This is a genomic window from Sulfitobacter delicatus (genome assembly GCF_900102535.1).
In the GTDB taxonomy this organism is placed as follows: domain Bacteria; phylum Pseudomonadota; class Alphaproteobacteria; order Rhodobacterales; family Rhodobacteraceae; genus Sulfitobacter; species Sulfitobacter delicatus.
This window is the reverse complement of the sequence record NZ_FNBP01000002.1, coordinates 517765-573637: the sequence shown is the minus strand read 5'-3', so window position 1 is coordinate 573637 and position 55873 is coordinate 517765. Positions and strand designations below refer to the sequence as shown.

55 protein-coding genes (2 of these 55 running past the window's edge) are annotated in these 55873 nt (G+C 62.6%); 30 read left to right on the top strand and 25 right to left on the bottom strand.

What is annotated here, in order from left to right; translation table 11 throughout:
* Both BLS57_RS06020 and BLS57_RS06015 read left to right on the top strand, forming a co-directional pair.
* A protein-coding gene (locus BLS57_RS06020; RefSeq protein ID WP_093740147.1) for a bifunctional metallophosphatase/5'-nucleotidase crosses the window boundary here: on the top strand, window positions 1–333 show its 3' end. It extends 1224 nt beyond the left edge of the window; only the last 333 of its 1557 coding nucleotides appear in the window; the start codon falls outside the window, past its left edge; it ends in the stop codon at window positions 331–333.
* A gap of 192 nt (window positions 334–525) precedes the next feature.
* Window positions 526–939 (top strand): VOC family protein, encoded by a 414-nt coding sequence (locus BLS57_RS06015; protein WP_093740145.1) that lies wholly within the window; start codon window positions 526–528, stop codon window positions 937–939.
* Between the two features lie 64 nt (window positions 940–1003).
* On the opposite strand, the gene BLS57_RS06010 is transcribed toward BLS57_RS06015, so the two are convergent.
* Together BLS57_RS06010 and BLS57_RS06005 are read right to left on the bottom strand one after the other, a co-directional pair.
* The gene (locus tag BLS57_RS06010) at window positions 1004–1327 is read right to left on the bottom strand and encodes a cupredoxin domain-containing protein (protein ID WP_139186612.1); all 324 of its coding nucleotides are present in this window, start codon (window positions 1325–1327) and stop codon (window positions 1004–1006) included.
* Between the two features lie 129 nt (window positions 1328–1456).
* Entirely contained in the window at window positions 1457–2347 is an 891-nt protein-coding gene (locus tag BLS57_RS06005; protein WP_093740141.1) for a LysR substrate-binding domain-containing protein, read from the bottom strand.
* Between the two features lie 98 nt (window positions 2348–2445).
* On the opposite strand from BLS57_RS06005, the gene BLS57_RS06000 reads away from it, so the two are divergent.
* Both BLS57_RS06000 and BLS57_RS05995 read left to right on the top strand, forming a co-directional pair.
* Window positions 2446–3669, top strand: coding sequence for an acyl-CoA dehydrogenase (locus BLS57_RS06000; protein WP_093740139.1), 1224 nt, complete (start codon window positions 2446–2448; stop codon window positions 3667–3669).
* Window positions 3670–3808: 139 nt separating this feature from the next.
* Window positions 3809–5983, top strand: a complete 2175-nt coding sequence (locus tag BLS57_RS05995) for a thiamine pyrophosphate-dependent enzyme (RefSeq protein WP_093740137.1) — start codon at window positions 3809–3811, stop codon at window positions 5981–5983.
* Window positions 5984–6160: 177 nt separating this feature from the next.
* Here BLS57_RS05995 and BLS57_RS05990 read toward each other — a convergent pair whose 3' ends face one another.
* From BLS57_RS05990 to BLS57_RS05975, 4 genes are read right to left on the bottom strand one after another with little or no spacing between them, the layout of a single operon-like run.
* The gene (locus BLS57_RS05990; protein WP_093740135.1) at window positions 6161–7393 is read right to left on the bottom strand and encodes a mandelate racemase/muconate lactonizing enzyme family protein; all 1233 of its coding nucleotides are present in this window, start codon (window positions 7391–7393) and stop codon (window positions 6161–6163) included.
* Between the two features lie 25 nt (window positions 7394–7418).
* Window positions 7419–8261 (bottom strand): NAD-dependent epimerase/dehydratase family protein, encoded by an 843-nt coding sequence (locus tag BLS57_RS05985; RefSeq protein ID WP_093740133.1) that lies wholly within the window; start codon window positions 8259–8261, stop codon window positions 7419–7421.
* A gap of 12 nt (window positions 8262–8273) precedes the next feature.
* Window positions 8274–9053, bottom strand: a complete 780-nt coding sequence (locus tag BLS57_RS05980) for an HpcH/HpaI aldolase family protein (protein WP_093740131.1) — start codon at window positions 9051–9053, stop codon at window positions 8274–8276.
* The gene (locus BLS57_RS05975) at window positions 9050–10252 is read right to left on the bottom strand and encodes an NAD(P)/FAD-dependent oxidoreductase (RefSeq protein WP_093740129.1); all 1203 of its coding nucleotides are present in this window, start codon (window positions 10250–10252) and stop codon (window positions 9050–9052) included. The genes BLS57_RS05980 and BLS57_RS05975 overlap by 4 nt, the downstream gene beginning before the upstream one ends.
* A gap of 299 nt (window positions 10253–10551) precedes the next feature.
* Here BLS57_RS05975 and BLS57_RS05970 point away from each other — a divergent pair, with 299 nt between their 5' ends.
* The 4 genes from BLS57_RS05970 (at window position 10552) to msrB (ending at window position 13012) form a co-directional block, all read left to right on the top strand.
* Window positions 10552–11052, top strand: coding sequence for a sigma-70 family RNA polymerase sigma factor (locus BLS57_RS05970; RefSeq protein ID WP_244153613.1), 501 nt, complete (start codon window positions 10552–10554; stop codon window positions 11050–11052).
* Window positions 11049–11741: an anti-sigma factor gene (locus tag BLS57_RS05965; RefSeq protein WP_093740125.1), complete on the top strand. Its 693-nt coding sequence runs from the start codon at window positions 11049–11051 to the stop codon at window positions 11739–11741. Before BLS57_RS05970 ends, BLS57_RS05965 begins: the two co-directional genes overlap by 4 nt.
* Before the next feature lie 162 nt (window positions 11742–11903).
* Complete coding sequence (locus BLS57_RS05960; RefSeq protein ID WP_093740123.1) at window positions 11904–12458, top strand: fasciclin domain-containing protein; 555 nt, start codon at window positions 11904–11906, stop codon at window positions 12456–12458.
* A 71-nt stretch (window positions 12459–12529) separates the two neighbouring features.
* Window positions 12530–13012: a peptide-methionine (R)-S-oxide reductase MsrB gene (gene msrB / locus BLS57_RS05955; protein WP_093740121.1), complete on the top strand. Its 483-nt coding sequence runs from the start codon at window positions 12530–12532 to the stop codon at window positions 13010–13012.
* Window positions 13013–13065: 53 nt separating this feature from the next.
* Here the strand turns inward: msrB and hrpB are convergent, their stop codons facing one another.
* Complete coding sequence (gene hrpB / locus BLS57_RS05950; RefSeq protein WP_093740372.1) at window positions 13066–15489, bottom strand: ATP-dependent helicase HrpB; 2424 nt, start codon at window positions 15487–15489, stop codon at window positions 13066–13068.
* Between the two features lie 80 nt (window positions 15490–15569).
* Between hrpB and meaB the strand changes: the two genes are divergently transcribed.
* Window positions 15570–16550, top strand: coding sequence for a methylmalonyl Co-A mutase-associated GTPase MeaB (gene meaB / locus BLS57_RS05945; protein WP_093740119.1), 981 nt, complete (start codon window positions 15570–15572; stop codon window positions 16548–16550).
* Here the strand turns inward: meaB and BLS57_RS05940 are convergent.
* From BLS57_RS05940 to BLS57_RS05930, 3 genes are all read right to left on the bottom strand, one after another.
* On the bottom strand, window positions 16541–16969 hold the full coding sequence (locus BLS57_RS05940; RefSeq protein WP_093740117.1) for a PACE efflux transporter: 429 nt from the start codon (window positions 16967–16969) through the stop codon (window positions 16541–16543). The two genes, meaB and BLS57_RS05940, sit on opposite strands and share 10 nt — an antisense overlap.
* A 106-nt stretch (window positions 16970–17075) precedes the next feature.
* Entirely contained in the window at window positions 17076–18020 is a 945-nt protein-coding gene (locus tag BLS57_RS05935) for a tyrosine recombinase XerC (RefSeq protein ID WP_208597523.1), read from the bottom strand.
* Window positions 18017–18724 (bottom strand): DUF484 family protein, encoded by a 708-nt coding sequence (locus BLS57_RS05930; RefSeq protein ID WP_093740115.1) that lies wholly within the window; start codon window positions 18722–18724, stop codon window positions 18017–18019. The genes BLS57_RS05935 and BLS57_RS05930 overlap by 4 nt, the downstream gene beginning before the upstream one ends.
* A 266-nt stretch (window positions 18725–18990) precedes the next feature.
* Here BLS57_RS05930 and BLS57_RS05925 point away from each other — a divergent pair, with 266 nt between their 5' ends.
* Entirely contained in the window at window positions 18991–19911 is a 921-nt protein-coding gene (locus tag BLS57_RS05925; RefSeq protein ID WP_093740113.1) for a nitrilase-related carbon-nitrogen hydrolase, read from the top strand.
* 58 nt (window positions 19912–19969) lie between these two features.
* On the opposite strand, the gene fsa is transcribed toward BLS57_RS05925, so the two are convergent.
* A complete protein-coding gene (gene fsa, locus BLS57_RS05920) occupies window positions 19970–20623 on the bottom strand; it encodes a fructose-6-phosphate aldolase (RefSeq protein ID WP_093740111.1) in 654 nt (217 codons plus the stop codon).
* Between the two features lie 122 nt (window positions 20624–20745).
* On the opposite strand from fsa, the gene BLS57_RS05915 reads away from it, so the two are divergent.
* The 4 genes from BLS57_RS05915 (at window position 20746) to BLS57_RS05900 (ending at window position 26060) form a co-directional block, all read left to right on the top strand.
* Window positions 20746–22935: a primosomal protein N' gene (locus BLS57_RS05915; RefSeq protein ID WP_093740109.1), complete on the top strand. Its 2190-nt coding sequence runs from the start codon at window positions 20746–20748 to the stop codon at window positions 22933–22935.
* A 481-nt stretch (window positions 22936–23416) separates the two neighbouring features.
* The gene (locus BLS57_RS05910) at window positions 23417–24649 is read left to right on the top strand and encodes an MFS transporter (RefSeq protein ID WP_093740107.1); all 1233 of its coding nucleotides are present in this window, start codon (window positions 23417–23419) and stop codon (window positions 24647–24649) included.
* An 82-nt stretch (window positions 24650–24731) separates the two neighbouring features.
* Window positions 24732–25604, top strand: a complete 873-nt coding sequence (locus BLS57_RS05905) for a 50S ribosomal protein L11 methyltransferase (protein ID WP_093740105.1) — start codon at window positions 24732–24734, stop codon at window positions 25602–25604.
* A 111-nt stretch (window positions 25605–25715) separates the two neighbouring features.
* Window positions 25716–26060 (top strand): hypothetical protein, encoded by a 345-nt coding sequence (locus tag BLS57_RS05900; protein ID WP_093740103.1) that lies wholly within the window; start codon window positions 25716–25718, stop codon window positions 26058–26060.
* Between the two features lie 89 nt (window positions 26061–26149).
* Here the strand turns inward: BLS57_RS05900 and BLS57_RS05895 are convergent, their stop codons facing one another.
* Complete coding sequence (locus BLS57_RS05895) at window positions 26150–26368, bottom strand: DUF1127 domain-containing protein (protein WP_093740101.1); 219 nt, start codon at window positions 26366–26368, stop codon at window positions 26150–26152.
* 328 nt (window positions 26369–26696) lie between these two features.
* Between BLS57_RS05895 and ruvC the strand changes: the two genes are divergently transcribed.
* The 16 genes from ruvC (at window position 26697) to folD (ending at window position 42083) form a co-directional block, all read left to right on the top strand.
* The gene (gene ruvC / locus BLS57_RS05890) at window positions 26697–27203 is read left to right on the top strand and encodes a crossover junction endodeoxyribonuclease RuvC (RefSeq protein WP_093740368.1); all 507 of its coding nucleotides are present in this window, start codon (window positions 26697–26699) and stop codon (window positions 27201–27203) included.
* Window positions 27200–27877 (top strand): Holliday junction branch migration protein RuvA, encoded by a 678-nt coding sequence (gene ruvA, locus BLS57_RS05885; protein ID WP_093740099.1) that lies wholly within the window; start codon window positions 27200–27202, stop codon window positions 27875–27877. The genes ruvC and ruvA overlap by 4 nt, the downstream gene beginning before the upstream one ends.
* Window positions 27878–27922: 45 nt before the next feature.
* Entirely contained in the window at window positions 27923–28942 is a 1020-nt protein-coding gene (gene ruvB, locus BLS57_RS05880; RefSeq protein WP_093740097.1) for a Holliday junction branch migration DNA helicase RuvB, read from the top strand.
* A gap of 28 nt (window positions 28943–28970) precedes the next feature.
* Entirely contained in the window at window positions 28971–29588 is a 618-nt protein-coding gene (locus BLS57_RS05875) for a hypothetical protein (protein WP_167356381.1), read from the top strand.
* The gene (locus tag BLS57_RS05870) at window positions 29585–29983 is read left to right on the top strand and encodes a YbgC/FadM family acyl-CoA thioesterase (protein WP_093740095.1); all 399 of its coding nucleotides are present in this window, start codon (window positions 29585–29587) and stop codon (window positions 29981–29983) included. The genes BLS57_RS05875 and BLS57_RS05870 overlap by 4 nt, the downstream gene beginning before the upstream one ends.
* Window positions 29984–30102: 119 nt before the next feature.
* Window positions 30103–30798 carry a protein TolQ gene (gene tolQ, locus BLS57_RS05865; RefSeq protein WP_093740093.1) on the top strand — a complete coding sequence of 232 codons (696 nt, stop codon included), beginning with the start codon at window positions 30103–30105 and terminating at the stop codon, window positions 30796–30798.
* Between the two features lie 3 nt (window positions 30799–30801).
* Complete coding sequence (tolR, locus tag BLS57_RS05860) at window positions 30802–31275, top strand: protein TolR (RefSeq protein ID WP_093740091.1); 474 nt, start codon at window positions 30802–30804, stop codon at window positions 31273–31275.
* Window positions 31276–31278: 3 nt separating this feature from the next.
* Window positions 31279–32448, top strand: a complete 1170-nt coding sequence (locus BLS57_RS05855; RefSeq protein ID WP_093740089.1) for an energy transducer TonB — start codon at window positions 31279–31281, stop codon at window positions 32446–32448.
* 1 nt (window position 32449) lies between these two features.
* Complete coding sequence (gene tolB / locus BLS57_RS05850) at window positions 32450–33793, top strand: Tol-Pal system beta propeller repeat protein TolB (protein WP_093740087.1); 1344 nt, start codon at window positions 32450–32452, stop codon at window positions 33791–33793.
* A gap of 98 nt (window positions 33794–33891) precedes the next feature.
* A complete protein-coding gene (gene pal, locus BLS57_RS05845) occupies window positions 33892–34422 on the top strand; it encodes a peptidoglycan-associated lipoprotein Pal (protein ID WP_093740085.1) in 531 nt (176 codons plus the stop codon).
* Between the two features lie 67 nt (window positions 34423–34489).
* Window positions 34490–35347 (top strand): tol-pal system protein YbgF, encoded by an 858-nt coding sequence (gene ybgF, locus BLS57_RS05840; RefSeq protein WP_093740364.1) that lies wholly within the window; start codon window positions 34490–34492, stop codon window positions 35345–35347.
* A 6-nt stretch (window positions 35348–35353) separates the two neighbouring features.
* Window positions 35354–36625 carry a tRNA lysidine(34) synthetase TilS gene (tilS, locus tag BLS57_RS05835; protein WP_093740083.1) on the top strand — a complete coding sequence of 424 codons (1272 nt, stop codon included), beginning with the start codon at window positions 35354–35356 and terminating at the stop codon, window positions 36623–36625.
* Window positions 36626–36726: 101 nt separating this feature from the next.
* Window positions 36727–38643, top strand: a complete 1917-nt coding sequence (gene ftsH, locus BLS57_RS05830) for an ATP-dependent zinc metalloprotease FtsH (RefSeq protein WP_093740081.1) — start codon at window positions 36727–36729, stop codon at window positions 38641–38643.
* A 100-nt stretch (window positions 38644–38743) separates the two neighbouring features.
* Complete coding sequence (locus BLS57_RS05825; RefSeq protein WP_093740079.1) at window positions 38744–39328, top strand: MOSC domain-containing protein; 585 nt, start codon at window positions 38744–38746, stop codon at window positions 39326–39328.
* A 111-nt stretch (window positions 39329–39439) separates the two neighbouring features.
* Window positions 39440–41116 (top strand): formate--tetrahydrofolate ligase, encoded by a 1677-nt coding sequence (locus BLS57_RS05820; RefSeq protein WP_093740077.1) that lies wholly within the window; start codon window positions 39440–39442, stop codon window positions 41114–41116.
* A gap of 76 nt (window positions 41117–41192) precedes the next feature.
* Window positions 41193–42083: a bifunctional methylenetetrahydrofolate dehydrogenase/methenyltetrahydrofolate cyclohydrolase FolD gene (gene folD, locus BLS57_RS05815; protein WP_093740075.1), complete on the top strand. Its 891-nt coding sequence runs from the start codon at window positions 41193–41195 to the stop codon at window positions 42081–42083.
* Here folD and BLS57_RS05810 read toward each other — a convergent pair.
* The 13 genes from BLS57_RS05810 to BLS57_RS05750 all read right to left on the bottom strand — a co-directional run.
* Window positions 42080–42499, bottom strand: coding sequence for a PaaI family thioesterase (locus tag BLS57_RS05810; protein WP_093740073.1), 420 nt, complete (start codon window positions 42497–42499; stop codon window positions 42080–42082). The genes folD and BLS57_RS05810 overlap by 4 nt on opposite strands.
* Window positions 42499–43170, bottom strand: coding sequence for a ligase-associated DNA damage response endonuclease PdeM (gene pdeM / locus BLS57_RS05805; RefSeq protein WP_093740071.1), 672 nt, complete (start codon window positions 43168–43170; stop codon window positions 42499–42501). The genes BLS57_RS05810 and pdeM overlap by 1 nt, the downstream gene beginning before the upstream one ends.
* A 287-nt stretch (window positions 43171–43457) precedes the next feature.
* The gene (locus BLS57_RS05800; protein WP_093740069.1) at window positions 43458–45911 is read right to left on the bottom strand and encodes a ligase-associated DNA damage response DEXH box helicase; all 2454 of its coding nucleotides are present in this window, start codon (window positions 45909–45911) and stop codon (window positions 43458–43460) included.
* A gap of 56 nt (window positions 45912–45967) precedes the next feature.
* Window positions 45968–47275: an ATPase gene (locus BLS57_RS05795; protein ID WP_093740067.1), complete on the bottom strand. Its 1308-nt coding sequence runs from the start codon at window positions 47273–47275 to the stop codon at window positions 45968–45970.
* Between the two features lie 116 nt (window positions 47276–47391).
* Window positions 47392–47886, bottom strand: a complete 495-nt coding sequence (locus BLS57_RS05790) for a prepilin peptidase (RefSeq protein ID WP_093740065.1) — start codon at window positions 47884–47886, stop codon at window positions 47392–47394.
* Between the two features lie 3 nt (window positions 47887–47889).
* Entirely contained in the window at window positions 47890–48741 is an 852-nt protein-coding gene (locus tag BLS57_RS05785; protein WP_093740063.1) for a tetratricopeptide repeat protein, read from the bottom strand.
* 29 nt (window positions 48742–48770) lie between these two features.
* Window positions 48771–49370 (bottom strand): tetratricopeptide repeat protein, encoded by a 600-nt coding sequence (locus tag BLS57_RS05780; protein ID WP_093740061.1) that lies wholly within the window; start codon window positions 49368–49370, stop codon window positions 48771–48773.
* 5 nt (window positions 49371–49375) lie between these two features.
* Window positions 49376–50347: a type II secretion system F family protein gene (locus tag BLS57_RS05775; protein ID WP_167356377.1), complete on the bottom strand. Its 972-nt coding sequence runs from the start codon at window positions 50345–50347 to the stop codon at window positions 49376–49378.
* Between the two features lie 10 nt (window positions 50348–50357).
* Window positions 50358–51320 carry a type II secretion system F family protein gene (locus BLS57_RS05770; RefSeq protein ID WP_093740059.1) on the bottom strand — a complete coding sequence of 321 codons (963 nt, stop codon included), beginning with the start codon at window positions 51318–51320 and terminating at the stop codon, window positions 50358–50360.
* A gap of 11 nt (window positions 51321–51331) precedes the next feature.
* Entirely contained in the window at window positions 51332–52786 is a 1455-nt protein-coding gene (locus tag BLS57_RS05765; RefSeq protein WP_093740057.1) for a TadA family conjugal transfer-associated ATPase, read from the bottom strand.
* Window positions 52787–52809: 23 nt separating this feature from the next.
* Window positions 52810–54057: a CpaE/TadZ family protein gene (locus tag BLS57_RS05760; protein WP_093740055.1), complete on the bottom strand. Its 1248-nt coding sequence runs from the start codon at window positions 54055–54057 to the stop codon at window positions 52810–52812.
* A 279-nt stretch (window positions 54058–54336) separates the two neighbouring features.
* Window positions 54337–55008 carry an OmpA family protein gene (locus BLS57_RS05755; protein WP_425274332.1) on the bottom strand — a complete coding sequence of 224 codons (672 nt, stop codon included), beginning with the start codon at window positions 55006–55008 and terminating at the stop codon, window positions 54337–54339.
* Window positions 55009–55021: 13 nt separating this feature from the next.
* Window positions 55022–55873, bottom strand: the 3' portion of a protein-coding gene (locus BLS57_RS05750) for a type II and III secretion system protein family protein (protein WP_093740051.1). 585 nt of this gene lie beyond the right edge of the window; the window shows 852 of its 1437 coding nt (coding positions 586–1437); its start codon lies beyond the right edge, outside the window — the gene reads right to left on this strand; its stop codon occupies window positions 55022–55024.

The following is a 55873-nucleotide window of genomic DNA, read 5'->3' as shown; positions in this document are numbered from 1 at the left end:
GTCGAGGCGCTGGAGAACGGTGTGAGCCAGCATGAAGAGCAAGCCGGGCGTTTCCCCCAAGTCGCGGGCATGTCTTTTGCCTTTGACCCTAAGGCCGAGCCGGGCAGCCGGATTAGCGACGTGATGATCGGCGATGCGCCGATTGATCCGGAAAAGACCTATGGCGTTGTGTCGAACAACTATGTCCGCAATGGCGGGGATGGCTATGCGATGTTTAAAGACGCGGAAAACGCCTATGACTACGGCCCCGACCTGGCCGATGTGACGGCGGAGTATCTGGCCAAGGACGGGACCTACACTCCCTACACCGATGGCCGCATCACGATGAAGTAAGGCGGGTGCAAACCTGACCGGAGAGGGCGCGTCCAACCGGGCGCGCCTTTTTCGTGGGGGCTATTGCGACTGCGGCATCCTGGGCGACGTTAGTACAGGCTAGAAGCGCTTCGCGTCCGGCACCCAACCGCTTGACCCCTTGCACCTTCGCACCCGCAAGCTACACAGGCGTCAACCAGACAGGAGACCACCATGCTCACCCCCTTCCACCTTGCCTATAACGTCCGCGACCTCGACCAGACCCGCGCCTTCTACGGCGAGGTGCTGGGCTGCCAAGAGGGGCGGTCGACGGAGACTTGGGTTGATTACTCTTTTTTCGGCCATCAGATTTCGCTGCATTTGGGCGAGCCTTTTGCCACCGCGGCGACGGGCAAGGTCGGCGATCACATGGTGCCGATGCCGCACCTCGGTGTGGTGTTGCAGATGGACGACTGGAAAGCGCTCGCCGACCGGCTGAAAGGCGCGGAGGTCGACTTTATTATCGAACCCTCGCTGCGGTTCGAGGGGGAGCCGGGCGAGCAGGCGACAATGTTCTTCCGCGACCCATCAGGCAACCCGATTGAGATCAAAGGGTTCGCCGATATGGAGCGCGTCTTCGCACAGTAAATCGGTTAAACACGCGAAAACCCCGCCGAGGGCGGGGCTTTCGTTAGATCAAGCGTCGGACCGGTTACTCGGTGGCCACTGCATCAAATGAGATCGCACCTTCCATCACCGCCGCATCGGCTTCGGAGCCAGCACCGGTGAATGTTTCGGGCGTGTCAGCATCCACATCCAGCGTATAGCTGCCAAGGACCGGGATCGGGCCGCTGGTCCAAGCGTCATTCGCGCCGGTGATTGTGTGGTTGGTGGTCGAGTTGTTGATAAAGACCAGTTGGTCGCCCGGCTGCACATGGGTCAGCGCGGGGAAATAAGCGCCGTCGACGATCAGCACGTTGCGAGCCTCGGCCAGCGCGCCGGTAGCGCCGAAGACAGTTGTGACGACGGCAAGCATGCCGGCGCCTTTGCGGAATGAACTCAGCATCATCATGCTCCTTTTGGTCGCCCGGATCGGGCAGATATGCCTGTGCATAACGCGCGAATACGGCATAACTTGGGCGTCAGCGTTGAAAGCTTGGGGCGCTCAGTCCGCCTGCGCCTGCTGGGCCAGCCAGTTGCGGAAGGACACCAGCGCGCCGGTCTCATCCCGGTCCTCGGGCCAGACGAGGTAGTAATTCCCGATGCTCTGGGTGGTCTGGGCGGCGGCGAGCACCAACTGCCCATCATTAAGATAGGGCCGGGCAAAGAACGTCGGCAGCAGCGCCACGCCCAAGCCATGGATCGCCGCCTGCGCCATCGTCGAGAACTGGTCGAACATCATGCCCACCGGCGGGTCTTCGGTCTCGCCCAGAGTGCCCAGCCAACGCGCCCAGCCGCGGGGGCGGGTCTCAAGGTGCAGCAGGGGTAGGCGGCGAATCTCGCGCGCGTCCTCCAGCGGCTCTGACAACAGGTCAGGCGCACAGACCGCCACGACGGTTTCCGGCAGCAGCGGAAGATAGCGCACGCCGGGCCAGTCCTCATGACCAAAATGAATGGCCGCATCAAAGCGGCTGCCGTCAAAAGCAAAAGGCCGCAGCCGGGTCGAGAGGTTCACCGTGACCTCTGGGTGATCACGGGCAAAGTCGCGCAGGCGCGGGGCCAGCCAATGCATCCCAAAGGCCGGAAGAATCGCCAGATTGAGCGTGCCGCCCGTGGGGTTGGTGCGCGCCGAGACCGAGGCCTGCGCCAAGCGGTTTAGGATGTCGCGCACCTGTCCCACATACTCCAACCCCGCCTGCGTGGGCGTCAATCGCCGCCCTTGCCGGATCATCAGTGCCACGCCCAGCTGTTCCTCCAACGTCTTGATCTGGCGGCTCACTGCGCTTTGCGTCAGGTTTAATTCCTGCGCCGCCGCCGTGGCGGTGCCAAGCCGGGTGACCGCCTCGAACGACAGCAGGGCAGAGATCGAAGGCAGGAAACGGCGCGGCGCAATCATATGAGTTTTTCTCATAAACACAGGACAAAGCAGCGATAGAGTTCCCCCGCGCAATTTGCAATACTGCCGCAAATCACATCACCCGAAAGGATGCCCTCATGACTGCCGACGCCCCCGCGCTGCGCGCCAAAGACAAGCCCGACCTCGGAACCTTCGACTGGACGGACCCCTTCCGCCTCGACAGCCAGTTGACCGAAGACGAACGCATGATCCGCGATTCTGCCCATGCCTATGCGCAAGAAAAGCTACAGCCCCGCGTGATCGATGCCTTCGCCAATGAAGAAACCGACGCGGGCATCTTCCGCGAAATGGGCGACATGGGCCTTCTGGGCGTCACCATCCCCGAGGAATACGGCGGCTTGGGCGGCAACTATGTCTCTTACGGTCTGGTTGCCCGCGAAGTGGAGCGCGTGGACAGCGGCTACCGCTCGATGATGTCAGTGCAGGCGAGCCTCGTCATGTATCCGATCTATGCCTACGGCTCCGAAGAACAGCGCAAGAAATACCTGCCCAAACTCTGCTCGGGCGAATGGATCGGCTGCTTCGGTCTGACCGAACCTGACGCCGGCTCCGACCCTGCGGGCATGAAAACCCGCGCCGTGAAGACTGCGAATGGCTACAAGCTGACCGGCTCCAAGATGTGGATCTCGAACTCCCCCATCGCCGATGTCTTTGTCGTCTGGGCCAAGTCCGAAGAGCACGACAACAAGATTCGCGGCTTTGTGCTGGAAAAAGGCATGAAGGGCCTAAGCGCGCCGAAGATCGGCAACAAGCTTTCTTTGCGCGCCTCGATCACCGGCGAGATCGTCATGGACGGTGTCGAAGTTGGTGAAGACGCGCTGTTGCCGCATGTGCAGGGTCTCAAAGGCCCCTTCGGCTGCCTGAACCGCGCCCGCTACGGCATCTCCTGGGGCGCCATGGGCGCCGCCGAGTTCTGCTGGCACGCCTCGCGTCAATACGGTCTGGACCGCAAACAGTTCAACAAACCGCTGGCGCAGACTCAGCTGTTCCAGAAAAAGCTGGCCGACATGATGACCGAAATCTCCTTGGGTCTGCAGGGTTCGCTGCAGGTCGGCCGCCTGATGGACGCCGCCAATGCCGCGCCCGAGATGATCTCGATCGTCAAGCGCAACAACTGCGGCAAGGCGCTGGACGTGGCACGCATGTCCCGCGATATGCACGGCGGCAACGGCATCTCCGGTGAATTCCAAGTGATCCGCCACATGATGAACCTTGAGACGGTGAACACCTATGAGGGCACCCATGACGTGCACGCGCTGATCCTGGGTCGTGCCCAAACCGGCTTGCAGGCGTTCTTTTAAACGACGGTATATTGGGGGGATTTCCTCCCCCCCAAGCCCCCCCTCCAAGTATTTGAGGCCAAAAAGAATGGGGCTCCCCCGCTCTTTTTGGCCAAAAATACTTTCACCGAAGGCAAGAAGTTTTATTTCAAGAGGCCCCATGGACCGCGTTGCTATCGTTCATGAGAACTTCCTCCGTCGCGTTGCGGCGGGGGATTTTCCTGTTTCCACTTCCGATAAAAAAACGCTCGACCGGGGCGCACTGGAGCAGCTTTATCGCGCGCAGGTATTAAGCAGGGCCCTCGATCTGCAAAGCCGGGTCATGCAGAAGGCGGGGCAGGGGTTTTATACCATTGGCTCCTCGGGCCATGAGGGCATGGCCGCGGTGGCGGCAGCGCTGCGGGTGGATGACATTGCCTTCCTGCATTACCGCGATGCGGCGTTTCAGATTGCCCGGGCCGATCAGGCCGAAGGGCAGGACATGTTGCGCGACATGCTCTTGAGCTTCGCCTGTTCTGCAGAGGATCCGACGAGTGGTGGGCGGCACAAGGTGCTGGGTTCGCGGCCTTTGATGATCCCACCGCAGACCTCGACCATCGCCAGCCATCTGCCCAAGGCAGTGGGCGCCGCGCATTCCATCGGCATGGCGCGGCGGCAGCGGCCGGAGCATGCGATCTTGCCGCGCGATGCGATTGCCATGTGCAGTTTTGGTGACGCTTCGGCGAACCATTCCACGGCGCAGGGGGCGATCAACGCGGCCTGTTGGACCGCCGTGCAGGGCGTGCCTTTGCCGCTTTTGTTTGTCTGCGAGGACAACGGCATCGGGATTTCGACCAAGACGCCAACTGGCTGGATCAAAGCGTCGATGTCTGCCCGGCCGGGGTTGAAGTTTTTCGAGGGCGATGGGCTCGACCTGCATGCTGCCTTTGCGGCGGCCAAAGAGGCGGCGGATTATGTGCGGGTGCATCGCAAGCCGGCCTTTTTGCATCTGCGCACCGTGCGGCTTTATGGCCATGCCGGGGCGGATGTGGCGACTTCATATTTGCCGCGGGCCGAGGTTGAGGCGGATGAGGCGAATGATCCTTTGCTGCATTCCGCGCGGTTGTTGGTCGAGGCAGGGATGGGGGCCGAAGAGGCGCTGGCGATTTACCGCGAGACGCAGGATGCGGTGGCTAAGGCTGCTCACGAGGTGGTCAAACGTCCCCGCTTGAAGACGGCCTCGGATGTCATGGCGAGCCTTGTGCCGCCCAAGCGCGCCTGCGCGCCCAGCAACGGGCCGAGCGCCGAAGCGCGGGCCGAGGCCTTCGGCAGCGACATGGGCCAGATGGACAACCCGCAGCCGATGTCGCGGTTGATTAACTGGGCTTTGCACGATCTGATGTTGGCGCATCCCGAAACCATGCTGATGGGCGAGGATGTGGGCCGCAAGGGTGGGGTCTATGGCGTTACACAGAAGTTGCAGAGCCGCTTTGGGCCGGGGCGGGTGATCGACACGCTGTTGGATGAGCAGAGCATTTTGGGCTTGGCGATTGGCATGGCGCATAACGGTTTTGTGCCGATGCCCGAGATCCAGTTTCTGGCCTATCTGCACAATGCCGAGGACCAGCTGCGCGGGGAGGCGGCGACGCTGCCATTTTTCTCGGACGGGCAGTGGAGCAACCCGATGGTGCTGCGCATCGCGGGGCTGGGCTATCAGAAGGGCTTTGGCGGGCATTTTCATAATGACAACTCGCTGGCCGTGTTGCGCGACATTCCGGGGATTATTATTGCTTGTCCCTCTGCCGGGGATGACGCCGCGATGATGTTGCGTGAGGCGCATCGTTTGGCGCGCGAGGAGCAGCGGGTGGTGGTCTTTGTTGAGCCGATTGCGCTTTATCCGATGCGCGATTTGGAGGAGGCCGGGGATGGCGGCTGGATGCGTCATTATCCGGCGCCGGATCGGCGGATCGGGTTGGGCGAAGTTGGTGTTTCTGGTGATGGCGCTGATTTGGCGATCGTGAGCTATGGCAACGGGCATTATCTGAGCCAGCAGGCGGCGCTGGATTTGGCGGCGCAGGGCGTGGAGGCGCGGGTGATTGATTTACGCTGGTTGGCGCCTTTGCCGGAGGCGGCGTTGATGGAGGCGATTGGGGATCGGCCTGTGTTGATCGTCGATGAATGTCGCCGCACGGGGGGGCAGGCCGAGGGGCTGATGGCGCTGATGGCGGAGCGCGGTGTTGAGCGCTTTGCGCGGCTAACGGCGGAGGATAGTTTTATTGCCACTGGGCCAGCTTATGCGGCGACGCTGCCCTCGCGGGAGGGGATCGTGGCGGCGGCGCGTGAGTTGCTCGGATAGGGCCGGCGCCTGCCTGCGGGTTGGTGATGCGAAGGGTGGTTCATGCCACTTTATGGTGCAGCCTTGGCGATTTTTCTCAGAGTTGCGCCCAGCCTTACCAAATCGCCTACCCGGGGGGGCGGGCAGGCGATGGCCCGGCGCCTGCGGCTTGATTCCGGGCTGGGACTGTCGATTGCGCTAATCGTTTTTGGCTGGCGCACCGCCTTGGAAGTCGTTGCCATTGGCGTAGTCGCAGGGGGCTTCTTGCATTTCTAGATGCAGGCCGTTGCCTCGATAAGGATGCGCGCGGGCCAGTGCTTCGTCCACCTCAATCCCCAGACCGGGCGCCTCGGGCGCGCTGATGAAACCGCCTTCCGTTCGGATCGCCCCCTTGATCAGTTTCTCATGAAACGGCGTCTCAATGGTCTCGCACATCAGGATGTTTGGGATCGCCGTCGCAAGTTGCACATTCGCCGCCCACTCCACCGGCCCGGCATAAAGATGCGGCGCGATCTGCGCGTTATATACCTCGGCCATGGCGGCGATCTTGCGGGCCTCATTGATGCCACCCACCCGACCAAGCGCCGGTTGCAGGATTTCCGCAGCCCCAGAGCGCAGGAGCGGCGCGAACTCGGCCTTGGTGGTCAACCGCTCGCCCGTAGCCACTGGGATGCGCTGGCCGCGGGCGACCTTGGCCATCTGCTCTGGCGCATCGGGCGGGATCGGCTCTTCGAACCACAGCGGGTCGTAAGGCTCTAAGGCTTTGCCCAGACGGATCGCGCCCGCAGTCGTAAACTGACCATGGGTGCCGAACAGCAGGTCGGCCTTATCCCCCACCGCCTCACGGATCGCTTTGCAAAAGGCGACCGAGCGCGTGATGTCCGACATCGCGGGCATATGGCCACCGCGCAGCGTGTAGGGGCCTGCGGGGTCGAACTTTACCGCCGTATAGCCGCGGGCGACGCAATCGGCGGCGGATTCGGCGGCCATCTCGGGCGAGGTCCAGAAGGCGGCAATGTCGTGATGAGGCAGCGGGTAGAGATAGGTATAGGCGCGCACTCGCGCGTTGGTGCGCCCGCCGAGCAGCGCATGCACCGGGCGGTCGCGGTCTTTGCCCAAGATGTCCCAGCAGGCGATCTCTAACCCCGAAAACGCCCCCATGACCGTCAGATCGGGCCGCTGGGTGAAGCCAGACGAATAGGCGCGGCGGAACATCGGCTCGATGTTTTCGGGGTTCTCGCCAACCATGTGACGGGTAAAGACGTCCTCGATCACCGCTGTCATCGCCTTGGGGCCGACGCTCGTGGCATAGCATTCGCCCCAGCCGGTGATGCCGCTGTCGGTCGTCAGCTTGACCAAGATCCAATAGCGCCCGCCCCAGCCGGGGGCGGGTGGGGCCGTCACGATCACATCGAGGTCTTGCAGCTTCATGACGGGCCCTCCTGTTGACCTGCGGTCAGGTCTCTTTCTTGTCGTTCACGATCTTCATCTGCGCCACGCCGCTTTCGCCCAGATCGACCTTGGCGAAGGGGCCGCCGTGGCACATCTGGCCGGGATCGGTGATGTCGACGGGGCCTTCCTCGGCCAGCACTTTTTCGGCAAATTGCTCGGCGTTGTCTTTGGGACGGTAGCCTAAGAAGGACGCTTTGGCATTGTCCACCGGGGCGCGGTCGTTGTTCGACACACCGTAGATTACCGAGAAACCGACCGAAGGCGTGTCGACGGCGCGGGTCACCAGTTGGATCAGGTCGTCATAGCTGAGCCACGAGCCAAGCGCGCGGGAGTTGTTGACCTGCGCGGCGCTGAGAATGCGCAGATGTACGGATTCCAACTGGCGTTTGTCCCAATACATGGAGCCGAGGTCTTCGGTGAAGCATTTGGCGAGACCGTAGAAGGTGTCGGGCTTGTGGGCGGCGTCGATGCCGATGAAGTCGGATTTCTTGTGCATGCCAACCGCGTGGATCGAGGAGGCATAGACCACGCGGCGTGCGCCGGCTTGATAGGCGGATTCCCAGACGTTGTAGGAGCCGACGAAGTTCGGACCCAAGAGTTCCATGAAGGGTTTCTCGTCCACGATGGCGCCGAAATGCACCACCATGTCGGCGCCCTCCATCAGGGCCGCGACCTCGTCGTAATTGGCCAGATCGGCCTTCTGGTAGCGCTCGCCGTCATAAAGCGTGCCGACGTCCTCGGCGATGTCGGAGCTGACCAGTTCCTCGCACATCGCGGCCAGCGGCTCGCGCAGGTAAGAGCCGAGGCGCCCGGCGGCACCGGTCAGGACCAGTTTCTTGAATTTCATCTCGTTATCCTTTCACGTCTTTGAAATCTTGTCGCGCACTTGCGCGCGCAGCGCATCAGCCCCACGGGCCAGCAGACCCGCATCGGTGCCGCAGGCGACGAAGGTGAAACCTTCGTTCAGCAACTCGGCGGCAAAATTGGGATCGGTGACCAAGGTGCCCACGGGAATGCCTTTGTCGATCAGCAGCTTTGCCGCCGGGCGGATCAGATCCCAGATCTCGGGGTGCATGGTCTGACCCAGATGGCCCATATCAGCGCCAATGTCCGCAGGGCCAAAGAAGATGCCGTCGATCCCCTCGACTTCGGCAAAACCGGCGGCGTTTTCCACGGCGGCGCGGGTTTCAAGCTGGATCAGGATCGCGGTCTGGTTCTCGACTTGGTCGTAGTAGTCCTCGATCCGGCCAAAGCGGTTGGCGCGGTTCAGTCCGGCCACGCCGCGCACGCCACGTGGCGGGTAGCGGCAGGCGGCGACGGCGGCGCGGGCCTCGTCGGGCGTCTGCACCATCGGGAACAGCAAGCCCGGCGCGCCGAGGTCCATCAAGCGTTTCACTTTGACCGCGTCGTTCCAATCGGGCCGCACCATCGCCGTGGTCTCGCTGCCCGAAAACGCCTGCAACTGGCCCAGCACGGACTTCATATCGCTCGGTGCGTGCTCCATATCGAGCATCACCCAGTCATAGCCCGCATGGGCCACCACCTCGGCGGCATAGCCGTCCGACAGCGAGACCCAGAGGCCGAGCTGTTTCTGACCCGACCGGATTGCGGCGAGGAACTTGTTCTCGGCGTGCTTCATATCACGGCCCTTTCAATGAATTTCTCGGACCGCACAATGCGCCCATATTCCAGCGGCGTAAGGTCCAGCGTGCGGTAGGCGCCATGGGTGATCAATTCGGCAATGCCGCGCCCGATGGCGGGGGCCTGTTGCAAGCCATGGCCGGAAAAGCCGTTCATAAAGACGAAGTTCGCGACCTTGTCATGCCGCCCCAGAATGGCGTTCTGGTCAACGGTGTTAAAGGCATAATGCCCGACCCATTCGTTGATCACCTTGACCCGTTCAAAGGCCGGGACGCGGGTCGCAATCGCGGGCCAGACCTTGTTTTCCCAGATCGAATGGTCAAAGCCAAAGTCGTCATAGGCCACATCGACATCATCGTCCGGCGGGCAGCCCGCCATGTAGTATTTGCCCTCTTGCCGCATGTGCACGCCGCTGGGGTCGATGGTCAGCGGCAGGTCCATTTCCAGCGGCTCGGCGGCGTCAAAGATGAAGGTGTAGCGCTTGCGCGGGACCACGGGCAGGTCGATCCCCGCCATCCGCGCTGTTGCTGCCGCGCGGGGGCCGGAAGCGTTGACCACCGTGCCGCAGGAAACCTTCGCGCCGGATTTTAGCGTCACCGCATCCACGGCGCTGCCTGCGGGGTTCAGGTCCATGCCCGTCGCCTCGTCATGCACAAAGCTCACACCGCGCCGCTTGGCCATACGTTTGAACCAGTCGAACATGGTGCCGCCGTCGAAATAGCCTTCGTCCACCGTGTTATGGTTGGCCGCGATAATGTCGTCGAGGCTGTAGAAGGGGTAGCGCGCGGCAAGCTCCTCGCGGGTCATATGTTTGGTATGCGCGCCCATCGCGGCTTGGATCGCCTGCGTCTCGCGCAGGGTCTCGGCAAACTTGGGCGTGTCGGCAAGGTAGAGGTAGCCAAAGCATTGTAGGGCGAGGTGGGGCACCTCCGGGTCGTCATGCATGAAGTGACGAAAATTCTTGATGAACTCGGCCCCGAACTGCGAGATTTGGATGTTCACACGGCTGCTGAACTGCTGCCGGATGCAAGAATTCGTATGGCTGGTCGAGGCGAATTCATAGGTCGGGTCGCGCTCCACCACCAAGATGCTGCCATCAAAACCGGGCGTGTTCGTCAGCCACCAGGCCAGCGCCGAGCCATAGATGGCCCCCCCCACGATCACCACGTCATAAGACGTCTCAAGCGCGTTTTGCATGCACATTCTCCCCTTGCGCATTCCCCTCGCAAACTGGGTAGCGCAAGCATTGGGGTGCTGCAATCTCTGTGAACGCTGCGGGGGATTTTCCTTATCCCGCGAAGGGTTGTGCCAATGCAGGCGGATGGTACAGGGTGGTAAACAACCCGTTATGGCTGCAGGCCCATGTTGACTTTTGCAGGCGTTGTCGCACTTTGAAACACGGGCGGAACGATGGCGCCTGACCCTTTGACCCTCTGATGGAGTGGCCCTTGAACAGCGACCGCGAAGAAATCGAGCGCTTGATCGCGCAGGTGGCAATGGGAGATCGTGCAGCGTTCGAAGCGCTTTATGATCGGGTGTCGGCGAAACTCTTTGGGGTCAGCCTGCGTGTGTTGGATACACGGGCCGCAGCAGAGGACGCCATGCAAGATACATTCGTCAAGATATGGAACAACGCGGACCGCTATCAGGCCAACGGTCTGTCGCCGATGACATGGCTGATTACCATCGCCCGCAACACCGCGATTGACCGTCTGCGCGCGACGCGCAAGGGGCATCAGGACATCGACACGCCGGGGCTTGAACTGGCCGCACCGGGGCCAAATCCCGAACAATCCGCCGTCGCGGCCTCGGAAGCCACGCGTCTGACGGGCTGTCTTGACGGGCTCGAAGCCGACCGTGGTGCGGCGATCCGGGGGGCCTATCTGGAAGGGGCGAGCTATGCCGATCTGGCCGAGCGGTTCAACGTGCCGCTCAACACGATGCGCACATGGCTGCGGCGCGGGTTGATGAGCCTGCGGGAGTGTATGAGCATATGAGCGACCACCCCACCATGCCCGCCGAAGACGATGACATGCTCGCCGCCGAAGTGGCGCTTGGGCTGGTCGAGGGCGAGGCGCGCGATGCGGCCCGCGCCCGCATGCTGCAAGACCGTGCATTTGCGCGCCGCGTGGCCGACTGGCAGGAACGCTTCGTCGCCATGACCGATGACATCACCCCGGTGAACGCCCCCGCCCGATCGCGCAAAGCGCTGATGGCGCGGCTCTTCTCGGCCCGGCGCGTGCCGTTGATGCAGCGCCTCTGGGTCTGGCAGGGGATCAGCTTTGCAGCGCTGGCGGCGGTGGCCTTCCTTGCTGTACCGCTGCTTCAGGAACCAACAGTGCCAACGCAGGGCGAGGTCTATGCCACCCGCATGGCTGCCGAAGACAGCGCGCTGGAACTGCTCGCCGTGATGGACATGTCACGCGGCGACATTGCTCTGCGCCGGGTCTCCGGCGCGGCACCCGAAGGCCGGGTGCTGGAGCTTTGGGCAATCCTACCCGAACGGGCGCCGATCTCGCTGGGCGTGCTGCCAGACGGTGACGTGAGCCGTGTCGCCCTGCCTGCCGATCTGGCCGCCGAGGCCGCGCAGATCACGCTGGCCATTACCGACGAGCCACCGGGCGGTGCGCCGGGTGGCGTGCCCACCGGTTCCGTCATGGCCGCAGGCGCAGTGGCCGAGCTCTAAGATCACAGAAGCCGCCCTTCGGGGCGGCTTTTCTTTTGTTTGTTACAGTCGCTTGAAAGTTTTTTTAAGAAAAACTCACTCCCTGCTGAAACTCCTGCCGCGCTGCTTCCGTGGGTTCAGCATCGCCGCCCACAACGGGGGGCATCTGAGGAGGAAACCCAAATGATCAACTTCAAGACACTCGCCGCCGCGACCGCTACTGCCGCTTTGTTCGCCACAGGCGCTATGGCCGCCAACCCGCAGGTCGGTGGTGCGGATATGTTTGAGAATAAAAACATCGTCGAAAACGCCGTGAACTCCGCCGATCACACCACGCTGGTCGCCGCCGTGAAAGCCGCCGGTCTGGTCGACACGCTGGCCTCCGAAGGCCCCTTCACCGTTTTCGCCCCCGTAAATGATGCCTTCGCCGCACTGCCCGCGGGCACTGTCGACACGCTGCTGAAGCCCGAAAACAAAGACATGCTGACCAAAGTGCTGACGGCCCATGTTGTCGCGGGCAAATGGTCCGCCGCGGACATCGCAGCCAAGGCCCGCGCCTCCAGCGATGGATTTTATCACTTCAACGCCGTCTCCGGCGACGCGCTGTCCGCACAAGTCAAAGGCAACAACGTCTATATCATCGACGAGAGCGGCAACGCCTCGCGCGTGACTATCGCAGATGTGAACCAGTCCAACGGGGTGATCCACGTTGTAAATAGCGTGCTGGTCCCCAAGTAAGACCTAAGCCACGCGGGCCGATGTGTTCTTCATCGGCCCGCCTCACCGCCCACCCTGACGGAGGAAACACCATGAACAGACGTCATTTTCTGACATCGAGCCTTTGGGGCGCTGCCGCCGTCGGACTGGGCGCGCGCACCGCTGCCGCCGCCTATGTAGAGGGCAACTTTGAAGTCACCCGCACCGAAGCTGAATGGCGCGCGATGCTGAGCGACATTGAGTATGCCGTGATGCGCGAGGGCGATACCGAGCGGGCCTTCACCAGCCCGCTGAATGACGAGACCCGCCCCGGCACCTTTAACTGCAAAGGCTGCGATCAGCCGCTTTATGATGCCGCGACCAAGTTCAAAAGCGGGACCGGTTGGCCGAGTTTCTATCAGCCCCTCGACAATGCCGTTGAGACGATGCCCGACAATTCGTTCTTCATCCGCCGCACCGAGGTCCATTGCGACCGTTGTGGCAGCCATCTGGGCCATGTCTTTGACGACGGGCCAGAGCCGACAGGCAAGCGGCATTGCATCAATGGCGTCTCACTGACCTTCGCGGCGGCCTAACCTACACCGCATCGAAACCCTGACGCGCGCCCCTTTCGGGCGCGCTTTCTCTTTCAAGTCCCGCGGGGTTTGGCGCGCAGCGTCGGGTCGGCCACCGTCGGGTCTTCGGGCCACGGGTGACGCGGATAGCGGCCCCGCATGTCCTTGCGCACATCGGCATAGGAACTGGCCCAGAAGCCCGGAATGTCCATCGTCACCTGCACCGGGCGCTGGGCGGGGGACAGCAGGGTGACTTGCAGCGGTTGGCCGCCCACAGTGGGATGCCGCGAGACGCCGAACATCTCTTGCAGGCGCAGGGAAATGCCGGGTTGGTCGCCGCTGTAGTCAATCGCCACGCGCCGCCCCAGCGGGGTTTCGAAATGCGCGGGGGCGGCGCGGTCAAGCTCTTGTTGCTGCTCCCACGTGAGCCGCGCCTTTAGGGCCGGCGTCAGGTCAAACCCCTTCCAATCGCCCGTGCTGCGGACCCCCGCGAGATGCGGCAGCAGCCAATCGTCCAGCGTTTCCATCAGGTGAGCGTCAGAGAAGTCGGGGAAGGGCGCAGACATGAGCCGGGCGCGGGCCAGAAACAGCGCCGCGGCTTTGCCTGGCTTCAGCCCCAGTTGTCGCACACCGTCGAGCATCGCGACAGCGACCGCATCGGCAGGCGCATCGGGCCAGGTGCGGTCCTCCAGCACCAGCGCACCGAAAACTTCCTGCCGCCGGGTCAGCACGCGACCCTCGCGGCGCGACCAGAGGCAGACGTCCTGCCAGTGGATTTGCTCCCCAAAGGTCTCTCGCAGCTCAGCATCAGTGATCAGCGTGGCCTGCCGTATCCGCGCCTCACGCGGGTCACCGTCAAGATCGGTCGCCACCAGCAACCGCGCGCCGGCCATCGGGTCAGTCTCAGGCAAAATCGCGCCTTTGCCGCCCGACAATACATAGCGCGGGGCCTCACCCTTGCGGCGCAAGCCGACACGGTCGGGATAGGCCAAGGCGGCCAGCACGCCCAAACCGTCCGGCCCGACGCCCTTTGTCATCCGGCTCAGCCGCTTGGCCTCGGATTTGATCCGCGCCAGCGTCGGGGCATGGGGCGCGGCGGCGGTGCGTTTTCCGGCCAGCGCATCCATTCGCAGCGACAGATCGACGGGGGCACCGCGCATCGGGTCGCGCTCGGCCAAAAGCGCGGCGAGCAGCGGTGCGCGGGGCCCGCCGCGGGCGACCATATGCGCCAAGCGCGGGTGCAGTGGCAGCTTGGCCAGCGTCCTACCATGCGCAGTGATCCGACCCGCATCGTCCAGCGCGCCCAGCATCTGCAACACCGACTGCGCCTCGGCCAAACGCCCAGCATGGGGCGGGGTGACAAAGCTCAACTCATCCGCCTGCGCGCCCCAAAGCGCCAGTTCGAGCGCAAAGCCGGTGAGGTCTCCGGCCTCGATCTCGGCCGGAGGGAAGGCGGCGAGCGCGCCCTCTTCGCCGCGGGTCCAGAGCTTGTAAGCCACGCCCGCGTCCAGCCGCCCGGCGCGGCCTGCGCGTTGGGTGGCTTCGGCGCGGGTGACGCGTTCGGTCACCAGCCGCGACATGCCCGAGGAGGGGTCGAACAGCGCCCGGCGCGAGCGGCCTGCGTCGACCACGATGCGGATGCCTTCGATGGTGAGTGAGGTCTCAGCGATGGAGGTCGCCAGCACCACCTTGCGGCCCGTGCGGGCGGGGGCGATGGCGGCTTGCTGGGCCTTGAAATCCAGCGCGCCGAAGAGTGGGGCCAAGGTGCAGTCATCTGGCAAGGTCGCGCTCAAGAGCGCCTCCACCCGCCGGATCTCGCCCTCACCGGGCAGAAAAACCAGCGCCGAGCCGGGGGCCTCGTTGAGTGCCTTTAGCGTCAGGTCGGCCACCGCATTCTCCAACCGCTGCTTGCCCATCGGCTTGTCGAGCCAGCGCGGCTCCACGTCAAAACTGCGGCCCTCGGAGGTCACGATCGGCGCTTCCATCAATTCCGCCACCGGGGCGGCGTCGAGCGTGGCGGACATGGCGACGAGCAGCAGGTCGTCCCGCAGCGCACCCGCGACTTCGAGGCAGAGTGCGAGGCCCAGATCGGCGTTCAGCGAGCGTTCGTGGAATTCGTCAAAGATCACCGCGCCGACGCCGGGCAGGTCGGGGGTGTCTTGCAACATGCGGGTCAGGATGCCTTCGGTGACGACTTCGATGCGGGTGTTTTTCGACACGGCAGAGGCCCCGCGCACCCGAAAACCGACGGTCTGGCCGGTCTCTTCGCCTAAGCTGTCGGCCATGCGTGCGGCGGCGGCGCGTGCGGCGAGGCGGCGCGGCTCCAGCATCAGGATGCGGCCTTGGGTCAGGCCTGCGTCCAGCATCGCCAGCGGCACTCGTGTGGTCTTGCCCGCGCCCGGGGGCGCTTGTAGCACGACGCGGCCCCTGTCGCGCAGGGCGGTGATCACGTCGGGCAGAACGGCGTCGATGGGCAGGGCGAAATCAGCGTTGGACATGGGGCGGTTATCGGGCAAAGCGGCCGCCGCGCCAAGGGTGGGGATGGACAATTCCGCGCCGCCCCCGCAAAAGTTGGGCCATGGATATCGACGATCTGGCCAAGGGCATCATAGCAGGCGAGCGCCGCGCGCTGGCGCGGGCGATCACGCTGGTGGAATCGGGCCGTGCGGATCACCGTGCGGCGGCTGCGGAACTACTGACGAAGCTGCCCACGGACCGGCAAGCGCTGCGGATTGGCCTGTCGGGCACGCCGGGGGTGGGGAAATCCACTTTCATCGAAAGCTTTGGCATGATGCTGACGGGGCAGGGCAAACGCGTGGCGGTGCTGGCGGTGGACCCCAGTTCGACACGTTCGGGCGGGTCGATCCTAGGTGACAAAACGCGGATGGACCGACTGAGCCGCGAGCCAAAAGCCTTTATCCGACCCTCGCCCAGCCAGACGCATTTGGGCGGCGTGGCGCGCCGCTCGCGCGAGGCGGTACGGCTTTGTGAGGCGGCGGGGTTTGACGTGGTGCTGATCGAGACCGTGGGCGTGGGCCAGTCCGAGACCGTGGTGGCCGAGATGTCGGACGCCTTCGTGCTGCTGCTGGCCCCTGCGGGCGGTGACGAGTTGCAGGGGGTGAAGCGGGGCATCATGGAAATTGCCGACCTCATCGTCATCAACAAGGCGGACGGCGATCTGAAATCCACCGCCGCCCGCACCCGCGCCGACTATGCCGGAGCGCTGCGTCTGCTGCGCAAGCGGCCGCAAGATCCGGAAGGCTACCCGCGTGCGACGGCTGTGTCGGCCTTGGAAGAACATGGGCTCGATGAGACTTGGACCGCCTTGCAAGAGTTGATCGGCTGGCGGCGCGAGAATGGGTTTTGGGACCGCACCCGGGCCGCGCAGGCGCGCTATTGGTTTGAGCAGGATGTGAAGCAACGCCTGCTGGCGCAGATGGAAACACCGCAGGCGCGGGACGATCTGCACCGCCTCAGTGACGCGGTGGCCGACGGCGCGCGAGACCCGGCAGAGGCGGCGGCAGAGTTCGTGCGCCGCCTGCGCAGCGATCAGGACTGAGGGGCGGTTTCCGGCACGGGGAAGACCACGTCGTAGACCCAGTTAAACACGAAGGCGTAGATCAGGTAGAAGACGGCAAAGCTCACGTCGATCAAGAATGCCTCCATCAGCGAGACGCCCAGATACCATGCGATGAAGGGCATCAGGACGAAGAGCAGCCCGACTTCAAAAGTAACGGCGTGCAGCACCCGGATCGGCACCGTCTTTTGCACCGTACCGCGTAGGCGTTTCATCCCGTGGTCAAAACCGAGGTTATAGACGTAGTTCCACGCCGTCGCGATGCTGGCGCTGACCACGGTGACGACGCCGATCTCTTGGAGCGGCTTATCAAATAGCCAAGCACCCATCGGCGTGACGATCAAAAGCGCCAAGACTTCAAAACTGATGGCGTGGCGGATGCGGTCGGAGGTTTTGCGCATGGGGCGGTCCCGGAGTTCGTCGGGTCGTCCCGAGTGTTTTCCCAAAGGGGGGAGGTCGTCCTCGCTTGGACCCAATATGGCGATTGGCGCGCCGGGCGCAAGGGGATCAGCGGCCCGCCTTGGGGTGGGCGTTGTTATAGACCTCCATCAGCCGTGCGGTGTCGACGGCGGTATAGGCCTGTGTGGTCGAGAGCGAGGCATGGCCCAGCAGTTCTTGGATCGCCCGCAGATCGCCGCCCGCGTCGAGCAGATGGGTGGCAAAGCTGTGGCGCATCGCGTGGGGTGTGGCGGTAGCGGGCAGGCCAAGCTGCATCCGCGCATCGGCCATGACCTGCGACACCGACCGTGCGTTCAGCGGCCCGCCGCGAATGGCGCGGAACAGGGGCGCGTCCTTCTCCTGCGGGTAGGGGCAGGCGGCGAGGTAATTGGCCACAGCGCGTTTGGCGGCGGGCAGGACTGGCACGACACGTTCTTTGCCGCCCTTGCCGACGATCCGCAGCGTGTCGGGCAGGGGCGCGTCGCCGCCCTTGAGTGCCAGTGCCTCGGAAATCCGCAGGCCGCAGCCCCAGAGCAGGGTCAGCACGGCCATATCCCGTGAAGCGACCCACGGTGCACGGGCTTGCGTTTCGACGCAATCGATTAGGGCGCGGGCGGCGTCTTCGGCCAGCGGGCGCGGCAGTTTCTTCTGAAACTTAGGCGAGCGGGTCAGCAGCACGGCGGTGGGCTCGAACCCCTCGCGTTCGGCCAGCCAGCGGTAAAAGGCTTTGACCGCCGAGAGCTTGCGTGCGACCGAGCGTGAGCCGACCCCGCCGCTGCGCGTGCTGGCCATCCATGCGCGCATGTCGCTGATGGTGATTTTGGCCAGTGCGCCAAGGCCTTGGCTGTCGCCCTTGTGCAGGGTCATAAAGGACAGGAACTCGGTCACATCGCCCTGATAGGCCGTCACCGTGTTTTCCGCCGCACCCTTGAGCGCGCGCTGGTGATCCAGCCACGTCTGTAACGCATCCCGCGCCGCGGGGCTGATCAGAAGCGGATTGGCCTTCTCGCTCAAGACAGCCAGCGGCGCATCGAGCGTTCCAGCACGCCGGTAAAGAAAGTGAGCAGATCGGTGCCTTGCTGCGGCCCGAACATATGCGGGTCTTCCGCGCCCATCACCAGCAGGCCGGGCAGGCGGCCCGCGCCGAAATCGAGTTTCAGACATGCCTCAGAGCGAATCCAACCCGCTTTGGTGCCGTAAAGTGCTTCGGAGCCATCCTGCAAGGCGCGCAACGTCACCTGCCGCACCATGCCGCCCCGCCCTTGGCTGAGGTAGTCGTCGATGAAGCCCGGCTCGGCCACGGTCAGCACATCGCCCAAACGCTGCACCGCCGGATCATTGTCGTTTTGCACCGACTCCAACACCAGTTTCACCGCGTCAACGCGCAGGATGTCAGCCACTTCGCCGCCGAGATTGCGCAGGAAGGTTTCGAACTCCACCGGGTCCAGCATTTGCAGGATCGCACGGTGGATCTGATTGGTCCCGGCGAGGTTTTCATAAGCCGCGGCGATGACGCTGCGGTGGGTGTCCTCCAGCCGGTCAAGCCGCGTCTCAAGCCGCTCCATCGCGATGCCGCGCAGGTCGACGATATTGCCGCCCATTGCCTTCTCATTGGCCGCAATCAAGGCCTGCATCACGTCGCTGTCGTCAAGGATGACATCCGGCGCGGAAATGATCGCCTCACGCAGGGCGTCGTCGATTTTAGGGCTGCTGCTCATCTGCGTCTCTTTTTGATTTGCGGTGTCATAGCATGGTGGGGCGGCGAAATCTGCCCCAAATTAAGCGTTGTCCTGCGGCCTGTGGTCTTTGTGCCAGTTCGCGTTTCGCGGATGTAGAGCGAAGTGCGTCGGAACAAAAGCGTTCAAAGCGGGTTGGCCCCCATCGACACGCGGATTTTGGCCGGAAGGCTGCGCGTGCCATGAACGCCCCGCCGCATGTCCCCGGATGCGGTGCTTCGGGCCTGTGCCGGGCGAGGAATTCTTAGATGGAACATGTCTCCGTCGATCTTTGGGCGGCCAATCTTCAGGTTGCGCCAGACTCTTTGCAGGGCTGGCTGGCCGGGGTTGAGGCGCGCCTGCAACAGGCTGCCACGCGGGGTGCTGCGCTGTTGGTGATGCCAGAGTTTTGCTGCGCGCAGTGGCTGAGCTTTGCCCCGGCGGGGCTGCCAGCCGATGAGCAACTGGGCTGGCTGGCGCAGACCGCTGTCGAAGCGCTTGGCGAAATGCGCCGCATGGTGCGCGAGACAGGCGTGGCCCTGCTGCCCGGTACCTTCCCGGTGGCCTTTCCTTCAGTCGATGCGCCCGAAGGTTACCTGAACCAAGCGTGGTTCCTGACCCCCGATGGTGGCTTGCAGGTGCAGAACAAGCTGAGCCTGACACCGCTTGAAGCCAATGGCGCCAGCGGCGTGACCATCGCGGGCACGGGGATCAATGTGTTCGAGTGGCAGGGCATGCGCTGTGTCATCGCGATCTGTCTCGACGCGGAATACACCGCGCTTTGGTCGAAGCTGGGCGAGCTGGACCTCGATCTGGTGATCATCCCGGCCAAGACTGACATGATCACCGGCTATAACCGTGTCTTCAGCTGTGCGCGGGCGCGGGCGATTGAGTTGCAGACCGCCGTATGCTGTGTCGGTGCCGTCGGCGCACCGCTGACGCCTTGGCAGCAGGATACCGGCGTGGGCGGGGCGAGCGTCTATCTGCCCTGCGATGTCTCGGTCGCGCTGGACGGGATGCACGCAGCATTGCCGCCGCAGACGGCGGCCCATGGCACGGATTTGGTTTTGCAGGCCGTGGCGATCCCGGTCGGCCAATGCCGCCGCATCCGTGCTGGGGCCGCCGAAGCCGAAGTGCGGCCCGGTCTGTGGTCGGGCGATCACCTGACGGTCGAAGGCGAAGCCGCCTAAAGAAAAACCCCCGCTGCCCTGGGCAGAGGGGGTTTGTAATTCGTTCAGAAAGGCCGGTTCAGATGATCTTCTGACCGGTCTTTTTCCAATCCGCCATGAACTGCTCCAGCCCCTTGTCGGTCAGCGGGTGGGAGGCCAGCTTCTTGATCACTTCCGGCGGCGCGGTCATCACGTCGGCACCAATGCGCGCAGCATCAAGCACATGGTTCACGCTGCGGATCGACGCGGCGAGGATCTGCGTGTCAAAGCCGTAGTTGTCATAGATGATGCGGATGTCTTGGATCAGATCCATGCCATCGAGGTTGATGTCATCCAGACGCCCGATAAAGGGCGAGATGAAGGTGGCACCCGCTTTGGCCGCGATCAGCGCTTGGTTGGCCGAGAAGCACAGGGTGACGTTGATCATATGGCCTTCGCCCGACAGGACCTTACAGGCTTTCAGCCCGTCCCATGTCAGCGGCAGCTTGATGGTGATGTTGTCGGCGATCTCGGCCAGTTTGCGGCCTTCGGCGATCATCGCATCGGCTTCCAGTGCCACAACCTCGGCCGAGACCGGGCCATCGACGAGGTCACAAATTTCCTTGGTCACTTCGAGAATGTCGCGGCCCGATTTCAGGATCAGCGAGGGGTTGGTGGTCACACCATCGACCATGCCAAGGTCATTGAGTTCGGCAATGGCGTCGATCTCGGCGGTGTCTACGAAGAATTTCATGGGCTTTCCTTCCGGTCTGGAATGTGATCGCTCGGGGGGCAATCGGTTGCCTTGGCTTTACCGCATGATCTGCGATGCTTAAAGCCTGAATTCCCACAAGCGAGGCGGAGCATACGGCGGACATGGCTGAATTCTACCATCATGGCGAGTTGCTCTCGGTGATGACGACCCAACCTTTGGGCCGTGCGCTGGACTACCGTGCGCCCGAAGGGGGCTGTCATGCCGGGGCCTTTGTCGAGGTGCCATTGGGCCCGCGCAAGGTGATGGGCGTGGTCTGGGGGCCGGGGGCCGGCGACTATGACATCAACAAAGTGCGCCATGTGATCCGGGTGCTGGATGCGCCGCCGATGCGCGACGAGATGCGCGAATTTTTGCTGCGTTCCGCCGCCTATACGCTGACCCCGCTGCCCGCGATGCTGCGGCTGGCCACCCGCGCACCGGGCTTGGGCGACCCGCCCTCGATGCGCAAGATTTACCGGGCGGGCGAGGGGGTGCCAACCCGTATGACCGATGCGCGCCAGCGGGTCATGGCGGTGCTGGAGGAATACGGCGATCTGGCCTTCACGCTGAAGGAGCTGTCCGAGATGGCCGGAGTGACCTCGTCGGTGGTCAAGGGCCTCGTCGACCAAGGCGCCGTGCGCGAAGAAGAAAGCCCCCGCGATCTGCCGTTTCGACGGCTCGATCCGTCATTGCCGGGAAAGGCACTGACCGAAGATCAGGCCAAGGCGGCGGCGGTGCTGCGCGAGGGCATAAAGGCTGAGAGCTATGGCACGACCCTGCTACGCGGGGTCACCGGCTCGGGCAAGACCGAAGTCTATCTCGAAGCCGTGGCGGCGGCGGTGGAGTCCGGGCGGCAGGCGCTGGTTCTGCTGCCCGAGATTGCCCTCACCGAGCAGTTTCTGGACCGGGTCGAGGAACGCTTTGGCGCCAAGCCCGCCGAGTGGCATTCCGGCGTCACCATGACCGAGCGCCGCCGCATTTGGCGCATGGTGGGTGAGGGCAATGCGCAACTGGTGATCGGCGCGCGCTCGGCACTGTTCCTGCCGTTTCAGAACCTCGGGCTGATCGTTGTCGATGAGGAGCATGACACCTCTTACAAGCAGGAAGATGGGGTCTTGTATAATGCCCGCGATATGGCCGTATTGCGCGCTTCGATCTGCGGCGCGCAGGTGGTGCTGGCCAGTGCCACGCCCAGCCTTGAGACTTGGGCCAATGCCGAGGCGGGCAAGTACCGTCGCTTGGAGCTGACCTCGCGCTTTGGCCCGGCGGTGATGCCGCAGATGGGCGCGATTGACATGCGGCAGACGGGGTTGCCCGGCGACAAGTGGATCTCGGCCGAGATGAAACGCGAGGTCGATGCACGGCTGGAGCGTGGCGAGCAGGCGATGCTGTTTATCAACCGTCGCGGCTATGCGCCGATCACGCTGTGCCGCGCCTGTGGTGAACAGATCGGTTGCGACCAATGCGATGCGCGGATGGTGGAGCATCGGTTCTTGAAGCGTCTGGTTTGCCACCAATGTGGCGAGACCAAACCGATGCCGGAGGCCTGCCCGTCTTGCGAGGTCGAGGGCAAGCTTGCGCCCATCGGACCGGGGGTGGAGCGCTTGGGCGAAGAGGCCACGGCGCTTTGGCCCGAGGCGCGGATCGCGACCTTGAGTTCGGATATGTATGGCTCGGCCCGGGCGCTCAAGGCCGAGATTGCGGGGATCGCCGAGGGGGCGGCGGACATCATCATCGGCACGCAGTTGGTGGCCAAGGGGCATAACTTTCCCAAGCTCACCTTGGTGGGGGTGATCGATGCCGATCTGGGGCTGACCGGCTCGGACCTGCGTGCGGCGGAGCGGACCTTTCAATTGATGCGGCAGGTGGCCGGGCGCGCAGGCCGGGCCGAGGCGCCGGGGGCAGCGCTTTTGCAGACCTATCAGCCAGAGCATCCGGTGATCCGGGCGATTTTGGCGGGTGAGGAGGAGAAGTTCTGGGCCGCTGAAGCCGGGGAACGCCGCCAGGCCGGGGTGCCGCCTTATGGGCGTATGGCGGGAATCATTCTGAGCGGCAGTGATGCGGCGGCGGTCTTTGATCTGGGCAATTATCTGGCGCGGCATGATGGGCCGCTTAGGGCCGTGGGGGCACAGGTCTTTGGCCCGGCGCCAGCGCCGATTGCGCGGGTGCGGGGGCGGCATCGGGTGCGGTTGTTGGTAAAGGCGGATAAGAGTGTGGCGTTGCAGGAGGCGCTGAGCAAGTGGGTCGGGGCGCTGCGGCTAAAGGGGGATTTGCGGCTGGCGGTGGATATTGATCCGCAGAGTTTTTACTGAAGCTGGCTGTGGTAAAACGAGGGCCAGCGCCTGCCCGCGGGTCGGCGATCCAACCTTATGATGCTGCCACTTTATGGCTCAACCATGATGCGCCTTCGCAATGTTGCGCCTAGCCTCACCAAATCGCCTACCCGTCCGGGCGGGCAGGCGATGGCCCGGCGCCTGCGGCTTGACTCCGGGCCGGGTGGAGTTAGAGAAACTTAATGCTAGGCGCAGAAGGTGCGGCGGAAACCGCTAGCGGGCATTCCCTTTCCCCGCGCACAACAGCCCGGAATCAAGGCCGTAAGGCCGCCGGGCAGCGCCAGACCGGCCCTTGGGCTGGCGCTTTTGCAATCGGAGTGCCGGCCTGCGAGTGTTCTACATGGGTTGCCGAGATAAATTGCGCAATTGAGAAAGCGAGAGCGCCAGCCCCCGGTCTGGCGCAGCCCGGCTCTCCGCCTTTTCCCTCGCCAATTGCAAAGCCCCGGCGTATTGCTTCCCCATGACCCGTTACATCACCCTCGAAGAAGCCAAGCACCTGCCGTTCTGGCGCCGCCCCGTGGCCCTGCTGTTCCTCATGGCGCTCGCCATGCCCATCGCCTTCAACACCTGGTCGGCGCTGCTGAACAACTTCGTAATCGAGGTGGCCGACTTCGACGGGTCCGACATCGGCCTTCTGCACACCGTGCGTGAAATCCCCGGCTTCTTCGCCATCGGCGTCATCGCCATCATCATCTTCGTCCGCGAACAGGTGCTGGGGCTGGTCTCACTGGTCCTGCTCGGCGCGGCGACGGCGATCACCGCCTATTTCCCCTCCATGGGCGGCATCCTTACCATTACCATGCTCAGCTCCATCGGCTTTCACTACTACGAAACGGTAAACCAATCGCTGCAACTGCAATGGCTGAAAATCGAAGACGCCCCGCGCATGATCGGCTGGCTCATGGCCGCCGGATCACTCGCGACGCTGGTGGCCTATCTGGCGATCATGGCGCTTTGGGAGACGCTGAACCTCAGCTATAGCATCGTCTATATGATCGGCGGCGGCATCACTGTGGTGATCGCCCTCATCGCAATGCTGGCCTATCCGCAGTTTGAATCCCCCACCGTGCAGACCAAGAAAATGATCCTGCGCAAACGCTACTGGCTCTATTACGCGCTGCAATTCATGTCAGGCGCCCGGCGGCAGATTTTCGTGGTCTTTGCGGGCTTCATGATGGTCGAACGCTTTGGCTTTGAAGTGCATGAGATCACCACGCTTTACCTCATCAACCTCATCGCCAATATGATCTTCGCCCCACTGATGGGCCGCGCCGTGGGCCATTTCGGCGAACGCCGGACGCTGGCGGTGGAATATATCGGGTTAATCATGGTCTTTCTGGCCTATGGCGGCGTCTACTACCTCGGCTGGGGCGTGGTTATCGCGGCGGCGCTTTATGTGATTGACCACATGTTCTTTGCCCTCGCCTTAGCCCTGAAAACCTACTTCCAGAAAATCGCCGACCCGGCGGATATCGCCCCGACGGCGGCAGTCGCATTCACGATCAACCATATCGCCGCGGTCTTCCTGCCGGTCGGGCTTGGCCTTTTGTGGCTCGCTTCCCCTGCCGCGGTCTTCTTCCTCGCAGCGGGCATGGCGGCGGTCTCGCTGATGCTGTCTTTGCTTATCCCGCGCCACCCGGTGCCGGGGCATGAAACGATCTTTCAGCGTGCCCTGCCACAAGCCGCCGAATAACGCGCCCGCGCCAGCATGGCTTGACCCGACGCGCGCGCAGCCCTAGGCGAAGCGCAACCGCACCGCAGCAAAGGACCGCGCCATGCCCACTTTCACCGCCCTGACCACACTCACAGGCCGCGACCCCGCCTATGCCTTGGGCGAAGCGATGGAGCGGCTGACCCCTGAACCGACCGGCGTCGGGGTGTTTGAGGTCGAAGACGGCTCGGGCCTGTGGGAAGTTGGCGGCTATTTTGAAGAAGAGCCCGACACAGCGGCCCTTGCGGTGCTGGCCGCCGCGATGGGCGCCAAAGACTTCACCATCTCGGAACTGCCCGAAACCGACTGGGTCGCCCATGTGCGCCGCGAATTGGCCCCGGTGGAGGCTGGGCGCTTTTTCGTCTATGGCAGCCATGACGCCGACAAGGTGCCCGCGGACTGCGAGCCCCTTCTGATCGAGGCTGCGATGGCCTTTGGCACCGGCCACCACGGCACGACGCTGGGCTGCCTCAAGGCGCTGGACCGTTTGGCCGAGGCGGGCTTCCACGGCAAGAACGTTGCGGACATCGGCTGCGGCACCGCTGTGTTGGCGATGGCGGCGGCTCGTATCTGGCCTGAAACCGTGCTGGCCAGCGATATTGACGAAGTTGCCGTCGAAGTCGCGCAGGCCAATGTCGATGCGAATGACCTCACAGGCCGCGTGACCTGCGTCGAGGCGGCGGGATTCGATCACCCCACTTTGGCAGAGGCCGCGCCCTTCGATCTGGTCTTTGCCAATATCCTCAAAGGCCCGCTGGTGGCCTTGGCCCCCGACATGGCCCAGGCGCTTCAGCCCAAGGGCTATGCGATTCTCTCGGGCATTCTGAACGAACAGGCTGACGAGGTGATCGAGGTTTATGCACGATCTGGCATCAATCTGACCCACCGTGAGAGTATTGGTGACTGGACGACACTAACGCTGCAACTTGTGGCGTAATTTACGCCTCATTCTCGTTGCATTTGAGCCTTTTGCCACTTTGTTGCCACATTTGAGCTTTATTCAAATTGTCAGCAAAGCGGTGGGGGCCGTGTTGCGAGTGAGGCTGCCATGGTCGAAACCCATGCTCAATTTGTCAAACGTCTGGAAATGCTGGGGCGCAAGCACAAGCAGATGACGGGCGGTTACGTTACCCGCGTTGGCCGTGATGGGCTGATGACGGTCACACCAAAGCGCGCGCGCCGGGGTTTTCCCTTTAAGGGTCTGGTGCTGATCGTGATGGGGTTCTTTGTTTTCAAAGCCTTCACCCTCGCCGCCGTCGGGCCGATCACCTATAACGAACGCCTGTCGACACTGGCGGATGGCGGCGCGGTAGAGCGTGCCGGAGCAGTGATGCTGGCAATTGATCCGCTGACGCAGTCTTTGGCCGACCTCACCGGGCCGATCATGCGTTAAGCAAACGTGAACCCATCGACTGAAAAATAGAAAAGCCGTAGCCGGGGGCGCCCAGCTACGGCTTTATCATATGTTTGGCGGGGTGGGGCTTAGCGCACGAAATGGCTCTGAGCGACGAGGTCAATGTCGCCACGCAGCAGACCGATGTCGGCTAGCTCATGGTCTGTGAGATCCGAGAGCGCTTTGCGAGTCATGCGGGTGTCCTGCCACGCCTCGATCGCGCCGAATACGGCGCCGAAGAAGGAGAAGATACGCGAGACGGCCGATGTCGAGCCGTATGCGCTGCGGGTGGTGTCGAGTGCTGCCATGGTGCCGTCCTTTGTCTGATCGCTGTGCCGAATGCCGAACTGGATTTTTTGCAAATAGAACCGAAACCTGAACCGCGCAATCCCCTGAAAACGCCGGGGGTGCTCTGCGTTTTTTGCATAGGTCGCAGGGCGGCTTAAACACCAATAAATTATAGGCAAATCACGCATTTTGCATGTCGGTTTTCGACATCGAAATGGCGGGTTTTGACCGCGTGGTTCAAAAGCGACAGGCGGCATGTCGCAAACCCTCCACACACGCAAAGCCTTGGCGGATGTTCGCCTTTCGTGCTAGTGCTTCAAAAAAGCAACAAATTTTATGAGGGCAGTGATGATACGGGTGATCGGCATAGATCCGGGGCTGCGCAATCTCGGCTGGGGGGTCATCGACGTCTCGGGCAGCCGAATCGCGCATGTCGCCAATGGCATCTGCCATTCCGAGGGCGACGACCTCGCGATGCGGCTTTTGTCGCTGCATGGGCAATTGACGCGGGTGCTTTCGACCTACCGCCCCGGCACGGCGGCGGTTGAGCAGACTTTTGTGAACAAAGACGGGGCCGGGACGCTGAAACTTGGCCAAGCGCGGGGTATCGCCATGCTGGTGCCCGCGCAGTTTGGGCTGACGGTGGGGGAATATGCCCCCAATAAGGTCAAGAAAACCGTGGTCGGTGTCGGCCATGCGGACAAAGGACAGGTGGCGCATATGGTGCGGATGCAGATGCCGGGGATCGAGATTGCGGGGCCGGATGCGGCGGATGCGCTGGCGATTGCCATCTGCCACGCGCATCACGGCGGGGCCAGCACCTTGGCGCAGGCCGTAGCGAGGGCGCAGGCATGATCGGCAAGCTTTCAGGTCGCATCGACTACCGCGCTGCCGATCACTTGCTGATCGACGTGCGGGGTGTCGGGTACCTCGTCTATATCTCCGACCGCACTATGGCCGCGCTGCCGGGCGTGGGCGAGGTCGTGGCGCTCTATACTGATCTGGTGGTGCGCGAAGACCTGATGCAGTTGTTTGGTTTCCAGACGCTGGTGGAGAAGGAATGGCACCGCCTGCTGACCTCAGTGCAGGGGGTGGGGGCCAAGGCGTCGCTCGCAATCCTCGGCACGTTGGGGCCGGATGGCGTCAGCCGCGCAATTGCGCTTGGCGACTGGAACGCGGTGAAGGCGGCCAAGGGCATCGGCCCCAAGATTGCACAGCGTGTGGTGCTGGACCTCAAGGACAAGGCCCCCGGTGTAATGGCGATGACCGGCACCGTGGCGGACGCTCTGGGCGAGGCGCAGGCCGCCGCCGATGAGACCGTCATTGAGGCTGCCGCCCCGCGTCCCGCGCCGAAACCCGCAGCTCCCAATGCCTCGGCGCAGTCCGAGGCGCTTTCGGCCCTTGGCAACCTCGGCTACGCCCCCGGCGATGCGGCGGGCGCCGTGGCGCAGGCGGCGGGGGAGACGCCGGAAGCGGATACCAAGGCGCTGATCCGTGCGGCATTGAAGCTGCTGGCGCCTCAGGGGTGAGACCCCTCTGGCAGAACCCTCCGCCCTGCGGCATAACGAGGCCCTATGACCGACATTGACCCCACCCTGCGGCCCGAGCCGATGCCCGAAGACTTTGACCGCGCCTTGCGGCCACAGATGCTGGCGGAGTTTGTCGGGCAGGCCGAGGCACGCGCGAACCTCGCCGTTTTTATCCAATCTGCCCGCCAACGGGGCGAGGCGATGGATCACACGCTGTTCCACGGGCCTCCGGGCTTGGGCAAGACGACGCTGGCGCAGATCATGGCGCGGGAGTTGGGCGTGGGCTTTCGCATGACCTCGGGCCCGGTGCTGGCCAAGGCGGGCGATCTGGCGGCGATCCTGACTAACCTCGAAGCCCGCGACGTGCTTTTCATCGACGAAATTCACCGTCTGAACCCGGCGGTGGAGGAGGTGCTCTACCCTGCGCTCGAGGATTTTGAGCTCGATCTGGTGATCGGCGAAGGCCCTGCTGCGCGCACCGTGCGGATCGAGTTGCAGCCCTTCACGCTGGTGGGCGCTACCACCCGCATGGGCCTGCTGACGACACCGCTGCGCGACCGTTTCGGCATCCCGACGCGCCTGCAATTTTACACCGAAGACGAGCTCTATATCATCGTCGACCGCAACGCCCGCAAACTCGGCGCGCCCGCCGACGAGGGCGGCGCGCGCGAGATCGCCAAACGTGCGCGTGGCACGCCGCGCATCGCGGGGCGTCTGCTGCGCCGCGTGGTGGATTTTGCGGTGGTTGAGGGCGATGGCCGCGTGACACGTGACTTGGCGGATATGGCGCTCACCCGGCTTGGGGTCGATCATCTGGGGCTTGATGGGGCCGACCGGCGCTATCTCAAGCTGATTGCCGAGAACTATCAGGGTGGCCCGGTGGGGATCGAAACCCTGTCAGCCGCGCTCAGCGAAAGCCGCGACGCGCTGGAGGAGGTGATTGAGCCCTTTTTGTTGCAGCAGGGCCTGATCCAGCGTACCTCGCGCGGCAGAATGTTGGCGGCCAAGGCTTGGACGCATCTAGGTATGGCTGCGCCAAAAGGGCAGAACGACCTCTTTGGCTGAGGCGCAAGACGAGGTGGAAGTGATGACCATGACGGCACAAGATATCGAGACATTGTTCACCCGCCGCGACGGGCAGTTCGCCTTTGCCCGCTGGGGCCGCCCCATCGCGCCGGTGGTCTTTGGCGTCGAAGAGGGCGCGCTGCCGGTGATCAAGGGCGCGCTTGAAGCCGTCGCCAGCCTTGCGGGCCATGACATGGCCGAGACCGACCCTGAGTTGGGCAGCAATGTCATGATGTTCTTCTTTGCCGATTGGGCCGAACTGTTGGACGTGCCGGGCATGGACGGTTTGGTGCCGGACCTTGCGGGGCAGGTGGAGCGACTTCAGGCGGCGGGGGCGAACCAATACCGCTTTTTCCGTTTTGAGGAGAACGGCGCGATCAAGGCGGCCTTCGTGTTCCTGCGCATGGACGAAAGCTTGCGCGATATGTCGGCGCAGGTCTTGGCGCTGAGCCAAGCGGTGCAGATCATTCTGCTCTGGTCCGACGCGGCCTTCGCTGAGCAGTCGCCGCTGGCGCTGGCCGATGAGGCGCTGGTACTGCGTCCCGAAGTGGCCGATGTTATCCGCGCTGCCTATGATCCGGTGATGCCGCCTGCCGCAAACGACGCCAGCCATGCGCTCCGCCTCGCCGCGCGGGTGTCGGCATGAGCCATAGCTTCCCGGTCCGCATCTTTTACGAAGACACCGACATGGCGGGCATCGTCTATTACGCCAACTACCTGCGCTACATCGAACGCGCACGCTCGGACATTGTCGAACAACTCGGCCTAGACCAGCGCGCCATGCGCGACGGCGGTTTGGTCTTTGCCGTGACTAGGGTCGAGGCTGACTATATCGGGGCGGCGCGCTTTGGCGACCGGTTGGAGGTGCTGACCACACATCAGGCCGAAGGGCCGGTGCGATGGGTCTTTGATCAGGATGTGATGCGCGACGGCAAGGTAATTTTCCGCGCCAAAGTGACGGCGGTCTGCATGACAACCGAAGGCCGACCCACCCGTCTGCCAGCGAAACTTCGCCAGTCCGACGGCAATTCGGCAAGCTAATACCATAATTCTGGCAATCCCGGTTGCAGTCAGCTAGCTTTGCGCCAAATTGAGGCCCGAAAACACGGGCCCAAGAGGCAGATTGCCCCAAATGGGGTGGCAGGAAAGAGCATAGACACATGGAAGCAGAGACGCTGGCATTGGCGCAGGAGATGGATTTCTCCTTGTGGGGGCTGTTCGCCAAGGCGACGGTGACCGTCAAACTCGTAATGATCATGCTGATCGGGGCCTCGTTCTGGTCTTGGTCAATCATCGTTCAAAAGACCATTCAGTACCGCAAGGCCCGCGCCGAAGCCGCGCAGTTCGATCAGGCCTTCTGGTCAGGCGAGCCGCTGGACGGGCTTTTCGACACCATTGGCGCCGATCCCGACGGGCCGTCAGAGAAAATCTTTGCCGCCGGCATGTCCGAATGGCGCCGCTCGCACCGCGAAGACGGCGCATTGATCCCCGGCGCCACCGCACGCATCGACCGCTCGATGGACGTGGCCATCGCCAAAGAAGCCGAGCGTCTGCAAAAGGGTCTGCCGGTTCTGGCGACCGTCGGCTCTACTGCGCCATTCGTGGGTCTGTTCGGTACCGTCTTCGGCATCATGAACTCCTTCATCGAGATTGCCGCCCAGCAGAACACCAACCTCGCCGTCGTGGCACCGGGCATCGCCGAGGCGCTCTTGGCGACCGGCATCGGCCTTCTGGCCGCGATCCCGGCGGTTGTCTTTTACAACAAGCTGAGCGCCGACAGTGACCGCATCCTTGGCAACTATGAGGCCTTCTCGGATGAGTTCGCCACCATCCTCAGCCGCCAGTTGGACAGCTAAGCCATGGGCGCAGGTGTCATGAAAAAACAGGGCGGACGAGGGCGCAGACGTGGTCGCGCGCAGCCGATGGCCGAGATCAACGTCACGCCTTTTGTCGACGTTATGCTGGTGCTCTTGATCATCTTCATGGTCGCGGCCCCGCTGTTGACTGTGGGCGTGCCGGTGGAACTGCCGAAAACCGCCGCCAGTGCGTTGCCCTCTGACCAAGAAGAGCCGCTGACCGTGACCGTCACCGCCGAAGGCTCGGTGCAGATTCAAACCACCGAGACGCCGAAAGACCAGCTGGTAACCAAGCTGCGTGCCATCGCGTCGGAGCGGGCCAGCGACCGCGTGTTCCTGCGCGCGGATGGCAAGGTGCCCTATGCGCAGATCATGGAAGTCATGGGCGCGCTCAACGCAGGCGGCTTTTCCAACATCGGTCTGGTGACTGACATCGGCGGCCCGGCGTTGGACGGCAGCGACGCGTCGGGTGGCTGAGCGGTGCATACCGGGCATTATATATCAGGTGCCGGGCATCTGGGCCTTATCGGCTGGCTGTTCTTTGGGAATATCTTCACCTCCGAGCCCGAGCCTGTTCAGATGACCGAGGTGTCGGTGATCTCGGCGGCGGAATATGACGCGCTGGTTGCAGCGCAGCAGGCACCGTCTTCGACCACCGAAGTTGCCCAGCCCGCACCGCCAGAGGTGACGGAAGATGCTCCTGACGTCACCGCAGAGCCTGACACCGCCATTGAACAACCCGAACCGGTGCAGACCGAGACCCCGCCCGAGGACACGCCGCCAGAGGTGACCGAGCTGGAACTGCCGCCGCAGACCGAAGTGGACGACACGGCCCCCGAAATGCCCGAGCCGATTGGTGACACCGCCGTTCTGGTGCCCGAAATCGCGCCCGAAGCCACCCCTCGCGAAGCGCCGCGTGTGGCGCCGGAGCCAGTGGAACAGCCCGACCCCGAGGTCCGCCCTGATCTGGACGAGCAGCCCGCCGTGGCCCCTGATGCCGAGGCCGAGGCGGAAACCGTCGTGGAAGAACCTCAGGAAGCCCAGACGCCAGAGGATAGCACAACCGAGATCGTGACCGAGGCCGACAAGGCCCCGGCTGCCTCACCGCGCCCACCCGGTCGTCGCCCCCCACCACCGCCGCCGGTTGAGGTGGCAGAGGCACCGGAAGAGCCTGCCGAAACACCTACGTCGACGCCCGAGCCTGAACCAACACCGGAGCCGGAGCCAACGCCGGAACCTGTTGAGACGCCAAGCTCAACCGAAGACGCCATCGCCGACGCGCTTAGCGAAGTGCTGGGGCAGCCGGAGGCCGAAGCCCCTGCGCCGAGCGGTCCGCCACTGAACTCCAGTGAAAGGGAATCCCTGCGCGTGGCCGTGTCGGCCTGCTGGAACATCGGGGCGCTGTCGACGGAAGCATCGCGGACCACCGTGATCGTGGGCCTGCAGATGAACCAAGACGGCACGCCGGTCGCCAGTTCGATCCGGCTGCTAAGTTCCAGTGGCGGCAGCGATGCCGCTGCCCGCCAAGCCTTTGAAGCCGCCAAACGGGCCGTGATCCGTTGCGGCAGCCGGGGCTACGACCTGCCGCAGGAAAAATACAGCCAATGGCAAGACATCGAGATGACATTCGACCCAATGAGGAGCCGATAACATGCTGACGAGACTTCTGGGACTGCTGGCGCTGAGTGCCGCCACCGTATTCACGCTGGCCCCCGATCCAGCCCGCGCCGAGCCGCTGCGCATCGTGATCGATGACCCAACCATCGAGCCTTTGCCCTTTGCCGTGCCCGCCTTTCAACCCGAAAGCGGCGAGGCCGGGCAACTGGCGGTGGACATCGCCCGCGTCGTGTCAGAAGACCTGACCGGCACCGGCCTGTTTCGTGAGATCCCGGCCAGCGCCTATATCTCGACCGTCAGCGACTTTAACGCGCCGGTTGAATATGCCGATTGGAAAGCAATCAACGCGCAGGCGCTGATTGCAGGCGCGGTCAATGTCACTGGCAACAGTGTGAACGTTAAGTTTCGCGTCTATGATGTTTTCTCCGGCGAGGAACTGGTTGACGCAAATGGGCAAGGCGGTTTGCAGTTTTCGGGCACCGTCGATGGCTGGCGCCGCATGGCGCATAAGGTGGCCGATGCAGTCTACAGCCGGATCACCGGGGAGGGCGGCTATTTCGACAGCCGCGTGGTCTATGTCTCGGAAACCGGGCCAAAGGACGACCGTCAGAAGCGGCTGGCGATCATGGATTACGACGGGGCAAACCTGAAGTACCTGACCGAATCCGGCTCCATCGTGCTGGCCCCGCGCTTCTCGCCCGACGGCAATCGCGTGCTTTACACCAGCTATGAAAGCGGTTTCCCGCGCATCTATGTGCTCGACATCGGTTCGGTCCAGCGCCGTGCGTTGGAGAGCGCCGAGGGCACCATGAGCTTCGCGCCCCGTTTCTCGCCCAGCGGTCAGACGGTGGTCTATTCGCTGAGCCAGGGCGGCAATACCGATATCTACACGATGGACATCAACTCTGGCCAATCGGTGCGCCTGACCAACACGCCTGCCATTGAGACAGCGCCCAGCTTCTCGCCTGACGGCAGCCAGATCGTCTTCGAAAGCGACCGTTCGGGCAGCCAGCAGCTCTATATTATGCCTGCCACCGGGGGCGAGGCGACGCGCATTTCCTTTGGCGAAGGGCGTTATGGCACGCCCGTCTGGTCGCCGCGTGGCGATCTCATCGCCTTTACCAAACAGAACAAGGGCCGCTTCCACATTGGTGTGATGCGCACGGATGGCTCAGAAGAGCGTCTGCTCACGGCGTCCTTCCTCGACGAAGGCCCGACATGGGCGCCCAATGGCCGCGTCATCATGTTCGCGCGTGAGACCCAAGGCGCGGGCGGCTCCTCGTCGCTCTACTCGGTCGATATCTCGGGGCGGAACCTCAAGCCGGTGCGCACGCCTGAAGGCGGGTCGGACCCGTCTTGGTCGCCCCTGCAGAACTGAGCCAAACATCATTTCCCCACAGGCGCGGGCAATTCCCATGATCCCGCGCCTGTGTTATCTCCTCCAACGACACCGCCACCACCGAGAGGGCAGACCCCATGAAACGCATTCTGACGAGCACGCTTTTGATTTCCGCGCTGGCCGTGTCGGCCTGTACCAACCCTGACCGTTTCGGTGCCGATGGCATGGGCGGGGCCGGGGCCAATGCAGGCGCAGGTGCCAATGCCGGTATCGTACCGGGCAGCGCCAATGACCCGACCTCCACCGCCTATTTCCAGCAGGCCGTCGGCGACCGGGTGCTCTTCATGGTGGACCAATCCACCCTGACGGATGCAGGCCGCGCCACGCTCGACGGGCAGGTGGCTTGGTTGCAGACCAACTCTGACTATCAGGCCGTGATCGAAGGTCACGCGGATGAGCAGGGCACGCGCGAATACAACATCGCGCTTGGTGGACGCCGGGCAAATGCCGTGCGCGAATATATGATATCAAAAGGCATCGCGGCATCGCGGCTCAAGACGATCAGCTACGGCAAAGAGCGCCCGATCGAAATCTGCTCGGAAGAGGCCTGCTATGCCAAGAACCGCCGCGCGGTGACCGTGCTCGCCGGTGGCGCGCTGACCAGCTAAGGCGGCGCTCGGTAACAACCAATCCAAGGAGGCCAATGTGCTGAAGCGGTATATCCTTATTGCGGTGATGGGGCTGATGACAGCCCCCGCCGCGCTTATGGCGCAGGACAACGATCAGACGCTGGCGGACATTCGCCAGCAGCTGACCGTGCTCAATGTCGAGGTGCAAAAGCTGCGCCGGGAACTGTCCACCACCGGCGGTGGGTCGGTCGATACCGGGGGCTCTTCGGTGCTCGAACGGGTCAGCACGATGGAAAGCGAATTGCAGCGCCTGACCTCTAAGACCGAGGAAATGGAAAACCGGATCAACCGCGTGGTGACCGATGGCACCAATCGGATCGGTGATCTGGAGTACCGTCTGGTCGAGCTTGAGGGCGGCGATCTGGGCGCGCTTGGCGAGACCTCGACCCTTGGCGGAGGTGAAAAACCTGCCGTTGTGGCCCCGGGGACGGACGCCGACCGTGAGGTTGTTGAGACCACACCTGGCAGCGGTGGGGAAAACGCCAACGGCATCGTCACCCCCATCAACGAAGCAGAGCTGGCGGTCAGCGAGAAGGCCGATTTTGAGCGGGCGCGGGAGGCGCTCGCAAACGGTGACTTTCGCAGCGCCGCCGACCTCTTTGCGACCTTCAATCAGACCTATCCAGGCGGTCCACTAGCCGCCGAGGCTGAACTACGTCGCGGCGAAGCACTGACCGGATTGGGTGACAACCGCGAAGCCGCCCGCGCCTATCTCGCAGCCTTCAGCACTGATCCCGAAGGCCCCGTGGCCCCGCAGTCGCTGTTCGAACTGGGCCGGTCGCTCGGCACTTTGGAGCAAACACAAGAAGCCTGTGTGACCCTTTCCGAAGTCGCCGTGCGTTTCCCCAACGCATCGCAGGTCAGCCAAGCTGAAGCACAGCGCCAGACGCTGGGTTGCTCCTAACCAACGATGGACCCGCGCGCCGCTTCGGCTGATGCAGAATTGGCCGAAGCGCTGCGTGCGGGGCTTAGCGACGCGCTGCCGCCCCGCTTGGGTATCGCCGTTTCAGGGGGCGGCGATTCTTTGGCCTTGCTGTATCTGCTGCACGGGGTTTGCGCAGCGGCGGGTACATATCTCGCATCTGTGACAGTTGACCACGGTCTGCGACCTGAAGCTGCTGCGGAAGCTGATCTCGTCGCACGCCATGCCGCGGAGCTTGGCATTCCTCATGAAACGCTAAAATGGCGCGGTTGGGGCGGGCAGGGCAATTTACAAAACGCTGCCCGCGAGGCGCGCTATACCCTGATGGCCGAATGGGCTGCGCGGGGAAACCTGCCTGTCGTGGCACTCGGCCACACGGCAGATGATCAGGCCGAGACGGTTCTGATGCGGTTGGCGCGGCGCGCAGGCGTCGACGGGCTCTCGGCTATGGCGCCACAGAGCACGCGGCACGGTGTCACATGGCTGCGCCCGCTGCTGGCGGTGCGGCGGGAAGCTCTGCGCGACTATCTGCGGCGCCGGGCGCTTGACTGGGTCGAAGACCCCAGCAACGATGATCTCCAATATACACGCATCCAGACCCGCCAAGCCCTTGCCGCGTTCGAGCCGCTCGGCATTGATGCCGATGCACTAGCCGACGTGGCGCGCAATATGGCGGTTGCCCGCGAGGCGCTGGAAGAGCAGACCGACTGTACTGCGCGCAGAATCCTGCGCCTTGATGCGGGGGCGGTGGTGTTGGATGCTGACGCTTTCCACTCACAGCCCGAAGAAATCCGCCGCCGTTTGATGGTCCGCGCATTAGGATGGATCACCGGCAACCCATATCCGCCTCGGCGTGCGCCAGTGGCTGCATTGATCGCAGGCCTCGCTCAGGGGCAAGCAGGCACATTAGACGGCTGTCAGACACTCTTGCGACGCGGCGAAATCTGGGTGTTTCGGGAGTATAACGCTGTCCGGGACCGCGTCGCCCCCGCCGATCATCTGTGGGACGGGCGCTGGCGCGCCGTACCGCCGGATACCTTCCCAGACGGGGCCGAATTACGCGCTCTTGGGCCGGACGGGCTGCTGCAATGTCCCGACTGGCGGGAGACGGGTCGCCCTCGCGCCATGCTACTTTCCACCCCAGCGATCTGGCAGGGCGAAAACCTGCTTGCAGCGCCCCTTGCCGGGATGGGCCAGAAATGGCATGTGCAGCTTGAACGTGGTGCTGGATGGATCAACTCCGCACCATTATCGCATTGAACATGAGCGCATCATGTCTATCTTAGTGTGGTGGTTGCCCGGACGGGCGCCCCTTGGGTCGCGGGACTTGCCTGCGGCCATGTGAATTTAGGAGAATTCCCTTGGGAAATGTTCGTAACCTCGCCTTCTGGGTTGTCCTGATGTTGCTGGTTTTGGCGCTGTTCAATCTTTTCAGCGGGTCCAGTGGGTCGCTGCAAAACAACGAAGTCAGCTATTCCGAGTTTGTTACCTCCGTTCAGGATGGCGATGTTCGGAACGTGACGCTCGATGGCGAGCAGGTCCGGTTCCGGTCGGCGGATGGGTCTGACTATCTTACGATCAAGCCCGAGGATGCGGAACTGACGCAACTGCTCATCAGCAATGACATTCCGGTCAAGGCGCGGCCGCAGGAGCAGTCCGGCTTCCAGACATTCTTGATGTCGCTGCTGCCCATCGCGCTGCTGATCGGTGTCTGGATCTACTTCATGAACCGGATGCAGGGCGGCGGCAAAGGCGGCGCCATGGGCTTTGGCAAATCCAAGGCCAAGATGCTGACCGAAAAGCAAGGCCGCGTGACCTTTGACGATGTCGCGGGCATTGATGAGGCCAAGGAAGAGCTTGAGGAAATCGTTGAATTCCTGCGCAACCCGCAGAAATTTTCGCGCTTGGGCGGCAAGATCCCCAAAGGCGCGCTGCTTGTGGGCCCTCCGGGTACAGGTAAAACGCTGCTGGCGCGGGCCATTGCGGGTGAGGCGGGTGTGCCTTTCTTCACGATCTCCGGCTCCGACTTTGTCGAGATGTTCGTCGGTGTAGGTGCATCCCGTGTCCGTGACATGTTCGAGCAGGCCAAGAAAAACGCGCCCTGCATCGTCTTTATCGATGAGATCGACGCCGTGGGCCGCCATCGTGGCGCTGGTTACGGCGGCGGCAATGACGAGCGTGAGCAGACCTTGAACCAGCTTCTGGTCGAGATGGACGGTTTTGAGTCCAACGAAGGTGTCATCATCCTCGCCGCGACCAACCGCCGTGACGTGCTCGACCCCGCGCTGTTGCGTCCGGGCCGCTTTGACCGTCAGGTCACCGTGCCGAACCCCGACATCAAAGGCCGCGAGAAGATCCTCTCGGTTCACGCCCGTAAGACCCCGTTGGGGCCAGATGTTGACCTGCGCATCATCGCACGCGGCACGCCGGGCTTCTCGGGTGCTGATCTCGCGAACCTCGTCAACGAGGCCGCCCTCATGGCCGCCCGGGTGGGTCGTCGCTTTGTCACCATGGTCGATTTCGAACAGGCCAAGGACAAGGTCATGATGGGGCCGGAGCGCCGCTCGATGGTAATGACCGCCGAGCAGAAAGAGATGACCGCCTATCACGAGGCTGGCCACGCGCTGGTTGGCATGACCCTGCCGAAATGTGATCCGGTCTACAAAGCCACGATCATCCCGCGCGGTGGTGCGCTTGGTATGGTGATGAGCCTGCCTGAGATCGACCGCCTCAATATGTTCAAGGACGAATGCCACCAGCGTCTGGCCATGGCCATGGCCGGTAAGGCGGCGGAAATCCACAAATATGGACCGGATTCGGTGTCCAACGGCCCGGCGGGCGACATCCAGCAGGCTTCAGCGCTGGCCCGTGCGATGGTGCTGCAATGGGGCATGTCGGACAAGGTTGGCAATATCGACTATTCCGAAGCCGCACAGGGCTATCAGGGCAACACGGGTGGGTTCTCGGTCTCGGCCAACACCAAGGAATTGGTGGAAAAAGAGGTCCAGAAGTTCATTCAGGACGGCTATGACCACGCGCTGAAAATCATCACCGAGAAAGAGATCGAATTCGAGCGTCTGGCCCAGGGCCTGCTTGAATATGAAACCCTGACTGGTGATGAGATCAAACGCGTCATGGACGGACTTCCGCCTGCCGAAGACCCGGATGATGACAACTCCGACGCGGGCAGCGCACCCAGCGTTACCGCGATCCCCAAGGCGAAGGGCAAGAAAACCCCGCCGAAGGATGGCGGCATGGAGCCTGAACCTTCGGTCTAATGACCACCCGATACAGAATTTGAACGGCCCCGCTTCGGCGGGGCTTTTCTTTTTCCGGGCCACCTGTGCAAATATCGCGACCTGCTCAGAGGAATACCCAATGTCCGCCTTTCGCACGACAGATTACATCGCCCGGATCACCTGGCTGGGGGCTGTCCCGCAGAACCGGGAGAACATTCGCTCGGCACCGCTGGAAAAAGCCTTCGCAAGCTATGCAGGCTTTGACGACGACTTCCATGCCGGACTGACCCGTCCCGCCTGCGTGCGGGTACGCAACCTGCATCCGAAAGGTACTGAGATCCGCAACGCTCGACAGCTATCGATCCTGTCCGCCGAAGAGATGGCGCAGATCGGCGAAGCGATTGACCTGCCGTCGCTTGATCCAACCCTGCTTGGCGCTTCAATCATCCTCGAAGGCATCCCCGACTTTACCTTCGTCCCGCCCGCCTCGCGCCTCCAGAGCGCAAATGGCACGACACTGGTGGTGGATGTCGAAAACGGCCCCTGCAACCTCCCCGCCCGCGAGATCGAGAACGAGACGCCGGGCCATGGCAAAGGCTTTCGGGCCGCCGCCCTTGGCAAACGCGGCGTGACGGCTTGGGTCGAGCGGGAAGGGCCGCTCGCAATCGGCGACGAGTTGCGGCTTTTCGTGCCCGATCAACCGGTCTGGCCGCATCTCGATTGACCCCGCGCCGCTTCGCGCTCTTTGAATGTCGGAAATACGGCCTCCAATCCCTGCGTTAAGCCTGTATTGCTAGACCATAAAGATCGCCACCAACGGCAACAGGGGACTCTCATGGCATTTAAGACCGACATTCAAATCGCGCGCGAAGCCGCCAAACGACCAATCCAAGAAATTGGTGAGAAGCTGGGCATCTCCAGCGATGACCTGCTGCCCTATGGCCATGACAAGGCGAAGGTCAGCCAAAGCTTCATCGACTCTGTGCAAGACCGCCCCGACGGCAAGCTGATCCTCGTCACCGCGATCAACCCCACCCCCGCGGGCGAGGGCAAGACGACCACCACCGTCGGTCTTGGCGATGGGCTGAACCGCATTGGCAAAAAGGCCGCGGTTTGTATTCGCGAAGCTTCGTTAGGGCCGAACTTTGGCATGAAGGGCGGTGCTGCGGGTGGCGGCTATGCGCAGATCGTGCCGATGGAAGAGATGAACCTTCATTTCACTGGCGATTTTCACGCGATCACCTCGGCCCACAACCTGCTGGCGGCGATGATCGACAACCATATTTACTGGGGCAACGAGCTTGAGATCGACACCCGCCGCGTTGTCTGGCGCCGGGTGGTCGATATGAACGACCGCGCCTTGCGCCAGATCACGGCGAGCCTCGGCGGTGTGCCAAACGGTTTCCCGCGCGAGAGCGGGTTCGACATCACAGTTGCTTCCGAAGTCATGGCGATCCTCTGTCTCGCCAAAAACCTAACCGATCTGCAAGAACGCCTTGGCGCGATGATCGTCGCTTACCGCCGTGACCGTAGCCCCGTCTATGCCCGCGACATCAAGGCCGACGGCGCAATGACCGTGCTGCTGAAGGACGCAATGCAACCCAACCTCGTTCAGACGCTTGAGAACAATCCCGCTTTCGTGCACGGCGGCCCCTTTGCCAATATCGCCCACGGCTGCAACTCGGTCATCGCCACCACAACCGCGCTGAAGCTCGCGGATTATGTGGTGACAGAAGCGGGCTTCGGTGCCGATCTGGGTGCCGAGAAGTTCATGAACATCAAATGCCGCAAGGCGGGGCTCGCGCCTTCGGTCGTAGTCGTAGTCGCCACAGTTCGCGCGATGAAGATGAACGGCGGCGTCGCCAAGGCCGATCTGGGGGCGGAGAACGTCGAGGCTGTCCAAAAAGGCTGCGCCAACCTTGGCCGCCATATCGAGAACGTCAAATCCTTCGGCGTGCCCGTGGTCGTGGCGATCAACCACTTCGTCACCGACACGGACGCCGAGGTGCAGACGGTCAAGGATTATGTCGCCGCCCAAGGCGCCGAAGCGATCCTGTCGCGGCACTGGGAATTGGGCTCCGAAGGCTCTGCTGATCTCGCCACACGGGTGGCGGAGATCGCCGATGGCGACAGCGCCAATTTCGCACCGCTCTACGCCGATGAGATGCCGCTCTTTCAGAAAATCGAAACCATCGCCAAGCTCATCTACCGCGCCGACGAAGTGCTGGCCGATCAAAAGGTGCGCAACCAGCTCAAGGACTGGGAAGAACAAGGCTATGGCGATCTACCGGTCTGTATGGCCAAGACGCAATACAGCTTCTCAACCGATCCGGACCTGCGCGGCGCGCCTACCGGCTTTGGCGTGCCAATCCGCGAAGTGCGCCTTTCCGCTGGCGCGGGCTTCGTCGTGGTGATCTGCGGCGAGATCATGACCATGCCCGGCCTGCCGCGTGTGCCTTCTGCGGAGGCAATCAAGCTCAATGCCGATGGGGATGTCGAAGGCTTGTTCTAACAAGGCTTGCAATGCCCCCCGTCCATAGCGAAGAAGGGCGGGGGCCACCCCGGCATGTGCAGCGAAAGGGACCGATATGGCAGCGACAATCATCGACGGAAAGGCCTTTGCGGCCGAGGTGCGTGAAAAGGTGGCAGGCCATGTTGCCCGGCTGAAGTCGGATCACGGCATTACGCCCGGGCTTGCCGTGGTGCTGGTGGGCGAAGACCCTGCCAGTCAGGTCTATGTCCGCTCCAAGGGCAAGATGACCCGCGAAGTCGGCATGCATTCGGTCGAACACAAGCTGCCCGCCAATGTCGCGCAGGATGCCGTGCTCGAACTGATCGACACATTAAACAACGACCCCGAAATCCACGGTATTCTGGTCCAACTGCCACTGCCCGAACATATGGACGAAAAGCGCGTCGTGAACGCCGTCTCTCCGGCCAAAGATGTGGACGGCTTCCACATCTCTAACGTCGGTCTGCTCGGCACCGGCCAGAAAAGCATGGTGCCCTGCACGCCGCTTGGCTGTCTGATGATGCTGCGCGACCACCATGGCGATCTGTCAGGAATGGACGCGGTGGTGATCGGACGCTCCAACATCGTCGGCAAGCCGATGGCGCAGTTGCTGCTCGGCGATAGCTGTACCGTTACAATGGCCCACAGCCGCACCCGCGATCTGCCAGACGTCGTGCGCCGTGCCGACATCGTCGTGGCTGCGGTGGGCCGTCCTGAGATGGTGCCGGGCGACTGGATCAAAGAGGGCGCCACCGTAATCGACGTAGGTATCAACCGCATCGAAGTGGGTGAGAAAACCAAACTGGTCGGGGATGTTCACTTCGACAGCACCAAGGACCACGCTGGCGCAATCACGCCCGTGCCGGGCGGTGTTGGCCCCATGACCATCGCCTGTCTGCTGGCAAATACGGTCACAGCCTGTTGCCGCGCCAACGATCTGGAAGAGCCCGAAGGGCTAACGGCCTAAGCCGCCGACACAGGCACGATGGTGCCCTGCAGGATGGCGATCAGTTTGGTGTCGCCCTCCGCTTCCGCATGTACCTCCGCCGTCACGACACAGAGCCGCCGTCCGGGTTTCACGACCCGGCCGGTCGCGATCAAACGGTTGCCACGGGCGGGCGCCAGAAGGTTGATCTTGATCTCGGATGTGACGACATCCACATCCGGCGGCATCATGGTCAGCGCCGCATAACCCGCTGCGGAATCGCCGATGGAGAATGTCAGCCCCGCATGGCCGAACCCTTGCTGCTGTAACGCCAGCGGCGAAACGGGCGCCACAATCCGGACCAGACCATCAGCGACCTCGGCAACTTCGGCGCCAAGCGTCTGCATCATCGTCTGCGCGGCAAAGCTCTCGCGAATACGTTTTTCGATATCACCCATCACCCGGCCTTCCTCGGCATGGGGATAGCCACCGGCTGCGGCCCCGTCAAAATCGCGCAGGCGTCGGCCCGCATAAGGTTACAGAGGGTCTCAGACCGGCTGCGCAGGCCGCCCGTATAGGTGCCATAGGCTGGCAGGATGAGCCGATCACTGTCAAATAGGAAAGCAGGTCGCGAAAGACTGCGGCCTCGGGCGCTGACCGAGGCCTTCGGATGGTAATGTCCCGACACCTCGCCCCGCTGTCTCGGTTCCGCGATATGGCGGAAGGTCAGCGGCCCCAGACGCAGCTCACCCAAATGCGCGCCGCCCAGCCCCACGGGGCCCGGATCGTGGTTGCCCTCAATCCAATCCCACCGGCGGCCGGCTTGCAAGCGGAGGATCCAAAGCCTCTCCTCATCCGGCAGCGCCTGTGCGGCCCCTAGATCGTCAAAGCTGTCCCCAAGGCAAACGACATGCCGTGGCTCGGTCGCTGCGAGATCGGCGGCGAGCCGGTTCAGCGTGTCGCGTGTCTCATATGGCGGCAGCGCGGCACCGCCGCGTCGGGCGATCCGCTCGGACTTGCCCAAGTGCAAATCGCTCACGCATAGCAAGCCATGTTCACGCCACCAAAGGGCGCCAGAGCCGAGCGCAGTCAACGCCGCGCCAGCCAAATTGAAGTCCAATCCGTTCATCCTTTGTTCATCTGCAATCGCAGCTGATTTGGCAAGGGGCCATCCGCAGCGTCATGCAGGTGGACAGGGCAGCGCAGCGGTATTTAAGAAAGGATGAAAGGTAGAAAGCGCGCCCCGCGACCGGATTGCTGCCCCACACGAGACGCGCCTTCATCCTTTGCGGTCATCGGCTCCGCAGCCTGTACCGCGTAGATAGGATGTGCCCGGTTGGTTAAGAAAAACTTAATCCCCTTCATCCTTTTTCAAATACCGCTGCGCAACGGGGGCTCCACGCGCGCGACCAGTGATCAACCGCCGTCGCGGCGACGGGGTATGTTGGAGGGTGGGGGCGTCAGTTGCGCAAGGCCCGAGGCCTCCATGAGGCGCGCGGCCTCTTCGGCGAGCATCCGTTCCTGTGCCGCGCCTTCGACGGGTACCCGCCCCATTTCCAGAAATAGCGGCGCGGCGAGGGGGCTAACGCGGGGCAGGCGGCGGTGTACGATGCGGCCAGCGATGCGGGTGAGCATTTCTTCGATCCGCCCAAAGTCCACCAGCCCGCGCAGCGCTTCTTCGCGGGTGATGTCCATCATCAGATGATCCGGCTCGTAGCGCAGGAGCGTGTCGTAAAGGATGTCACTGGAGAAGGTCGCCTGCCGCCCGGACTTGCGCGCTTGCGGGGTATTGCGTTCGATAAGGCCCGCGATGGTCGCGGCGGCGCGGAAGGTGCGTTTCATCACCGCGTTGCCCGCGAGCCAGCTGTCCAGGCCGTCGTGCAATGCGGTTGGGTCGAGCAGCGGGGCCGGGTCGTCGACGGCATCCAATCCCCAGATCAGCGTCGCGTAGTCCGTCGCGACGAAGCCGAGGGGGCGGAGGCCCATGTCTTCCATACGTTTGGTCAGCAGCAGGCCCAGCGTTTGTTGCCCGTTCCGCCCCGCGAAGCCGTAGAAGACGGTCTGTTCGGCGTCGTCATGGGGAAAGCTCTCGATGAGCAGTTCTCCCGGTTGCGGCAGTTGGCTAACCTCGCGTTGCAGGGCCAGCCATTCGGCGGTGTGGGGGGGCAGTTCGGGCCAGCTGTCTTGGGTGAACATTTGCTGCACGCGGGCGGAAAGCTGGGTGGAGGTGGCGAATTTGGTGCCGCCGAAGGTGGCCACTTTGGGCTTTTTCGCGGCGTTGCGGCTGACTTCGACGGTGGTTTCGCGCAGGCCCTCGTAGCGCACGATTTGGCCGCCGATCAGGAAGGTGTCGCCCTTGGTCAGGGTCGCGGCAAAGCCTTCTTCTATTTCGCCCAAGGGTTTGCCGCCGCGGTTGCGCTTCATGCGGACTTTGAGTTTGTCGGTGTCTTGAATGGTGCCGATGTTCATTCGAATGCGCTGTGCGCTGCGCGGGTCGCGCAGTTGCCACATCCCGTCGGGCCGTTGCAGCAAGCGTTGCCAGCGGTCATAGGCGCGCAGGGCGTAGCCGCCGGTGGCGCAGAAATCGAGGCAAGCGTCGAAGGCCGCGCGGGAGAGGGCGGCGTAGGCGCCGGCGGAGCGGATTTGCGCGAAGAGATCGTCTGCATCGAAGGGGCCCGCACAGGCGGTAATGAGGATATGTTGGCAGAGCACGTCACGCGGGCCGGGGCCGCGGGGATCACCGTCAAGCGCGCCTTCTAGGACGGCTTCTAGGGCGGCGAAGCATTCGACCACTTCGAAACGGTTGGCGGGGACCAGCAGCGCCTTGGAGGGCGCGTTGTAGCGGTGGTTGGCGCGGCCGATGCGTTGCACGAGGCGTTTGACGTTTTTCGGCGCACCGATCTGGATGATCAGGTCGACATCGCCCCAGTCGATCCCGAGGTCCAGTGTGCCGGTGCAGACGATGGCGCGCAGGTCGCCGCGTACCATGGCGGCTTCCACATTCTCGCGCTGCGCGCGGTCGAGACTGCCGTGGTGGATGGCAATGGGCAGGGCGTCTTCGTTGGCGAGCCAGAGGTTGTGGAAGAAGATCTCGGCCTGTGCGCGGGTATTGTGAAAGATCAGCGTAGTCTTGTGTTGGCGTACCTGTTCGAGCACCGCTGGGATCGCATAGGCCGCGCCGCCACCGGCCCAGGGCGGGGCTTCTTCGGTGCGCAGCATCTGGATGTCGGGGGCGGGGCCGGGGTCGGCCAGCAGCACTTCGCAGGGGTCGGGGTGACGCGCCATCAGGTGGGCGATGGCGGCGGGGTCTTCGACAGTGGCCGAAAGACCGACACGTTTAAGATCGGGGCAGAGCGCTTGCAAGCGGGTCAGCGCCAGCATCAACTGGTCGCCGCGCTTGCTTTCGGCGAGCGCGTGGATCTCGTCGATCACCACGCGTTTGAGGCCGCGAAAGGTGCGGGCGGCGTCGTCGTAGGACGTCAGCAGCGCGAGGCTCTCGGGCGTGGTGAGCAGGATATGTGGCGGGTCGGCGCGTTGGCGGCGGCGGCGAGATTGCGAGGTATCGCCGGTGCGGTCTTCGATGCGGATGGGCAGGCCCATTTCGGTCACCGGGCGGGTGAGGTTGCGCTTGATGTCGGCGGCCAATGCCTTGAGCGGCGAAATGTAGAGCGTGTGCATTCCCTCATGCGGTTCTACGGCTAGATCGACGAGGGTGGGCAGGAAACCTGCAAGGGTCTTGCCGCCACCGGTCGGGGCGATGAGCAGCAAAGCGGGCGCGTCAGCACGGTCCAGCATGTCTTGTTGGTGTGGGTGCAGGGACCAGCCGTTTTGGGCGAACCAATCGGCGAATTTTGGGGGGAGGGCGCGCATGCAGGGCAATGTAGCGTCAGGGGCTTTAGCGGCCAGCCCCAAAACGGCGCAAGAGCCTACTTTACGATGACCTCGTCTTTGACGAACATATTGGCCCAAGCGCGGTCGACCAGTTCGGGGCTCATCTGATAGGGGATGCCTTCAAATTCGCAGATCGAGATCATCTGGTCGATCAGGAAGATCGGTTGATAGTTCGCGTAGACGTTGTCGATGGTCGGGTATTTGACCTTAAGCAGATGCACCAAGGTTGCTTCGTCCAGCGGCATGCCACGCTTCTTGGCGACCATGGCGAAGATTTTGAGGAAGTTCTGCTGGTTCGGGCCGTCGATCTTGATCTTGAAGAAGATCCGGCGCAGGGCGGCTTGGTCGAAAATCTCATTCGGGTGGAAGTTGGTGGAGAAGATCACCAGCGTGTCGAAGGGCACTTCGAATTTCTCGCCCGATTGCAGGGCGAGGATGTCTTTGCTTTCTTCCAGCGGGACGATCCAGCGGTTGATGATGCTCTGCGGTGGTTCCTGCTGGCGGCCAAGATCGTCGACGATGAAGATGCCACCGGTGGCCTTGAGCTGTAGCGGCGCCTGATAGGTCCGTGCGGTAGGGTTATAGACCAGATCGAGCATGTCGAGCGTCAACTCACCGCCGGTAATGACAGTTGGGCGCTCGCAGCAGACATAGCGGCTGTCAAAACGGGTGACGCGGCGCAGGGAAGTGGGGTCTTGGACCTCGTCTTCGGCGGCGGAGTGCACGATGGGATCATAGACGGTGATCACCTGACCCGCGTATTCGATAGCGCGGGGGACATAGACCTTGTCACCAAGTGCGTCGCGGATGCCGTTGGAAATGCTCGACTTCCCGTTGCCCGGCGGGCCGTACATCAGGATTGAGCGGCCGGCAGATACGGCGGGGCCGAGGTGGTCAAGCAGGCTGTCGGGCAGCACAAGATGGCCCATCGCGCCAGTAAGTTGGGCGCGGGTGATCTGCAGGTTGCGGACCGACTGGCGTTTGACCTGTTCGCGGTAGACTGCCAGCGGCACCGGCATGGGGCCGAAGTATTCCGACTGCGCCAAGGCATCGAGTGCCCGTGCCTTGCCCGCATCCGTCAGCTGGTAGCCCATTTCGTTGCCGTTGTTGGCATTGAGTGTGCCTGTCGCCTCGATCAGACGCTGGCTGCGGGCTTGATCGACCATTTCCTGTGTGACCTGCACCGGCAGACAAAGCGCCTTTGCCAAATCGCTGACCATTTCGACGTTCTTGCGGAAGATCGTTTTCAACAGAATGTCGCGCATCATCACGATGGGCAGTTGCATGTCTTCCAACCGTTTGGGCGGCGGGGGGGCAAGAACGGTGCTGGTCGGGGCGTTCATGGGTGGGTTCCTTGCAAGACGGGCGGGGGCTTATGGCTCAGTCCGTAGGCGTAAGCGCTGAATATGGCGTGAATGAGGTAACGGGATGGGCCTGTCGGGGCAGGTGGCAGCGCGGCTTATTTGCCATAGAACACCCCCAGGATCAGATAGAGCGCCAGCGTTGTCCCAAGCGCGAGCCCCATTGGGAACTTCTTGCTTTCTTGCCAGCTTTGCCAATCCGGCGCGAGGCGGCGCAGCGGCGTGTATTTCACCGCACGGTGGGTGGCGGCGGCGGCAAGTAGGGTGGCCATAAAGAGTGCCATCAGCAGCCGCAAATCACCAAGCGCGATATAAGGGGAGGCGGCGGCGGCGAATTTCGCGTCTCCGGCCCCCATCGCGCCCACGGCGTTGAGCACAATGCCCACAGCCAGCACGATGATCAGGTTCATCAAGCGCCAGAGGTAGCTCTCAAAGGGCAGTGCGATCAGCCCAAGGATCAAAAAGAACACGCCCAGCAGCACCACCGCCTGATTGGTAATGCGCATCTGTTTCATGTCGGTGAAGGCGACATAGAGACAGATCGGCAGCACGAAGGGCAGGAACCACAGGGCCGCTGCGGCGGAAATCGCCATGGGTCAGCCAGCTTCCAACGCACGCAGGGAGCGCACGGCGGCCTCGAAATGCTGCGGATGGGTGTCAATCGCTTCGCGCAGCAGACCTTTGCCCGTCGCCACATCGCCGCGTTTGATCGCCGAAAGCGCCATCGTGTGCAGCAGTTGCGCCCGTTCGGATTGCTCCATCGGCATCACCGGCAGCGTGTAGTCACGCTGTGCCGCGCGGGCCATGACGAGGTTGTTCTTGGCGGTGAACAATGTGTTGTCCTGACGGATCGCCTCGGCAAACAGCCGTTCAGCCTCGGGGTAATCGCCACGGGTGAGTTTGGAATAGCCCCAGTTGTTCATCACAGCGGCGGGCGTCGTCGTCAGGCCCACAGCGATTTCGTAAAAGCTGTCCGCGCGTTTCCACTGTTCTTTGCTGTCGGCCACCATGGCCTCCAACCGATAGCGGGCGAATGTCTCATGCGTCGGCGGAATGCTGTTCAGCACTGTCTCAGCCCGAGCCCAATCGCCGGAGCGGATCAAGGCGTCGGCCAGTTGCACACTATCCTCGGGCGTGGCCTCTTCCATCTTGGTGACCTTGTCCCAAGCAGTGACGGCTTCGGTGCTGCGCTTGGCGCGGACCAGAGATGACGCCAAGCCACGCTGGTGGTCGATGCGATCGGGGCTTTCCTTGGCGGAGCGGGCGAAATAGCTCACTGCCTCGTTCGGGTCGGCCACCGTCAGCATAACATCTGAAAGGTTGGTTTCGTCCACCACGTTGACGTCCTTAAAGGCGCGTTCAACGGCGGCGTTTGCGTCTTTTTCACCGCAGCCTGCAACAGCGGTGACGCCTGCGATGCAGGCGGCCAGAAGAATTGGATGGCGCATTTTGCGTCCCTTTTACTGCTCTGCCTCAGTCATGGTGTCGGACGGATCAGGTAGTCCCCGCTGCCGCGCCGCACCAATTTGTAATTATCTTCATTGACTTCTGTCATAACAGAATTTTCGGTTTTTGCGAGTGCCAAGCGCAGATTGTCCCGGATTGCGTCACTTTCGCCATTATCGAGGGCATAGGCTTTGCGGAAGATCTGCTCGGCTTCCGCGGTCTGGCCGCTTTCCATGAGGACAACGCCAAGGTTGTTCCAGACTTCCGGCTCCGTCTCATCCTCTTTGACTGCGCGGCGGAGCAGGGTCTCGGCCTGTCCCAAACGCCCGAGCCCGAGGTTCGCACTGCCGAGAGCCGAGAGGATCTCGCCGTTCAGCCCGTGGACCAAGGCGGCACGGTTGAAGGACTTGATGGCCAGCTCATATTGACCGGCGGCCATCAGGCGGTGGCCCACTTCGATGCCATCCACGGCTTCTGCCTTTTGGTCGACACCAGGCGCATAGACGCCTTCTGGCGTATCTCCCCTACCAAAGGCGGAAAAGCCGCCCGGTGAACAGGCGGCCAATAGAAGGGCCGATAGGGGCCCGAAGAGGACGGCGCGACCTTTGCCGCGCCGAAAGATATCATTCATGAAGGTCACATTTTACCAAGCTCAGCGATGCCGTGCGCCGAAGGGCCAATCAGAATGATGAGCAGGGGCGGCACGGTAAGACCCATTGTGGCAAGGGTCATCTTAGTTGGCAACTTGTTTGCCGCTTCCTCGGCACGCATCACGCGTTTGTCGCGCATCTCTTCTGCATAGACACGCAGCGCGTCGGCGATCGACGTACCGAAGGCAGCGGACTGGATCAGCACGGTGACGAAAGACGATACATCTTGTACGCCGCAGCGCTCGCCCATGTCACTAAGCACCGAAATCTTGTCTTTACCGGCCTTCATCTCATAGGCGACGATTTCGAACTCTTCGCTTAAAGCGCGGTAGGAAGCGCGCAGTTCACGGGCGACACGCACGATACATTGGTCAAGCGATTGGCCGGCTTCGACACAAACCAGCATCATGTCCAGCGCATCGGGAAAGCCCTGGGTAATCTCCTCTTTGCGCGCATCCACACGGCGCCGCACCCAATATTTTGGCAGGTAGTAGCCAAGCGCACCGGGGCCAATTGTGTACATCATGGTCTTTTGCGTAGACATGCCTTCGCCGCCACCCAAGAAGTTGATGTAAACCAATCCGCCCACCAAACCGATGATGCCAAGCGCGAACTGTGCAAAGTAGTACAGCCGCACCGCATCGCGGGAGTGATACCCCGCCTGTCGTAGCATCAACTGCTTGGCGGAAAGCTCGGCCACGTCCTCGGGTTCGAGGAACTTGGCAAACTTCTGGAGCTGAGCGTTCTGGTCGCTCTGGCGCAACTGCTGGCGGCTGTCACCTCCCACAGGAGCGCTGCTGGCGCGTTTCAGTTTAGCCAAGGGATCTTCGGGCTGGCGCAGCATCATGATGAGCGTCAGCGCCACGAGGGCAACGCCCAGCACACCGATGATGATTACCAGACCCAGAGGCCCCAGCATATCGCTTACGCGGCTGTTAATTTGGTTGAGAAATTCCATTTCCGGCCCCTCAGACTTTGATGTTTGTCAAAATGCGCATCACGATAAGGTTCAGCGCCAGAAAGATGCCCACGGCAAAACAGGCCGGGATGAAAAGGGCGTGATCGCGGACTTCGTCATAGTAATGCGGATCGCCCAGATTGATCACCACAAGCGCAATCAGCGGGAAGGCTGAGAGAAACTTACCGGACCATTTCGCTTCCGCCGTGATCGCCTTCACGCGGCGGAAGAGGCGGAAGCGGGCGCGGATGACTTTGGCGAGACCCGCGAGGATTTCGGCCAGGTTGCCGCCCGATTGCTGCTGGATGGTCACGGCCACGGCGAGGAACCGCAAATCTTGCATATCCAGTCGCTCGGCCATGTCCTTGAGCGCCTCACCCACGTCACGGCCATAGGCGGATTCGTCGGCGATGACGCCAAACTCGGAGGCCAGCGGGTCTTGGATTTCTTTGGACACGATAGAGATCGCGTTAGAGAACGGGTGCCCTACACGCAGGCTGCGCACCATGAGTTCAACCGCGTCGGGCAGCTGCTCTTCGATCATCCCCATGCGTTTGCCCGCTTTATGCGAGACCCAGAAAAACACCCCGCCGACGCCCATGCCTATGGCCAGCAACATCCGCACCGGAGCGCTTGTCTCTGTGCCAATCGTCAGGCCGAGGAAGGCCAGGACCGATAGCCCGGCCATGATCATCAGCAGTTGTTTGGGGGTAAAGGCAATTGCCGCCTTTTGCGCCTTATCGGAAAGCAGAGAATAAAGCGGGATCGACCGCGCCTTCATATGCTGCTGCATTTCCTTGCGCAGCTTATCGAGCACCTCTTCGCGGCGCGCGCCTTTTTCCAACATCTCAAGGCGGCGGTTCACCCGGCTGTTGAGGCTGATAGATTTGCCAAAAGCGACAAGGTACAGGCCTTCGACCAGCACCAGCACGCCGATGAAAATCAGACCATAAATGATAGGTTCGGCACTCATGGGATTATTCCTTACTGGGCCGCGATGGGTTCATAGATGGAGGACGGCAGGTCATAGCCCCACATCCGGAAGCGCTCTGCATAGTGGCTGCGCACGCCGGTGGCGGTGAAATGGCCGATGATCTTGTTGTCCGGCGTCAGGCCCACGCGCTGGTAGCGGAAGATTTCCTGCATCGAGATGACTTCGCCTTCCATGCCGGTGATCTCGGTGATCGAGGTCATGCGGCGCGAGCCGTCCTGCAGGCGCGAGGCCTGCACGATCAGGTTCACAGCGGAGGAGATTTGCGAGCGCACAGCCTTGAGCGGCATTTCGATGCCCGCCATGGCGATCATATTCTCCAGACGCGACACGCCATCGCGGGCCGAGTTCGCGTGGATCGTGGTCATCGAGCCGTCGTGGCCGGTGTTCATGGCCTGCAACATGTCGATGACTTCCTCGCCGCGGGTCTCGCCCACGATGATCCGGTCCGGGCGCATCCGCAGGGCGTTTTTCAGACAGTCGCGGGGGGAAACCTCGCCTTTGCCCTCAACGTTGGGCGGGCGGCTTTCCATCCGGCCCACATGGGTCTGCTGAAGCTGAAGTTCGGCGGTGTCTTCGATGGTGAGGATGCGCTCGGCATTGTCGATGAAGGACGACAGGGCGTTGAGCGTGGTCGTCTTGCCCGAGCCGGTACCGCCTGAAACGATGATGTTTAGACGCGTGGCCACAGCGGCTTGCAGGTAAGCGGCCATTTCCTCGGTAAAGGCGCCGAAGTTCACCAGATCGTCGATGCCCAGCTTGTCTTTCTTGAACTTACGAATGGAGACCAGCGAGCCGTCCACGGCCACGGGCGGCACCATGGCGTTGAAACGCGAGCCGTCTTTCAGGCGGGCGTCGACGTATGGGTTGCTTTCGTCGACCCGGCGGCCCACGGCGGAAACGATCTTGTCGATGATCCGCAAGAGGTGCTTTTCGTCTTTAAAGGTAACGTCGGTCAGTTCCAGCTTGCCCGAACGTTCGACAAAGATCTGCTGCGGGCCGTTGACCAGAATATCGTTGACGCTTTCATCCTTCAGCAGCGTCTCCAGCGGGCCGAGGCCGGTGACCTCGTCATACAGCTCGGAGTTCAGCGTCATCCGGTCTTCGCGGTTCAGAACGATGCTTTTCTCAGACAGGATCTCGACCGCGATGTCGTTGATCTCCTGACGCAAGTCTGCCTCTGACGCATGTTCCAGAGCCGCCAGATTGAGGTTGTCCAAAAGCGCGCGGTGCAGTTCCAGTTTGATGTCGCTCATCCGCTGCTTGCGCTTAACCTCGCGGTCCTCTGGCGCGGCTGCGGCGGGCTTGAGCGCGCGGCGCATGGAGGCGGGCTTGATCGGCTCGATCGGCGCCGCAGCAGGCGCGGCGGCGGCAATCGGCGTGACCTTGGCCGCAGCGGGGGCCGCCTTTGGCGCGGACGAAGCAGGTTTCTTGTACTTGGAAAACATCGTTACGCTCTTTCGCTAGGGGCTCAGGCTGCTTTGGCCTGATCGCCCTTGAGGTCGTGAATGGAACCGGCCAGCTTGGCAATTTCGCGGCGCAGCGGGCTTTTCGGGGAAGAGTTCGCCAGCGGCAGGCCATGGTCATTGGCCTGGGTCACCGGTTTGCCACCATCGGGCAGTTGCACGTCGATGGAGATGCTCAGCGATTCTGCCATGCGCTTGACGCGGGCCTTGGCGCTCAGGTCCGTAAACTTCGGCGCGCGGTTCATAACATAGCGCAGCTTTTCGACCGGCAGCTCTTCGGATTGCAGGGCGCGCTTAAAGCGCAAAGCGTTCTGGGCCGAACGCATGTCGAGCTCCAGCATTGCGAAATAGACATGGGCGTTCGTCAGCACGGTTTCGGACCATTGCACCAGCGTCGAGGGCATATCGACGATGACATAGTCGAACTGGTTGCGCGCCATGTCGAGAATGCGGTCGACATCTTCGTTGGTGATAAGGTCAAGCGGCAGCATTTCCGACGGCGCACTCAGCACCTGCAACTTCCCGTCAAAGGTCTGTAGCGCTTGGCCAAAGATCTCTTCGTCCATCGATTCGGTGTCCGACAGCATCTCATAAACCGCTTCGCGGCGTTGCAGGTCGAGGTAGGTGGCGACCGAGCCATACTGCAGATCAAGGTCCAGCAAGCAGACCGATGGCGGGTTCTTCTTGTCAGCCGTGGCCAGTTCCCATGCCAGGTTCACCGCCAGCGTCGTGGCGCCCGTGCCGCCTGCGAGCCCATGTACCACAATCAGCGCGCCATCTTTACGTGCACCGGCCTTCAGCTGCGGCCCGCTCGCTTCCACCGCCGGTTCCGGCGCGGCGTCGGTGCCGCTGCTGCGGACACGTGCGATGGCCTGGGCCAGCTCGCCTTCGGGCAGAGGGTAGGGGACAAACTCATCCGCGCCCTGTCGCAAAAGCGAATGCAGAGCGGCGGGGGTGACATCCTCGGCAATAAGGATGACAGATATATTTCGGGCCTTGGCCTGACTGATGATTTCACCCATCAGGACGAGGTTCTCTTCGTCGGTTTCATCCATCGCCAGCGCGACGAACTCCATCGCCTCGGCTTCGGGTTGCCCAAAGAAGGCCAGTGCTTCGGCAAAGCCCAGATCCCCCCAGCTTTCGCCAAGGGTTGATTCCATGTCCTCGATCAAGAGATCGAAGTTTTGTACATCACGGCTAATGGTACAGGCGACAATCGGCGCTGCTTCGGGCTGGGGCATACTGCTGCTCATGACCTTTTGTCCTTTACGTCAATGGTTTAACCAGGTCGGAGCGACTTTCTGTCGTCTGTTCCATCTCTGGCCTTACCCGTGCCGGGTGCGTTGACCGGGCACAATTGTCCTACTCATGCGAATATCACAGCCAACTGGGGCGAGATTGGGGCTAAAAAGCTTCGATTGTTGGGTATCTTGAAACGATCCCCGCTCAGGGACGCCATTGGACATAACGCAAAAGACCCCCGCAGCCGGTGGGCGCGGGGGTCTTTGAAACGTTAATTGCCGTGGGGCGGTTTATTCTCCGCCGGCGGTCGCGGTCGTCATTGAGCTGATCTGCGAGGGCGGCACGGCGCTGGCGATATATTCGCGGTAGATGACCTGCGCATATTTTCCGTCGAGCAGTTGGCCCTGACCCTTTGCGAAGCCACTGACCTCGGTCACCGTGCGCCGGTTACGACGCTCGCGGCCCTGCGTCACGATCAACGGTTGTGTTTCGCCAAAGGAAACAACGGCTTCTAAGCGGCTGCGGCTGATGCCTAACGTGCTAAGGTAGGACACAACCGCCTGCGCACGACGAAGACCAAGCGCGCGGTTATAGGCGTCCGAGCCGACCAGATCAGTGTGGCCGTAGACGCGGAAGCGCATTTCGGGGAACTGACGGATCCAATTTGCCTGCTGCTGCAGAATGGCCTGCGCGTTGGCATCCAATTGCGCGGAGTTGAAGGCAAAGGTCACAGTCGAGCGGACTTCGGTGGCGAAACGATTGGCCATCTCAAAGGTGACCTTCTTTTCGCCCGTCATGACCTGCCGGTTGTGCAGCGTGGCATTGCCAAACTGGCCGGTGTCCACGATGGAGCCCGCTTCGCGGTAGAACTGTGTATAGACCGGATCGTTGCTCGGCGCGCAGGCGGTAATTCCGGCCAATGCGGTCAGACCAGCGATCATTTTGAGCGGTTTGGCTGTCATACGTGTCATCGGATCAATCCAGTACATAGCCGTAGGAGCCTTGGAAGTCCTGCTTGGCGACTTCGCCCGCCGCACCTTTGCGCGGGGTGCGGGCGTCGTTGGCAGTGCGACCATGCAAGAAAAGGTCTTTTTCGCTCGGCGGTTTGATGCGGTCCGTCGGCAAGACCAGAGCCTCGCCCCGCGTGGGGCTGACCAGATGGGCGGTGACGATGATAACCAGTTCCGTCTGGCTGCGCTGATAGTCCGCAGAGCGGAACAGTGCGCCCAACACGGGCACATCGCCGATCCAAGGCAGTTGCCGCGAATTGTCGGTGAAGTCGTCCGTCAGCAAGCCTGCGATGGCAAAGCTTTCCCCATCGCGCATCTCAACAGTCGTCGAAGTTTCGCGGCGGGTAAAGGCTGAGATTTCCACCCCGTTGCCAAGGGCAATGCTATTGGTGGGGTCGATCGCCGACACAGCGGCGTTCATCTCAAGATTGATCAGGTCCTTGTCCACGACGCGCGGCACAAAGGCCAGCTCGACGCCGAAGGGTTTGAACTCAATCGAAATACGGTCACCCGATTGGGCGACAGGGACGGGGTATTCGCCACCGGCGAGGAATTTGGCCTCTTGTCCAGAAAGCGCCACGAGGTTCGGCTCTGCTAAGAAGCGGACAACGCCCTTTTCCTCTAGCGCTTCCAGCAAGATGCCCACCTGCGTTGAGCCTGCGTTAAAGCCGAAAAGCACCGCGCCCGCGTTCTGGTTAACCGAAGGGATCGAGCCGCCCAGCGAGTTGGTAACGCCGCCCGACGTATTCGTCGTACCGGTGCCGCCATTGATGCCGGTGCCGCCGATGGCCCCGTTCAGCGCCAGAGAGGAACCAAG

Bases quoted from the DNA above. Each gene is read 5' to 3' on its own strand.
- BLS57_RS05985 (WP_093740133.1), bottom strand. From the start codon at position 8,261: ATGAAATTCAAGAAACTGGTCCTGACCGGTGCCGCCGGGCGCCTCGGC.
- BLS57_RS05970 (WP_244153613.1), top strand. From the start codon at position 10,552: ATGGGAGATCGTGCAGCGTTCGAAGCGCTTTATGATCGGGTGTCGGCG.
- BLS57_RS05895 (WP_093740101.1), bottom strand. From the start codon at position 26,368: ATGGCAGCACTCGACACCACCCGCAGCGCATACGGCTCGACATCGGCC.
- BLS57_RS05785 (WP_093740063.1), bottom strand. From the start codon at position 48,741: ATGCGCCATCCAATTCTTCTGGCCGCCTGCATCGCAGGCGTCACCGCT.
- BLS57_RS06015 (WP_093740145.1), top strand. From the start codon at position 526: ATGCTCACCCCCTTCCACCTTGCCTATAACGTCCGCGACCTCGACCAG.
- ybgF (WP_093740364.1), top strand. From the start codon at position 34,490: ATGGGGCTGATGACAGCCCCCGCCGCGCTTATGGCGCAGGACAACGAT.
- BLS57_RS05995 (WP_093740137.1), top strand. From the start codon at position 3,809: ATGGACCGCGTTGCTATCGTTCATGAGAACTTCCTCCGTCGCGTTGCG.
- BLS57_RS05755 (WP_425274332.1), bottom strand. From the start codon at position 55,008: ATGACAGCCAAACCGCTCAAAATGATCGCTGGTCTGACCGCATTGGCC.
- tilS (WP_093740083.1), top strand. From the start codon at position 35,354: ATGGACCCGCGCGCCGCTTCGGCTGATGCAGAATTGGCCGAAGCGCTG.
- BLS57_RS05875 (WP_167356381.1), top strand. From the start codon at position 28,971: ATGACGGCACAAGATATCGAGACATTGTTCACCCGCCGCGACGGGCAG.
- BLS57_RS05790 (WP_093740065.1), bottom strand. From the start codon at position 47,886: ATGGCGATTTCCGCCGCAGCGGCCCTGTGGTTCCTGCCCTTCGTGCTG.
- BLS57_RS05900 (WP_093740103.1), top strand. From the start codon at position 25,716: ATGGTCGAAACCCATGCTCAATTTGTCAAACGTCTGGAAATGCTGGGG.
- ruvA (WP_093740099.1), top strand. From the start codon at position 27,200: ATGATCGGCAAGCTTTCAGGTCGCATCGACTACCGCGCTGCCGATCAC.
- BLS57_RS05940 (WP_093740117.1), bottom strand. From the start codon at position 16,969: ATGCGCAAAACCTCCGACCGCATCCGCCACGCCATCAGTTTTGAAGTC.
- BLS57_RS05820 (WP_093740077.1), top strand. From the start codon at position 39,440: ATGGCATTTAAGACCGACATTCAAATCGCGCGCGAAGCCGCCAAACGA.
- meaB (WP_093740119.1), top strand. From the start codon at position 15,570: ATGGATATCGACGATCTGGCCAAGGGCATCATAGCAGGCGAGCGCCGC.
- BLS57_RS05810 (WP_093740073.1), bottom strand. From the start codon at position 42,499: ATGGGTGATATCGAAAAACGTATTCGCGAGAGCTTTGCCGCGCAGACG.
- BLS57_RS06010 (WP_139186612.1), bottom strand. From the start codon at position 1,327: ATGCTTGCCGTCGTCACAACTGTCTTCGGCGCTACCGGCGCGCTGGCC.
- BLS57_RS05780 (WP_093740061.1), bottom strand. From the start codon at position 49,370: ATGAATGATATCTTTCGGCGCGGCAAAGGTCGCGCCGTCCTCTTCGGG.
- BLS57_RS05800 (WP_093740069.1), bottom strand. From the start codon at position 45,911: ATGCGCGCCCTCCCCCCAAAATTCGCCGATTGGTTCGCCCAAAACGGC.
- BLS57_RS05965 (WP_093740125.1), top strand. From the start codon at position 11,049: ATGAGCGACCACCCCACCATGCCCGCCGAAGACGATGACATGCTCGCC.
- msrB (WP_093740121.1), top strand. From the start codon at position 12,530: ATGAACAGACGTCATTTTCTGACATCGAGCCTTTGGGGCGCTGCCGCC.
- BLS57_RS05870 (WP_093740095.1), top strand. From the start codon at position 29,585: ATGAGCCATAGCTTCCCGGTCCGCATCTTTTACGAAGACACCGACATG.
- fsa (WP_093740111.1), bottom strand. From the start codon at position 20,623: ATGAAATTCTTCGTAGACACCGCCGAGATCGACGCCATTGCCGAACTC.
- BLS57_RS05910 (WP_093740107.1), top strand. From the start codon at position 23,417: ATGACCCGTTACATCACCCTCGAAGAAGCCAAGCACCTGCCGTTCTGG.
- hrpB (WP_093740372.1), bottom strand. From the start codon at position 15,489: ATGTCCAACGCTGATTTCGCCCTGCCCATCGACGCCGTTCTGCCCGAC.
- BLS57_RS05795 (WP_093740067.1), bottom strand. From the start codon at position 47,275: ATGAACGCCCCGACCAGCACCGTTCTTGCCCCCCCGCCGCCCAAACGG.
- BLS57_RS06000 (WP_093740139.1), top strand. From the start codon at position 2,446: ATGACTGCCGACGCCCCCGCGCTGCGCGCCAAAGACAAGCCCGACCTC.
- BLS57_RS05905 (WP_093740105.1), top strand. From the start codon at position 24,732: ATGCCCACTTTCACCGCCCTGACCACACTCACAGGCCGCGACCCCGCC.
- BLS57_RS05765 (WP_093740057.1), bottom strand. From the start codon at position 52,786: ATGTTTTCCAAGTACAAGAAACCTGCTTCGTCCGCGCCAAAGGCGGCC.
- folD (WP_093740075.1), top strand. From the start codon at position 41,193: ATGGCAGCGACAATCATCGACGGAAAGGCCTTTGCGGCCGAGGTGCGT.
- BLS57_RS05915 (WP_093740109.1), top strand. From the start codon at position 20,746: ATGGCTGAATTCTACCATCATGGCGAGTTGCTCTCGGTGATGACGACC.
- ruvC (WP_093740368.1), top strand. From the start codon at position 26,697: ATGATACGGGTGATCGGCATAGATCCGGGGCTGCGCAATCTCGGCTGG.
- BLS57_RS05930 (WP_093740115.1), bottom strand. From the start codon at position 18,724: ATGAGCAGCAGCCCTAAAATCGACGACGCCCTGCGTGAGGCGATCATT.
- BLS57_RS05925 (WP_093740113.1), top strand. From the start codon at position 18,991: ATGGAACATGTCTCCGTCGATCTTTGGGCGGCCAATCTTCAGGTTGCG.
- tolB (WP_093740087.1), top strand. From the start codon at position 32,450: ATGCTGACGAGACTTCTGGGACTGCTGGCGCTGAGTGCCGCCACCGTA.
- ruvB (WP_093740097.1), top strand. From the start codon at position 27,923: ATGACCGACATTGACCCCACCCTGCGGCCCGAGCCGATGCCCGAAGAC.
- BLS57_RS05760 (WP_093740055.1), bottom strand. From the start codon at position 54,057: ATGAGCAGCAGTATGCCCCAGCCCGAAGCAGCGCCGATTGTCGCCTGT.
- BLS57_RS05975 (WP_093740129.1), bottom strand. From the start codon at position 10,252: ATGCAAAACGCGCTTGAGACGTCTTATGACGTGGTGATCGTGGGGGGG.
- BLS57_RS05960 (WP_093740123.1), top strand. From the start codon at position 11,904: ATGATCAACTTCAAGACACTCGCCGCCGCGACCGCTACTGCCGCTTTG.
- tolQ (WP_093740093.1), top strand. From the start codon at position 30,103: ATGGAAGCAGAGACGCTGGCATTGGCGCAGGAGATGGATTTCTCCTTG.
- BLS57_RS05980 (WP_093740131.1), bottom strand. From the start codon at position 9,053: ATGAAGCACGCCGAGAACAAGTTCCTCGCCGCAATCCGGTCGGGTCAG.
- tolR (WP_093740091.1), top strand. From the start codon at position 30,802: ATGGGCGCAGGTGTCATGAAAAAACAGGGCGGACGAGGGCGCAGACGT.
- BLS57_RS05990 (WP_093740135.1), bottom strand. From the start codon at position 7,393: ATGAAGCTGCAAGACCTCGATGTGATCGTGACGGCCCCACCCGCCCCC.
- BLS57_RS05825 (WP_093740079.1), top strand. From the start codon at position 38,744: ATGTCCGCCTTTCGCACGACAGATTACATCGCCCGGATCACCTGGCTG.
- pal (WP_093740085.1), top strand. From the start codon at position 33,892: ATGAAACGCATTCTGACGAGCACGCTTTTGATTTCCGCGCTGGCCGTG.
- pdeM (WP_093740071.1), bottom strand. From the start codon at position 43,170: ATGAACGGATTGGACTTCAATTTGGCTGGCGCGGCGTTGACTGCGCTC.
- BLS57_RS06005 (WP_093740141.1), bottom strand. From the start codon at position 2,347: ATGATTGCGCCGCGCCGTTTCCTGCCTTCGATCTCTGCCCTGCTGTCG.
- BLS57_RS05775 (WP_167356377.1), bottom strand. From the start codon at position 50,347: ATGGAATTTCTCAACCAAATTAACAGCCGCGTAAGCGATATGCTGGGG.
- BLS57_RS05770 (WP_093740059.1), bottom strand. From the start codon at position 51,320: ATGAGTGCCGAACCTATCATTTATGGTCTGATTTTCATCGGCGTGCTG.